General features: G+C 68.8%; 51 protein-coding genes and 1 tRNA gene (2 of these 52 only partly in view). 29 read left to right on the top strand and 23 right to left on the bottom strand.

Annotated features, from left to right (window positions below; genetic code table 11):
• The 5 genes from B9P64_RS05620 to B9P64_RS05600 form a co-directional block, all read left to right on the top strand.
• Positions 1-230 carry the end of a TolC family protein gene (locus tag B9P64_RS05620; RefSeq protein ID WP_085315249.1) on the top strand. The gene continues 1,078 nt to the left of window position 1, outside the view, so the window shows 230 of its 1,308 coding nt (coding positions 1,079-1,308); the start codon falls outside the window, past its left edge; its stop codon occupies positions 228-230.
• A 53-nt stretch (positions 231-283) separates the two neighbouring features.
• Positions 284-1,543, top strand: a complete 1,260-nt coding sequence (locus B9P64_RS05615; protein WP_085315248.1) for an efflux RND transporter periplasmic adaptor subunit — start codon at positions 284-286, stop codon at positions 1,541-1,543.
• Complete coding sequence (locus tag B9P64_RS05610) at positions 1,543-4,680, top strand: efflux RND transporter permease subunit (RefSeq protein ID WP_085315247.1); 3,138 nt, start codon at positions 1,543-1,545, stop codon at positions 4,678-4,680. Before B9P64_RS05615 ends, B9P64_RS05610 begins: the two co-directional genes overlap by 1 nt.
• Before the next feature lie 74 nt (positions 4,681-4,754).
• Entirely contained in the window at positions 4,755-5,561 is an 807-nt protein-coding gene (locus tag B9P64_RS05605; protein ID WP_085315246.1) for a response regulator, read from the top strand.
• On the top strand, positions 5,558-6,961 hold the full coding sequence (locus B9P64_RS05600) for a sensor histidine kinase (RefSeq protein ID WP_139826160.1): 1,404 nt from the start codon (positions 5,558-5,560) through the stop codon (positions 6,959-6,961). The genes B9P64_RS05605 and B9P64_RS05600 overlap by 4 nt, the downstream gene beginning before the upstream one ends.
• A 60-nt stretch (positions 6,962-7,021) precedes the next feature.
• Here the strand turns inward: B9P64_RS05600 and B9P64_RS05595 are convergent, their stop codons facing one another.
• Positions 7,022-7,456 (bottom strand): bacteriohemerythrin, encoded by a 435-nt coding sequence (locus B9P64_RS05595; protein ID WP_085315244.1) that lies wholly within the window; start codon positions 7,454-7,456, stop codon positions 7,022-7,024.
• A gap of 307 nt (positions 7,457-7,763) precedes the next feature.
• Here B9P64_RS05595 and B9P64_RS05590 point away from each other — a divergent pair, with 307 nt between their 5' ends.
• Both B9P64_RS05590 and B9P64_RS05585 read left to right on the top strand, forming a co-directional pair.
• The gene (locus B9P64_RS05590; RefSeq protein ID WP_085315243.1) at positions 7,764-8,522 is read left to right on the top strand and encodes a hypothetical protein; all 759 of its coding nucleotides are present in this window, start codon (positions 7,764-7,766) and stop codon (positions 8,520-8,522) included.
• A 66-nt stretch (positions 8,523-8,588) separates the two neighbouring features.
• Positions 8,589-9,077, top strand: a complete 489-nt coding sequence (locus B9P64_RS05585; RefSeq protein WP_217808648.1) for a DUF2726 domain-containing protein — start codon at positions 8,589-8,591, stop codon at positions 9,075-9,077.
• 7 nt (positions 9,078-9,084) lie between these two features.
• Here B9P64_RS05585 and trmB read toward each other — a convergent pair whose 3' ends face one another.
• The 10 genes from trmB to B9P64_RS05535 form a co-directional block, all read right to left on the bottom strand.
• Positions 9,085-9,822: a tRNA (guanosine(46)-N7)-methyltransferase TrmB gene (gene trmB, locus B9P64_RS05580; RefSeq protein ID WP_085315241.1), complete on the bottom strand. Its 738-nt coding sequence runs from the start codon at positions 9,820-9,822 to the stop codon at positions 9,085-9,087.
• A gap of 7 nt (positions 9,823-9,829) precedes the next feature.
• Positions 9,830-10,630: a thiazole synthase gene (locus tag B9P64_RS05575; RefSeq protein ID WP_085315240.1), complete on the bottom strand. Its 801-nt coding sequence runs from the start codon at positions 10,628-10,630 to the stop codon at positions 9,830-9,832.
• A gap of 110 nt (positions 10,631-10,740) precedes the next feature.
• On the bottom strand, positions 10,741-12,912 hold the full coding sequence (locus B9P64_RS05570; RefSeq protein WP_085315239.1) for an alkaline phosphatase family protein: 2,172 nt from the start codon (positions 12,910-12,912) through the stop codon (positions 10,741-10,743).
• Positions 12,912-13,118, bottom strand: coding sequence for a sulfur carrier protein ThiS (gene thiS, locus B9P64_RS05565; RefSeq protein WP_085315238.1), 207 nt, complete (start codon positions 13,116-13,118; stop codon positions 12,912-12,914). Before thiS ends, B9P64_RS05570 begins: the two co-directional genes overlap by 1 nt.
• Positions 13,119-13,187: 69 nt before the next feature.
• Positions 13,188-13,261: transfer RNA gene (locus B9P64_RS05560), tRNA-Gly, on the bottom strand.
• Positions 13,262-13,344: 83 nt separating this feature from the next.
• On the bottom strand, positions 13,345-13,665 hold the full coding sequence (locus tag B9P64_RS05555) for a P-II family nitrogen regulator (protein ID WP_085315237.1): 321 nt from the start codon (positions 13,663-13,665) through the stop codon (positions 13,345-13,347).
• A 10-nt stretch (positions 13,666-13,675) separates the two neighbouring features.
• The gene (locus tag B9P64_RS05550; protein ID WP_085315236.1) at positions 13,676-16,810 is read right to left on the bottom strand and encodes an efflux RND transporter permease subunit; all 3,135 of its coding nucleotides are present in this window, start codon (positions 16,808-16,810) and stop codon (positions 13,676-13,678) included.
• Positions 16,807-17,964, bottom strand: coding sequence for an efflux RND transporter periplasmic adaptor subunit (locus B9P64_RS05545; protein ID WP_217808649.1), 1,158 nt, complete (start codon positions 17,962-17,964; stop codon positions 16,807-16,809). Before B9P64_RS05545 ends, B9P64_RS05550 begins: the two co-directional genes overlap by 4 nt.
• Positions 17,965-17,966: 2 nt before the next feature.
• Positions 17,967-19,385, bottom strand: coding sequence for a TolC family protein (locus tag B9P64_RS05540; protein WP_085315234.1), 1,419 nt, complete (start codon positions 19,383-19,385; stop codon positions 17,967-17,969).
• A gap of 154 nt (positions 19,386-19,539) precedes the next feature.
• Positions 19,540-19,950: a hypothetical protein gene (locus B9P64_RS05535; protein ID WP_085315233.1), complete on the bottom strand. Its 411-nt coding sequence runs from the start codon at positions 19,948-19,950 to the stop codon at positions 19,540-19,542.
• A 265-nt stretch (positions 19,951-20,215) separates the two neighbouring features.
• Here B9P64_RS05535 and B9P64_RS05530 point away from each other — a divergent pair, with 265 nt between their 5' ends.
• Positions 20,216-21,616 carry a diguanylate cyclase domain-containing protein gene (locus B9P64_RS05530; protein WP_085315232.1) on the top strand — a complete coding sequence of 467 codons (1,401 nt, stop codon included), beginning with the start codon at positions 20,216-20,218 and terminating at the stop codon, positions 21,614-21,616.
• Between the two features lie 7 nt (positions 21,617-21,623).
• Here B9P64_RS05530 and B9P64_RS05525 read toward each other — a convergent pair whose 3' ends face one another.
• Positions 21,624-22,109, bottom strand: coding sequence for a glutathione peroxidase (locus B9P64_RS05525; protein ID WP_085315231.1), 486 nt, complete (start codon positions 22,107-22,109; stop codon positions 21,624-21,626).
• Positions 22,110-22,111: 2 nt separating this feature from the next.
• Positions 22,112-23,686, bottom strand: a complete 1,575-nt coding sequence (locus tag B9P64_RS05520; protein WP_085315230.1) for an acetyl-CoA hydrolase/transferase family protein — start codon at positions 23,684-23,686, stop codon at positions 22,112-22,114.
• Positions 23,687-24,267: 581 nt separating this feature from the next.
• On the opposite strand from B9P64_RS05520, the gene B9P64_RS05515 reads away from it, so the two are divergent.
• The 9 genes from B9P64_RS05515 (at position 24,268) to B9P64_RS05475 (ending at position 34,605) form a co-directional block, all read left to right on the top strand.
• Entirely contained in the window at positions 24,268-24,939 is a 672-nt protein-coding gene (locus B9P64_RS05515) for a sugar transferase (RefSeq protein ID WP_217808647.1), read from the top strand.
• Positions 24,936-26,150, top strand: a complete 1,215-nt coding sequence (locus B9P64_RS05510) for a glycosyltransferase (protein WP_085315228.1) — start codon at positions 24,936-24,938, stop codon at positions 26,148-26,150. Before B9P64_RS05515 ends, B9P64_RS05510 begins: the two co-directional genes overlap by 4 nt.
• A gap of 117 nt (positions 26,151-26,267) precedes the next feature.
• Positions 26,268-27,155, top strand: coding sequence for an exosortase B (xrtB, locus tag B9P64_RS27225; protein ID WP_085315227.1), 888 nt, complete (start codon positions 26,268-26,270; stop codon positions 27,153-27,155).
• Positions 27,152-27,874: an exosortase C-terminal domain/associated protein EpsI gene (locus tag B9P64_RS27220; RefSeq protein ID WP_085315226.1), complete on the top strand. Its 723-nt coding sequence runs from the start codon at positions 27,152-27,154 to the stop codon at positions 27,872-27,874. The genes xrtB and B9P64_RS27220 overlap by 4 nt, the downstream gene beginning before the upstream one ends.
• Positions 27,875-27,918: 44 nt before the next feature.
• Positions 27,919-28,962, top strand: a complete 1,044-nt coding sequence (locus tag B9P64_RS05495) for a glycosyltransferase family 2 protein (RefSeq protein WP_085315225.1) — start codon at positions 27,919-27,921, stop codon at positions 28,960-28,962.
• 478 nt (positions 28,963-29,440) lie between these two features.
• Positions 29,441-30,829: an O-antigen ligase family protein gene (locus tag B9P64_RS05490; protein WP_176256733.1), complete on the top strand. Its 1,389-nt coding sequence runs from the start codon at positions 29,441-29,443 to the stop codon at positions 30,827-30,829.
• Between the two features lie 30 nt (positions 30,830-30,859).
• The gene (locus B9P64_RS05485; RefSeq protein ID WP_085315223.1) at positions 30,860-31,822 is read left to right on the top strand and encodes a glycosyltransferase family 2 protein; all 963 of its coding nucleotides are present in this window, start codon (positions 30,860-30,862) and stop codon (positions 31,820-31,822) included.
• 34 nt (positions 31,823-31,856) lie between these two features.
• Positions 31,857-33,122 carry a lipopolysaccharide biosynthesis protein gene (locus B9P64_RS05480; protein ID WP_085315222.1) on the top strand — a complete coding sequence of 422 codons (1,266 nt, stop codon included), beginning with the start codon at positions 31,857-31,859 and terminating at the stop codon, positions 33,120-33,122.
• 145 nt (positions 33,123-33,267) lie between these two features.
• On the top strand, positions 33,268-34,605 hold the full coding sequence (locus B9P64_RS05475; RefSeq protein WP_085315221.1) for a UDP-glucose dehydrogenase family protein: 1,338 nt from the start codon (positions 33,268-33,270) through the stop codon (positions 34,603-34,605).
• A 109-nt stretch (positions 34,606-34,714) separates the two neighbouring features.
• On the opposite strand, the gene B9P64_RS05470 is transcribed toward B9P64_RS05475, so the two are convergent.
• From B9P64_RS05470 to gatC, 6 genes are all read right to left on the bottom strand, one after another.
• A complete protein-coding gene (locus tag B9P64_RS05470) occupies positions 34,715-35,611 on the bottom strand; it encodes a polysaccharide biosynthesis tyrosine autokinase (protein ID WP_085315220.1) in 897 nt (298 codons plus the stop codon).
• A gap of 5 nt (positions 35,612-35,616) precedes the next feature.
• Complete coding sequence (gene epsF / locus B9P64_RS05465; RefSeq protein ID WP_085315219.1) at positions 35,617-37,053, bottom strand: chain length determinant protein EpsF; 1,437 nt, start codon at positions 37,051-37,053, stop codon at positions 35,617-35,619.
• 18 nt (positions 37,054-37,071) lie between these two features.
• Positions 37,072-38,040 carry an EpsD family peptidyl-prolyl cis-trans isomerase gene (locus B9P64_RS05460; protein ID WP_217808646.1) on the bottom strand — a complete coding sequence of 323 codons (969 nt, stop codon included), beginning with the start codon at positions 38,038-38,040 and terminating at the stop codon, positions 37,072-37,074.
• A 440-nt stretch (positions 38,041-38,480) separates the two neighbouring features.
• The gene (gene gatB / locus B9P64_RS05455) at positions 38,481-39,962 is read right to left on the bottom strand and encodes an Asp-tRNA(Asn)/Glu-tRNA(Gln) amidotransferase subunit GatB (protein WP_085315217.1); all 1,482 of its coding nucleotides are present in this window, start codon (positions 39,960-39,962) and stop codon (positions 38,481-38,483) included.
• A gap of 14 nt (positions 39,963-39,976) precedes the next feature.
• On the bottom strand, positions 39,977-41,437 hold the full coding sequence (gatA, locus tag B9P64_RS05450) for an Asp-tRNA(Asn)/Glu-tRNA(Gln) amidotransferase subunit GatA (protein WP_085315269.1): 1,461 nt from the start codon (positions 41,435-41,437) through the stop codon (positions 39,977-39,979).
• Between the two features lie 8 nt (positions 41,438-41,445).
• The gene (gene gatC / locus B9P64_RS05445) at positions 41,446-41,733 is read right to left on the bottom strand and encodes an Asp-tRNA(Asn)/Glu-tRNA(Gln) amidotransferase subunit GatC (protein ID WP_085315216.1); all 288 of its coding nucleotides are present in this window, start codon (positions 41,731-41,733) and stop codon (positions 41,446-41,448) included.
• 349 nt (positions 41,734-42,082) lie between these two features.
• On the opposite strand from gatC, the gene B9P64_RS05440 reads away from it, so the two are divergent.
• The 5 genes from B9P64_RS05440 to rodA all read left to right on the top strand — a co-directional run bounded on the left by B9P64_RS05440 (position 42,083) and on the right by rodA (position 48,003).
• Positions 42,083-43,126, top strand: coding sequence for a rod shape-determining protein (locus tag B9P64_RS05440; RefSeq protein ID WP_085315215.1), 1,044 nt, complete (start codon positions 42,083-42,085; stop codon positions 43,124-43,126).
• Positions 43,127-43,160: 34 nt separating this feature from the next.
• The gene (gene mreC, locus B9P64_RS05435) at positions 43,161-44,051 is read left to right on the top strand and encodes a rod shape-determining protein MreC (protein ID WP_085315214.1); all 891 of its coding nucleotides are present in this window, start codon (positions 43,161-43,163) and stop codon (positions 44,049-44,051) included.
• A complete protein-coding gene (gene mreD / locus B9P64_RS05430) occupies positions 44,048-44,578 on the top strand; it encodes a rod shape-determining protein MreD (protein WP_085315213.1) in 531 nt (176 codons plus the stop codon). Before mreC ends, mreD begins: the two co-directional genes overlap by 4 nt.
• 87 nt (positions 44,579-44,665) lie before the next feature.
• Positions 44,666-46,900 carry a penicillin-binding protein 2 gene (gene mrdA, locus B9P64_RS05425; protein WP_085315212.1) on the top strand — a complete coding sequence of 745 codons (2,235 nt, stop codon included), beginning with the start codon at positions 44,666-44,668 and terminating at the stop codon, positions 46,898-46,900.
• Positions 46,897-48,003, top strand: a complete 1,107-nt coding sequence (rodA, locus tag B9P64_RS05420; protein ID WP_085315211.1) for a rod shape-determining protein RodA — start codon at positions 46,897-46,899, stop codon at positions 48,001-48,003. The genes mrdA and rodA overlap by 4 nt, the downstream gene beginning before the upstream one ends.
• Before the next feature lie 6 nt (positions 48,004-48,009).
• On the opposite strand, the gene B9P64_RS05415 is transcribed toward rodA, so the two are convergent.
• Complete coding sequence (locus B9P64_RS05415) at positions 48,010-48,678, bottom strand: hypothetical protein (RefSeq protein WP_085315210.1); 669 nt, start codon at positions 48,676-48,678, stop codon at positions 48,010-48,012.
• A complete protein-coding gene (pyrE, locus tag B9P64_RS05410) occupies positions 48,675-49,352 on the bottom strand; it encodes an orotate phosphoribosyltransferase (RefSeq protein WP_085315209.1) in 678 nt (225 codons plus the stop codon). Before pyrE ends, B9P64_RS05415 begins: the two co-directional genes overlap by 4 nt.
• 217 nt (positions 49,353-49,569) lie before the next feature.
• Between pyrE and B9P64_RS05405 the strand changes: the two genes are divergently transcribed.
• From B9P64_RS05405 to B9P64_RS05380, 6 genes are all read left to right on the top strand, one after another.
• Entirely contained in the window at positions 49,570-50,391 is an 822-nt protein-coding gene (locus B9P64_RS05405) for an exodeoxyribonuclease III (protein WP_085315208.1), read from the top strand.
• Positions 50,388-51,653, top strand: coding sequence for an AmpG family muropeptide MFS transporter (locus tag B9P64_RS05400; protein ID WP_085315207.1), 1,266 nt, complete (start codon positions 50,388-50,390; stop codon positions 51,651-51,653). Before B9P64_RS05405 ends, B9P64_RS05400 begins: the two co-directional genes overlap by 4 nt.
• Positions 51,654-51,743: 90 nt before the next feature.
• Positions 51,744-52,634, top strand: coding sequence for a ferritin (locus B9P64_RS05395; protein WP_085315206.1), 891 nt, complete (start codon positions 51,744-51,746; stop codon positions 52,632-52,634).
• Between the two features lie 235 nt (positions 52,635-52,869).
• The gene (locus B9P64_RS05390) at positions 52,870-53,088 is read left to right on the top strand and encodes a hypothetical protein (protein ID WP_085315205.1); all 219 of its coding nucleotides are present in this window, start codon (positions 52,870-52,872) and stop codon (positions 53,086-53,088) included.
• A gap of 29 nt (positions 53,089-53,117) precedes the next feature.
• Entirely contained in the window at positions 53,118-53,606 is a 489-nt protein-coding gene (locus B9P64_RS05385; protein ID WP_085315204.1) for an adenylyltransferase/cytidyltransferase family protein, read from the top strand.
• The gene (locus B9P64_RS05380) at positions 53,603-54,667 is read left to right on the top strand and encodes an asparaginase (protein WP_085315203.1); all 1,065 of its coding nucleotides are present in this window, start codon (positions 53,603-53,605) and stop codon (positions 54,665-54,667) included. Before B9P64_RS05385 ends, B9P64_RS05380 begins: the two co-directional genes overlap by 4 nt.
• A gap of 93 nt (positions 54,668-54,760) precedes the next feature.
• On the opposite strand, the gene B9P64_RS05375 is transcribed toward B9P64_RS05380, so the two are convergent.
• Positions 54,761-55,606 (bottom strand): undecaprenyl-diphosphate phosphatase, encoded by an 846-nt coding sequence (locus B9P64_RS05375; protein ID WP_085315202.1) that lies wholly within the window; start codon positions 55,604-55,606, stop codon positions 54,761-54,763.
• 238 nt (positions 55,607-55,844) lie between these two features.
• On the opposite strand from B9P64_RS05375, the gene B9P64_RS05370 reads away from it, so the two are divergent.
• Positions 55,845-56,138 (top strand): Rho termination factor N-terminal domain-containing protein, encoded by a 294-nt coding sequence (locus tag B9P64_RS05370; RefSeq protein ID WP_085315201.1) that lies wholly within the window; start codon positions 55,845-55,847, stop codon positions 56,136-56,138.
• Here the strand turns inward: B9P64_RS05370 and B9P64_RS05365 are convergent.
• Positions 56,083-56,185: the 3' portion of an AI-2E family transporter gene (locus tag B9P64_RS05365; RefSeq protein ID WP_085315200.1), read on the bottom strand. Its footprint extends 1,166 nt past the window's final position; only the last 103 of its 1,269 coding nucleotides appear in the window; its start codon lies off the right edge, out of view; it ends in the stop codon at positions 56,083-56,085. The genes B9P64_RS05370 and B9P64_RS05365 overlap by 56 nt on opposite strands.

Raw genomic sequence — 56,185 nt, 5'->3', positions numbered from 1 at the left:
ACCTCGACGCCGCCGCGCGCCGGCTGGCCCGCACCCGCGACGAACTCATGCCGGCCGCGCGCGGCGCGCTCGACGCGGCCGAATTCGCCTTTGCCCACGGCGCCAGCGGCGTGACCGACGTGCTCGACGCGCGCCGCGCCTGGCGCGCCGCCGAGGCCGACGCCATCGCCACCCGCGCCGATTACGCCCGCGCGCTTGCCGCCTGGCGCGCCCTGCTCGACCAGCCCTGAGCCGCGCGCCGCCCCGCCCCGCGCCGCCCGCCGTTGTGACCGGAACCCTTGCCATGCCCAGCTGCAAAACCCTGTCGATTGCCCCCCGCGCCCGTGGCGCCCTGATCGGCCTGCTCATCGCCGCCGCCCTGGCCGGCTGCCAGCGCCATGAGGCCGCGCCGGCCAGCCCGCCGGCCGCGCCCGGCCCGGCCGCGCTCGAACCCGCCAGCGACCGCCCCGCCGCCGACAGCGGCGCCGATCCCGAAGTGCCGGCCGCCCATGCGCCGACCGTGCCGCAGAACCGCAGCGTCAGCATCCTGCTGCCGGCCGATGCGCCGCAGCGCGCCTTCCTGCGCATCGCCGCCGCCGAAGCCTCGCCGGCGCCGCTGTGCGCCGCGCTCAATGCCCGCGTCGCGCTCGACGAGACCCGCACCGCGCGCATCAGCCCGGCGATCGCCGGCCGCGTGGTGCAGATCGGCGCCGACCTCGGCAGCGCGGTGCGCGCCGGCCAGCCGCTCGCCGCCATCGATGCGCCCGAACTCGGCAGCGCCCGCGCCGACGTGGCCAAGGCGCGCGCCGACGAAACCCGCAGCCGGCTCGACCGCGAGCGCGCCGAGCGGCTGTTCGAGGCCGGCGTGATCGCGAAACGCGACCTCGAAGCCGCCGTCGCCGACCATCAGCAGGCCGCCGCCGAGGCGCGCCGCGCCGATCTGCGCGCCGCCAATCTGGGCAGCAGCGCCGGCAGCGTCGGCAGCGACGGCGAGCGCTATGTGCTGCGCAGCCCGGTCGCCGGCATCGTCACCGAGCGCCATCTCAACCCGGGCCAGGAAGTGCGGCCCGACCTGCCCGATCCGCTGTTCGTCGTGAGCGACCTGGGCCGGCTGTGGATCGTGGCCGACCTGCCCGAGCGCGACATCGCGCGCGCCCATGTCGGCGGCCGCGCGCTCGCCGAGGTCGACGCCTGGCCCGGCCAGCGCTTCGAGGCGCGGGTCGAGCGCATCGCGCCGGTGCTCGATCCGGCCACGCGCCGCATCCGCATCGTCGCCAGCGTCGACAACCGCGACGGCCGGCTGCGGCCCGAAATGTTCGCCCGCCTCGCGCTGGTGGCCGACGGCAATGCCACCGCCATCCGCCTGCCCGCGACCGCCGTCGTCACCGACGGGCTGTACTCGCATGTGTTCGTCGAGGACGGCAACCGGCTGGTGCGGCGCCGCGTCGATGTGAGCCTGCGCGACGGCGACGCGGTGTGGATCGGCGCCGGCCTCAATCCGGGCGAGCGCGTCGTCACCGAAGGCACGCTGCTGGTCCAGAGCGAACTCGCCGGAGACAAGTGATGCTCGAACGCGTCGTGGGGTTTGCGCTGCGCGAGCGGCTGTTCGTGCTGGTGTTTGCCATCGCGCTGGCGGCCTTTGGCTGGCGCGCGTTCTCCAATCTGCCGATCGAGGCCTTCCCCGACGTGCAGGATGTGCAGGTGCAGGTCATCAGCCAGTGGCCCGGCCAGGCGCCCGAGGAAGTCGAGCGCGCCATCACCCAGCCGGTCGAGCGCGCCATGAGCGGCGTGCCGCACATGAGCCAGCTGCGCTCGGTGTCGATCACCGGGCTGTCGGTCGTGACCATGACCTTCAGCGAGAAGACCGACGACTACTTCGCGCGCCAGCAGGTGCTGGAGCGACTCGGCAATGCCGATCTGCCCGACGGCGTGCAGCCCAGCCTCGCGCCGCTCACTACGGCGGTCGGCGAGGTCTATCGCTACATCCTTGAAGGCCCGCCGACGCTGCCCGTGACCCAGTTGCGCGCGGTGCAGGACTGGCTCATCGCGCCGACGCTGCGCATGGTGCCGGGCGTGGCGGACGTGAACACCTTTGGCGGCGCGGTGCGCGAGATTCAGGTGGATGTGGCGCCGGCGTCGCTGGCGCGCTACGGCCTGGGCCTGGGCGATGTGGCCGACGCGGTCACCAAGGGCAGCGGCAATGCCGGCGGCGGCTGGCTGCGCTACGGCGACGAAGCGCAGGTGGTGCGCTCGGTCGGCAACTACCGCACGCTCGACGACCTGATGGCGACCGTGGTGGCTGCGCCCAAGGGTCAGCCGGTGCGCGTGAGCGATCTGGCCACCGTCACCGACGGCAAGCGGCCGCGCTCGGGCATCGTGGCCTTCAACGACCGCGACGACGTGATCGAAGGCATTGTCGTGATGACCAAGGGCCAGAGCGCCGCCGAGGTGGTGGCCAAGGTGGTCGAGCGCGTCGATGCACTCAATGGCGAGCTGGCGGCGCGCGGCTATCCGGGCGTCAAGATGATTCCGGTCTACAAGCGCACCGACCTCATCGCCCACACGGTCAGTACCGTGGCCGAGAACCTGATCGTCGGCGCGGCGCTGATCGTGGCGATTCTCATCGTCTTTCTGCGCAACTGGCGCGCGGCGCTGGTGGTGGCGGTGGTGATTCCGCTGTCGCTGCTGTTCGCCTTTCTGCTGATCGACATGAAGGGCGTGTCGGCCAACCTCATCTCGCTCGGCGCGGTCGACTTCGGGATCATCGTCGACGGCGCGGTGGTGCTGGTCGAGGCGCTGATGGTGCGTTATGCGCTCGGTCAGGCGGCGCACGGCGACGCCGCCGCGCATGACGGCCCGGGCCCGGCCTTTGGCGGACCGTGGCGGCTCGCGGTCCTGCGCCGCACCGTGCTCGACATGGGCCGGCCGATCCTGTTCGCCAAGGCCATCATCATCTGTGCCTTCCTGCCGATCTTCACCTTCCAGCGCGTGGAGGGAAAAATCTTCGCGCCGGTGGCGCTGACGCTCAGCTTCGCGCTGCTCGGCGCGCTGATCCTGACCATGACGCTGGTGCCGACGCTGCTCAGCTACATCGTGCAGAAGCACGACATGGCCGAGAAGCACGTCGGCTGGCTGGTCAGGCTGCAAGCCGGCTATCGGCGCGCGCTGTCGGCCGCGCTCGACCACAAGTGGGTGGTGATGCTGGCGAGCGTGGGCGTGCTGGTGGCAACGCTTGCATCGGTGCCCTTTCTGGGCAGCGAATTCCTGCCCAAGCTCGATGAAGGCAACCTCTGGCTCACGGTCAGCCTGCCGCCGCAGACCGCGCTCGACAAGACCAAGGAAATCGAGCGCGAGGTGCGCCGCATCGTGCGCAGCTATCCCGAGGTGGGCGACGTGATTACCCAGGTCGGCCGCACCGACGACGGCACCGATCCCAAGGGGCCGAACAACCTCGAAATCCTCGCCGCGCTCAAGCCGCACGATGAATGGCGCTTCGGCGACAAGAAGTCGCTGATCGCCGACATGAGCACGGCCCTGCATCGCATCCCGGGCCTGCAAACCAATTTCTCGCAGGTCATCGAGGACAACGTGGCCGAGGCGCTGTCGGGCGTGAAGGGCGAAATCTCGATCAAGGTCACCGGGCCCGATCTGGCGATCCTCGAAGACCAGGGCGAGCGCATCGCCGACATCGTGGCCGGCATCCGGGGCGCGGCCGATGTGAGCGCGATCCGCATCGGCGGCCAGGCCGAGATCGACGTGCTGCCCGACCGGGCGCGCCTGGCGCGCTACGGCCTCGGCGTGGCCGATGTGAATGCGCTGGTCAACGGCGCGCTCGCCGGCAACCGCGCCAGCGCCTTCTACGACGGCGAGAAGCGCTTCGACATCACGCTGCGCGTGGCCGCGAGCGCGCGCCGCGATGCCGATGCGCTGCGCCGCCTGCCGATCGCGCTGCCGGCCGGCGGCGACTACGGCACCGGCGCCACCGTGGCGCTCGGCGATGTGGCCGACGTGGTGGTGCGCACCGGTGCCGCGCGCATCGGCCGCGAGCGCGGCGAACGCAGCATCGCGGTCAAGGCCAATCTGCTCGGCCGCGACCAGGGCAGCTTCGTCGCCGAGGCGCAGGCCAAAGTCGCCTCCGCAATCCATCTTCCGCCGGGCTATCGGCTCACCTGGGGCGGCCAGTTCGAGAACCAGCAGCGCGCGATGAAGCGGCTGTCGGTCATCGTGCCGATCAGCTTCCTGGCCATCTTCGCGCTGCTTTTCTGGGCCTTCCGCTCGGTGCGCAACGCGGTGCTGGTGCTGGCGATGACGCCGTTCACGCTGGTCGGCGCGGTCGCCGGGCTGTGGCTGGCCGGCCTCAATCTGTCGGTGTCGGCGGCGGTGGGGCTGATCGCGGTGGTCGGCATCAGCGTGCAGAACGGCGTCATCATGATCGAGCAGATGACGGCGCTGATGCGCGAGGGGCGCGGCTTTGGCGAGGCCATCGTGGCCGGCGCGGTCGAGCGGCTGCGGCCGGTGCTCATGACTGCGCTGATGGCCGGCCTCGGCCTGCTGCCGGCGGCGTTGTCGCACGGCATCGGTTCCGAGACGCAACGGCCGTTCGCCACCGTGATCGTCGGCGGCATCGTGTCGGCCACCGTGTTCACGCTGTTCCTGCTGCCCGTGCTGTACCGGCGCTTCGGCGTCGAGTCGGGCGATTGAACCTGCGTTGCGCGGCGACCCGCCCGGGCGCCGCGCGGCGGTCCTGCAACCGCACCGGGCCCGAGGATTGAGCCATGCGCATCCTGATCGTCGAGGACAACGAACTGCTGGCCGACAGCCTGCGTCAGGCGCTCACCCAGCCGGGCTGGGCGGTCGACCGCTTTGCGACCGGCGAGCAGGCCGAGCTGGCGCTGCGCGTCGCGCCCTACGACCTCGCCATCATCGACATCGGCCTGCCGGGCATGGACGGCTTCGATCTGCTGCGCCGGCTGCGCCGTGGTCCGGTGCGCAGCGGCGGCGCCGACACGCCGCACGACAACCGCGCCACGCCGGTGCTGATGCTCACCGCGCGCGATGCGGTCGCCGACCGCATCCACGGCCTCGACCTGGGCGCCGACGATTACCTGGTCAAGCCGTTCGCGCTCGGCGAGCTGGAGGCGCGGGTGCGCGCGCTGCTGCGCCGGCATCAGGCCGGGCTGTCGCAGGAGCTGAGCTGCGCCCGGCTGCGCATGGACAGCCGCTCGCGCCGGGCCTGGATCGGCGAGGCCGAACTGGTGCTCACGCTGCGCGAGTGGGCGATCCTCGAATACCTGCTCGCGCATCAGGAGCAGGTGGTCGGCAAGGAGCGCATCGCCCAGGCGGTCAGCACCTGGGATGAGGACATCGCCGCCAACACCATCGAGGTTCACGTCTCGCGGCTGCGCAAGAAGGTGGCGCCGGCCGGTATCGAGATCCGCGGCATTCGCGGCTTCGGCTATCTGCTGGAGCCGGCGCGCGAGACCGGCGCGGCTTGCCCGGCGCAGGCCGGCGGCGCCGACGCGGCGGCAGCGCCCGCACCCACGGCGCACGGCGCCGACACGCCCGCCGCCGGCACCGCATGACGCCCGCCACCAGCCTGCGCCGCCGGCTCGTCGAATGGCTGCTGCCGCCGCTGCTGCTGCTGATCGGCATCAGCGCCGCCGTGGCCTATGGCATTGCGGTGCAGGTCGCGACCCGCGCCTATGACCGCGCGCTGCTCGATCCGGCGCTGGCGGTCGCCAACCATCTCAATTTCGACGGCGAGGTGCCGGTGCTCGACCTGTCGGCGGCGGCGCGCGATGCGCTGCTGGTCGACACCATCGACCGCGTCTTCATCAGCGTGGTCGATCACGATTCGCGCTGGCTGGTCGGCAGCCACGAACTGCCGCTGCCGCCGGCCGTCGGCAACGAGCCGCTGTTCTACGACGCCCGGCTGCCGTCCGGCCCGCGCGTGCGCGTGGTGGCGCTGCCGGTGCTGCGCGACGGCGTGCGCGTGGCCCTGGTGCTGGCGGCCGAAACCCAGGTCAAGCGCGACCGGCTGGTCAACGAGACGCTGGCCGGCGTGGTGCTGCCCTCGCTCGGCGTGGCGGTGCTGGCGGTGGTGGTGATCTGGCTCGGCGTCGGTCGCGGCCTGGCGCCGCTGCTGCGCCTGAGCGAGGAAATGCATCGGCGCAGCCCGCGCGACCTGAGCCCGCTGCCGGCGCGCGACCAGCCGGCCGAGCTGCAACCGCTGGTCGATGCCACCAACGAGCTGCTCGGCCGCATGGGCGATGCGCTCGCGGTGCAGCAGCGCTTTGTCGAGAACGCCGCGCATCAGCTGCGCACGCCGCTCGCGGGCCTGCTCGCGCAGACCGAGCTGCTGGCGCGCGAACCTGCCATCGCCGCCGATCCGGCCTTTGCCGCGCTGCGCGAGCGGGTCGAGCGGCTGCGCGCGGCGGCCGGCGATACCTCGCATCTGGCGCATCAGCTGCTCACGCTGGCGCGCGCCGATCCGCGCGAGCATCCGGCCGACCGCTTCGCGCGCTTCGATCTGCGCGACCTGGGCGACGAGCTGGCCCAGCGCTGGGTGCCGGCGGCGCTGGCGCGGCGCATCGATCTGGGGCTGGAGCTGGAATCGGCGCCGCTGCTCGGCGAGCGCTGGCTGCTGCTGGAGCTGGCGTCCAATCTCATCGACAACGCGATCCGCTACACGCCCGAGGGCGGCGTGGTCAGCGTGCGCACCCGCAGCGTCGACGGCCGCGCCCAGCTCGAGGTCGAGGACAACGGCATCGGCATTCCGGCGCAGGCGGCCGGACGGGTGCTGGAGCGCTTCTACCGCATCGACGGCACGCCGGGCGAGGGCAGCGGACTGGGCCTCGCCATCGTGCGCGAGATTGCCGACGGCCACGGCGCCGAGGTGGAGATCGGCGCGCCCGAACACGGTCGCGGCACGCGGATCCGGGTGAGCTTTCCGGCGCCGGGAGCGGCGGCCGACGGGCGCTGACGCGGCTCGGCTGGTTCGGCCGGCGTTCGGCCGCTGGCCGAGGCGGTCCGGCCGGCGGCGTCAGGCAGCCTTGGCTTCGCCCTTGAGGAAGGCCGCCAGCTCGGCATCCTCGCTCGACGCATGGATGGCGAACCAGCTCATCAGCTCGGCGGCAAAGCGCTGCACCGATTCGACATCGCCGCAGTCCCAGCGGTCGCGCACCCGGGCGATGGCTTCGAGCAGATGCTCATGCGCGCGGCGGTGGCGGCCGAGGTGGGCATAGCCTTCCTGCGCCATGAAGCCTTCTTCGGTCGCGGCATGCCGCAGCATGTGTTCATGCAGCGCCAGAAGATGCTCGCCAAAGTCGGCTTCAGCCGGATCGTTGAGGACGCCGACGATTTCCTCGAACTCCTTGTGGAGGTCGTCGATCGGCTTGAAACCGACCAGGATGCGATCGTGCAGCGTGGCGCCGGATGCGGCGGCGACGGGCTTGGGGGCGATGCTCGCTTCGGTCATGACGTCCTCCTGTGCGTAGGTGTAAGCAGACCTTAGTCGCGCCCCGGCAGGCCGCGATTGATGCAGCGCAAGCGCGGCGGGCCGCCCGAAAGTGGCCCGCCGGTACGCCGAAATCGGGCCGTCCGCCGCATCCGCGCATGCGCTTCGGGCACCGGATGGCCGGCGCTGCTGCCGGGGCGGGGGCGGCAGGGCCGGCTCGATTCTGTAGGCTTGGCCGATCCTGCTGCGCGCGCCAGCGGGTGCCGTCCGCGCGGAGTCGTCGTCGCCGGCAGTCGGGGCGCGCCGTCACCCTCTCTCTCCGGTCGCCATGATTCCTGCCGTTTCCCGTCCGCGCCTGGGTGCGCCTCTTCTGTCGCTCGCGCTCATCGCGCTGCCGGCTGTCACGCATGCGGCTGCGGAGGCCGCGCCGGCCGCGCTCGACCGGGTGGAAATCGTCGCCCGGCCGATGGCGGTGCTGCCCTATCGCCGGGCGCATGAGGTGATGGCGCGGGTGCGCGCCGCCAGCGCCGACCGGGTCGAGCTCGATCTGCGGCTGCTCGGCCGCGACGGCCAGCCGGTGCCCGGCATGGTGGTGCGCCTGCTCGGCCGCGACGACGAGGATTTCGGCGTGCTGACCCTGGCGCCCGACGGTCGGCTCGACTTTCCGTGGAACGACGCGGCGCTGGCCGCCGATGCCGACTTCGTGACCGACCGGCCGAAGAATTCGCTGTCGGTGCGCATGACGATCAGCGCCCGGCTGCCCACGACCGGCCTGCGCTACCGCGACCTGCGCGACGCCATCCTCGCGGCGCGGGAAGTGCGCGGCGCGGTGCTGCCGTGGTGGCTGCGGCTGGTGACGCCGACCATCAACTTCATCGACCTCTGCTACCCGGCGCCGGGCGCCACGGTGGCGCTGCGCGACAGCGCCGACGAGCCACTACGCCGCGCCGACCGCAGCAATGTCGACGACCTCGGCCGGCCGCTCCACTGCGCGCGCTTCACCGACAACGAGCCCGGGCTCGACCCGTCGGACCGCATCGAGCCGGCGCCGGGCTGGCAGCCGCGCTACGCGATCTCGCTGTTCTGAACCGGTCGGTTCACGAAGCGGTCACAATCGCGCCCCCGCACTGGGCGGGATTGACGGAAGTTGCAGATGGGGTGGTGGTCGAACGTGCCGATGCTGGCCGGCGCAGTGGTGCTGGCGTTTGCAGCCACGGTGCTGGCGGTGCTGTGGTTGCGGCGCGCGCGGCGCTGGCCGTATCACGCGCGGGTGCTGATGTCGCCGCCCGAGCGGCGGCTGTATGCGCTGCTGCTGCGCGCGCTGCCCGAGCATCAGATTCATGCCCAGGTGCAGCTGTCGCGGGTGCTGGGCGTGGACGCGGGCCATGACGAGCGCGAATGGTTCAACCGCATCAGCCGCATGAGCCTCGACTTCGTGGTCTGTCATCCGGATGCGAGCGTGGCGGCGGTGATCGAGCTGGACGATGCCTCGCACGACCTGCCCGAGCGCCAGGCCGCCGATGCCAAGAAGGATCATGCGCTGGCGTCGGCCGGCGTGCCGGTGCTGCGCTGGACCGTGCGCGACATGCCCGGCGTGCGCGAGATCCGGGCGGCGGTACCGCGCGCCCGGGCCTTGCGCTAGCCGCCGCTCAGCGCTTGCTGAACACCAGATCCCAGACGCCGTGGCCGAGCTTGAGGCCGCGGTTCTCGAACTTGGTCAGCGGCCGGTAGTCGGGCTTGGGCGCATAGCCGTCGGCGGTGTTCTGCAAGGCCGGCTCGGCCGACAGCACCTCGAGCATCTGCTCGGCGTATTCCTGCCAGTCGGTCGCGCAATGCAGCCGGCCGCCGGGCGCGAGCTTGCTGGCCGCGAGCGCGACGAAGGGCGGCTGGATCAGCCGGCGCTTGTTGTGCTTCTTCTTGTGCCAGGGGTCGGGGAAGAAGACATGGATCGCGCCGAGGCTGGCGTCGGGGACCATGTCGCGCAGCACCTCGATGGCGTCGTGACGCGCGATGCGCACATTGCCGATGCCCTGTTCGCCGACCAGCTTGAGCAGCGCGCCGACGCCGGGCAGATGCACCTCGCAGCCGAGCGTGTTGGTATCTGCAAGCGTTTGCGCAATCTGCGCGGTGCTGGTGCCCATGCCGAAGCCGATCTCGAAGATGACCGGATTGGCATTGCCGAACAGCGCTGCGAAGTCGAACCGGCGGTCGGGCGCGTAGTCGACCAGATAGCGCGGACCGAACTCGTCGAGCGCGCGCTGCTGGCCCGGGCCGACGCGGCCGGCGCGCAGCACGAAGCTGCGCACGCCGCGCTTGAGGATGCCGTCGCTGTGGCCGAGGTCGGTGGTGTCTTCCGGCGCGGTCTGCGGAACTTGCTGTGACTGCATCCGGCCCTCAGCGCGTGGGGGCGATCAGGCCGCCGGTCGGCGACGACGGCGTGGCGCTGTAGAGCTTGCGCGGCATGCGGCCGGCGAGGAAGGCTTCGCGCCCGGCCTCGACGCCCTTGCGCATCGCGCTGGCCATCAGCACCGGATCCTTCGCGGCGGCGATGGCGGTGTTCATGAGCACGCCGTCGCAGCCGAGTTCCATCGCAATGGCGGCGTCGCTGGCCGTGCCCACGCCGGCATCGACGATGACCGGCACCTTGGCCTTCTCGAGGATGAGCGACAGGTTCCACGGATTGAGGATGCCCATGCCCGAGCCGATCAGCGAGGCGAGCGGCATGATCGCCACGCAGCCGATGTCTTCGAGCGTCTTGGCGGCGATGGGATCGTCGCTGCAATAAACCATCACTTCGAATCCATCTTTGACCAGCACCTTGGCCGCCTCGATGGTCTCGGCCATGTTCGGGAACAGGGTCTGCGAATCGCCGAGCACTTCGAGCTTGACCAGCGTGTGGTCGTGGCTGTCGGTGCTGAGCAGCTCGCGCGCGAGGCGCAGCGTGCGGATCGCGTCGTCGGCGCTGTAGCAGCCGGCGGTGTTGGGCAGCAGCGTGAATTGATCCGGCGGCAGATGGTCGAGCAGGCTCGGCGCATTGGCGTCCTGGCCGATGTTGGTGCGGCGGATCGCCACCGTGACGACTTCGGCGCCGCTGGCGTCGATGGCGGCGCGGGTCTGGTCGAAGTCGCGGTACTTGCCGGTGCCGACCAGCAGGCGCGACGAGAAGCGGTGCTTGCCGATGTTGAGCGTGGTCATGAACGGTTCCTCGGAGGGCAGGTTGCGCGGCGGGCGGAGCGGCGGTGTTGCCGTTCAGGCCAGCGTCGGCGCGAGGCGGAAAGGGGGCGGCGCGGGCGGCGCGCAAAGCTTCATTTGCGCAGCACCTTTGCCTGATCGAAGTAGCGCAGCACGCGGCCGTCGGACTGCTTCAGATCCTTGTAGCTCAGGCCGGTTTCATGGCGGCCGGTCTTGGCGCGGTCGAGGTCGGCGCCGTCGGCGCTGGTGGGCAGCGCGAAGCGCAGGCCGGTGGCCGGCGGCGGCGCGAGGGTGCCGGCGGTGACGCCGGGCGCGCCCACGCCCGAAGGCGGCCTGGCGAGCGCCTCGAACAGCACGCGGCCGTCGGCGCGCGGCATGCGCAGGCCGAGCAGCCAGGCCACGGTCGGCGCCACGTCCACATTGCCCGACGGCTGCTGCACCACCGTGCCGGCGCGAAAGCTCGGGCCGGCGGCGACGAGCGTGTTGTGCACATCGACCGGGCTGAAGCTGCCGTGCATGCCGCGCGAGTTGAAGAAGCTGGCGTTGATGCTGCCGGGCAGGCTGCCGACGCGGGCGCTGGCGTCGTAGTCGAAGCTGGCGACCAGGTCGGGTGTGCGCAGCGCGGGCTGGGTGCCGCGCGGCGCGGTGGCGGTGCTGCCATCTGCGTTGGCGGCATCGCCCTCGGCTTCGAGCCGCACCGCGCTCATCGGCAGCGTGCCGGGCAGCTTGCCGTGGCGCGCGGCGACGAACAGCGCGCCGTATTCCTCGCGCGTCTGCAGAAAGCTCGCGAGCTTGCGCACCAGGGCGCTGTCGCCGCTCGGCACGTAGAAGTATTCGGCGCCGCCGTTGGCCGCGATGACCACCGCATTGGGCGGCAGGCTGGCCGGCACGCGGTAGCTGCGCGTTTGATAAGGCGTGCGCGGCTGGCCGCAGAGCGCGCCGGTCGCATCGAACAGCAGCGGATACACATTGGAGCCGTTGCGGCGCTGGCCGGCCATCGCCGAGGTCATGCAGCCGGCGCCGTCGAAGGCGGCGATGCCCAGGCGCGCCCGCGCGATGAGGTCGGCGGTGCGCGCCTCGCCCGACACCGGCCAGCCGTCGGCAGCGATGCCGTCAAGCTTGCCGCCGACGATGGCGCGCGGCGGAAACAGCGCCGGCGAGCCGGCCACGCTGCTGTGCCCGTGGTCGGACACGACGATGACATTGGTGGTCGTGGCGAGGCCCAGTTCGCCGAGCTTGGCCAGCAGTTCGCCGAGCCGCTCGTCCTGGGCGCGCAGCGCGAGTCGGGCGTTGGCGCTGCCGGGGCCGTAGCTGTGCTCGGTGCTGTCGGGCTCGCGCAGCCAGATCAGGCTCAGGTCGGGCGCGCGCACGCCGAGCACGCGGTCGAGATAGAGCTTGAGCAGCGCCTTGTTGGCCTCGGTGGCGCGCGGACCGGAGCTGTCGGTCGGATCGGCCGAGGCGATGCCGCCGCGCTGCGTGACGGTGACGACCGGCGCCTGCGCCGTGGGATTGCCGTTGTCGGGCGAAAGCGCCGGCTGGCCGCCGTGGGCGATGGGCGTGTTGCGCGGCAGCGCGAGGCCGGCGCGGCGCAGCTGCTCGGCCAGTTCGAGCGGGAATACCGCGTTCTCGTCGATGACGATGCCGCCGCGCTTGCGGTCCTGCAAGAACGCCGGGCCCGACTTGCCGACCACGGCGGTGCGCAGGCCGGCCTGCTGGGCGATCTCGAACAGCGTCGGCACGCGCAGCAGCCGGCCGTTGGCGGCCCGGTCGAGCGCGTCGAGCACGGCCCAGTCCTCGGTGAACACCGGCTGGCGGAAGTCGATCGGCCGGCCGGCGGCATCGGTGCCGCTCGCGCCCGGCGCCCACAGCGTGTTGCCCCAGAAGCCGTTGCCGGCCGGGTAGCTGCCGGTGGCCAGGCTGGCGGCGTTGATCATCGTCAGCGTGGGGAAGGTGGCGTGATGGTCGGCGAACCACACGCCGCGATCGCGCAGCGCCACCAGGTTGGGCGCGTCGTCGGCATTGATGGCGTCGGGCCGCAAGCCGTCCCAGACGAAGACGATGGTGCGCGTCGCCTGGGCCGGCGGGCGCGGACCGGTGTCGCGCGGCGCCGGAGGCGGTGCCGGCGGTGCGAACGACGGGTCGGGCGTGGCCGGCGTGTCGCTGTCGTCGGGCGCCGGGCCGGGCGCGGCGCAGGCGCCGAGCAGCAGCGCAAGCGCTGCGCCGGCCAGCGGCCGCAGCGCGGCCGGCAGACGGAATCCGGCGCGGATGGGGTGCGGCGGGCGCATCAGCCGCCGCCGACGGCGACCACGATCTCGATGCGGTCGCCGGATTCAAGCGCGGTATCGGCGTGGCGCGAGCGCGGCACGATCTCGCCGTTGCGTTCGACCGCGACGCGCTTGCCCGCGAGGCCACGCTCGGCCAGCAGTTGCGCGACGGTGCAGGGGGCAAGACGCTGGGATTCGCCGTTGATGAGGATGTCGAGCGCGGTCATGAGCTACGGGTGGCGAGGCACGACCGGCCTTCAGCACCGGGCAGGGCCGCGTGCCGGCGCGCAAATGAGTGGAGCGGGTGAAGGGAATCGAACCCTCGTATGAAGCTTGGGAAGCTGCCGTTCTGCCATTGAACTACACCCGCTCGGCAGGTTTCGCTGACGCGAAAGGCCGAGATGATACCGCCAGACGCGGCGCACCCGCTGGCGCGCCGGTCGGCGGCGGGCGTCAGACCGTCTTGTGCACGAAGGCCGCGCGTTCCACGTCGCTGATCCACACCACGCTGTCGCCGGGCGAGCCGGTCGATACCACCGCGACGATGGTGTCGAACAGCCCTTCGGCCACCTCGTCGGGCGCGACGATCTCGATGCGCACGCGCGGCAGCGAGTCCTTCAGCTCCTCCCGGATGCTGTGCCGGGCCTGCGCCGAGGGCGCGGCATGGCCCTCGGCCTTGATGACGGTCATGCCCGGATAGCCGGGCGCGCGGCGCAGCGCATCGCGCACGCCGGCCAGTCGTTGCGGTCCGAAAACGGCCTTGATTTCCTTCATGTCGGCTTCCTCAGTCGGCCTCGGGTGTGTCGTCGAACCACTTGTAGATGGTGGGCAGCATGACCAGCGTGAGCAGGGTGGAGGTGATGAGCCCGCCGATCACCACGATGGCGAGCGGCCGCTGCACTTCCGAGCCCGGCCCGGTCGCGAACAGGAAGGGGATGAGCCCCAGCATCGCCACCGTCGCGGTCATCATCACCGGGCGGAAGCGCATGCGCGCGCCGTCCTTCACCGCGTCGATCAGGCTGCGGCCCTGCTCGCGCAGGCCGCGGATGTAGCTGACGAGCACCACGCCGTTGAGCACCGCAATGCCCCACAGCGCGATGAAGCCCACCGACGCCGGCACCGACAGGTACTCGCCGGTGACGAACAGCCCGATCACCCCGCCCATCGAGGCGAACGGCAGCACCAGGATGATGAGCGAGGCCATCTTCACCGAGCGGAACAGCAGGAACAGCAGGAAGAAGATCGCCGCCACCGTGATGGGAATGATGATGCTCAGGTGGCCGAGCGCGCGTTCCATGTTCTGGAACTGGCCGCCCCATTCCAGGTAATAGCCCTCGGGCAGCTTGACCTTGGCCTGCACCGCCTGCTGAAGCTCGGCCACGAAGCCGCCGAGGTCGCGGTCGGCCACGTTGATGCCGACCACCACGCGGCGCTTGGCCAGCTCGCGGCTGATCTGCGCCGGGCCGTCCGTGACTTCGATCTTCGCGATGCTGGCGAGCGGCACATAGGCGCCGTTCGGCGCGCTCACGATGAGCTTGCGGATCGCCTCGACGTCGTTGCGCTGGTCTTCCGGCAGCCGCACCACGGCCGAGAAGCGCCGTTCGCCCTCGTAGATGTCGGTCGCCGCCTTGCCGCCGATGGCCATCTCGATCACGTCGTGCACATCGCTGGCGTTGAGCCCTTGCCGCGCGATGGCCTGGCGGTCGATCTCGATCTGCAAGTACTGCTGGCCGGTGATGCGCTCCACGCGCAAGTCCTGCGCGCCGCGGATGCCCTGCGCCACCTTGGCGATCTCGTCGGCCTTGGTCTTGAGGGTTTGCAGATCGTCGCCAAAGATCTTGACGGCGATGTCGGCGCGCACGCCGGTCACCATTTCGTCGACGCGGTCGGAGATCGGCTGGGCCATCACGATCTGCACGCCGGGCAGCACGGCGAGCTTCTTGCGCATTTCCTCGGTGATGGTGTCCTGCGTCCAGCCCTCGGGCCATTCGTCGCGCGGCTTGAGCGAGACGATGGGCGTCGACTCGTTCTGCGCCTGCGGATCGGCCGGCGATTCGCCCCGGCCCACGCCCGACACCGCGCTCTTCACGCCGGGCACCTGCATCACCAGCCGCATCGCCTCCATTTCCATCTTGATGGACTCTTCGAGGCTGATGTTGGGCACGCGGTTGATGCCGGGCACGACCGAGCCTTCCTTCATCTCGGGGATGAAGGCGCTGCCCAGAAAGGGCAGCAGCGACGCCGTGCCGACCAGCGTTGCAAGCGCGATCACCACGGTCTTCTTGGCATTCGCCATCGACCAGTTCAGCAGCGCGACATAGGGCTTCTTGATCTTGCGGATCAGCCAGGTGTCGTGCTCGTCGCCGGTCTCCACATAGCCGGGTTCATGGTGCAGCTGCTTCACCTTGAGCAGATAGCTCGACAGCACCGGCGACAGCGTGAGCGACAGCACCAGCGAGAAGAACAGCGCCAGCGCGATGGTGAAAGCCAGCGGCGCGAACATCTTGCCTTCCATGCCCTCCAGCGTCATGAGCGGCAGGAACACCAGAATGATGACGCCCACGCCGAAGATGACCGGCGTCGCCACTTCCTTCACCGCATTGAAGATCACGCGGATGCGCGACTCGCCCTCGTTGGGCCGGGCCAGATGCGCGAAGGCGTTTTCCACCACCACCACCGAGCCGTCGACCATCAGGCCGATGGCGATCGCCAGCCCGCCGAGCGACATGAGGTTGGCCGAGATGCCGAAATGGTTCATGGCCATGAAGGTGAGCAGCGGCGTGAGGATCAGCGTGGCCACCACGATCAGCGACGAGCGGATGTCGCCGAGGAACAGCAGCAGCACCACCACCACCAGCACCACGCCTTCCATCAGCACCTTCACCACCGTCATCACGGCCGAATCCACCAGCTCGGAGCGGTCGTAGTAGGGCTCGATGCGCAGCCCGCCGGGCAGCATGCCGCCGTCGTTGATCTCGGCCACGCGGGCCTTGATGCGCGCCACCACCTCCTTGGCATTGCCGGCCCGCATCATCATCACCACGCCGCCGACCGATTCGGTCACGCCGTTCTTCACCACCGAGCCGACGCGCACGGCGGTGCCGATCTGCACCTCGGCCACGTCGCGGATGTAGACCGGCGTGCCCTGCGATTCCTTCAGCACGATGCCGCGAATGTCGTCGAGGCTTTGCACCAGGCCGACGCCGCGGATCAGGTACTGCTCGGCGTAATGCGGCAGCACGCCACCGCCCGAGTTGGCGTTGTTGCTGGCCAGCGCCTGGAACACCTGCTGGATGGTCAGGCCGTAGTAGCGCAGCTTGTCGGGCGCGACGAGCACCTGGTACTGCTTCTCGTAGCCGCCTTGCGAGTTGATCTCGGCGACGCCCGAGATGGAACGCAGCAGCGGCCGCACGACCCAGTCCTGCACGGTGCGGCGCTCGGTGAGTTCTTCCACCGTCAGCTCGCGGTCGCCGTCATCGGGCCGGTCGAGCGTGTACTGGTAGACCTCGCCGAGGCCGGTGGACACGGGCCCGAGCACCGGCGCGATGCCGGCCGGCAGCCGTCCCGACACCTCGATCAGCCGCTCCATCACCAGCTGGCGCGCGAAGTACACGTCGGTGGCTTCGGTGAACACCAGCGTGATGAGCGACAGCCCCGGCTTGTTGAGCGAACGCAGCTCGACCAGGCCGGGCAGGCCGGTCATCGCGATCTCGATCGGCACGGTGGCAAAGCGCTCCACCTCCTCGGGCGAGCGGCCGGGCGCCTCGGTGGCGATCTGCACCTGCACATTGGTCACGTCGGGGAAGGCGTCGAGCGAAAGCTTGCGCGCCGCATTCAGCCCGAAGGCCAGCAGGATGACCGAGACCACCAGCACGATGAGGCGCTGCGCCAGCGCCCCGCGAATCAGCGACTCGATCATTGCCCCTCCATCTCGGCGCGCTTGCGCTCGTTGTTGAGATGGAAGGCGCCGTCGGTGACGATGGTCTCGCCGCCGCTCAGGCCCGACTGCACGATGCGCACGCCGCCGATTTCCTCGCCGAGCTTGACGGGCGTGAGCCGGTAGCGGTCGCCCTCGGTGCGCACGAACACGCGGTCGTCGTTGTCCTCGCGCACCACGGCCGAGGCCGGCACGACGAGGCGGTCGATCGGCAGCGGCTCGATCACCAGATTGGCCAGCATCGCCGGGCGCAGATGGCGCTTGGGATTGTCGACCTCGGTGCGGACCATGACGGTGCGCGTCTCGGGATTCACGATGTCGGCGACCCAGGTGATCTTGCCGACGATGGGCTCGACGCCGTTCGACGGCACCTCGATGCGCACGGTCTGGCCGGCTTGCACGCGGCCGATCTGCACCTCGGGCACCTGCGCGATGACCCACACGCGCGACAGGTCGGCGACGGTGAACAGCGCCTCTGCCGGCTGCACGACCTGACCCTTGTTCACCTTGCGCTCGACCACCACGCCGGTCACGGTGCTGACGATGGACGACACCGAGGTGATGGCGCCGGTGCTGGCGGTATGCGCAATCGCGCCGGCCGACACGCCCATCACGCGCAGCGCATCGGCGGCGGCGCGTTCTTCCACCGCCGCCACGCCGAGTTCGTTCTCGCGCCGTTGCAGCTCGGCCGAGCCGATCACGTCGGCGGCCAGCAGCAGCTTGGCGCGCTCCACGGCCTTGCCGGCGAGTTCACGCTGGGCGCGGGCCTTGAGCAGCGCGAGCTGGGCCGTGCCGAGTTCGGCGCTGTTGAGCTGCGCGAGTACCGCGCCGGCCTGCACCTGCTGGCCGGGCAGCGCCATCAGCTCGGTGACGCGGCCGGTGACGTTGGCGCCGATGCGCGCCACGCGTTGTTCGTCGAAGTCGATGCGGCCGACCACGCGCAGCGGCTCGCTTACCGGCGCGGTGGCGACCGGCGCGGTCTTGAGCTGGCCGGCCAGCGTCGGCGGCGCGGTCACCAGATTGGGATCGGCCGGCGCCTGGGTGGCGGCGCTGTCGGCCGGGCTTTCCTCGGTCTTGCCGCAGCCGGCGAGGGCGAGGGCAAGCAGGGTGGCGGTAAAGAGGTGGCGCGGATTCATGTTCATTCGCTGCGGGCCTGAAGGCGTTCGAGTTCGACGAGGGCGGCGCGCACGTCGTAGCGCGCGGCGCTGAGTTCATTGCGCGCCAGCCGGTAGGCGCGCTGGGCATCGAGGTATTCGAGGATTCCGCGCTCGCCGTAGCGGTAGGCGGCCTCGGCCACGCGCAGCGCCGCTTCGGCCTGACGCACGATGCCGGCCTCGTAGGCGCTGACCTGTCCGGTGGCGATGCGCCATTGCTGCCAGGCCACTTGCAGCGCCTGGTCCAGTTCCAGCTCGCGAGCGGCGAGGGCGGCGCGGGCGCGCGCCACCTCCGACTGCGCCGCGGCGATCGGGCCGTCGCGGCGGTCGAACAGCGGAATGCTCACGGACAGGCCGAGCTGGTTGGTGGCGATGTCGGGCGCGCGTGCCACGTTGCCGCGCAGCGAAAGGCCGGGCAGGCGCAGGCTGCGTTCGTAGTCCACGCGCGCCTCGGCGCTGCGCAGCGCGGCGCGCGCCGCGACCAGCTCGGGATGGCTGTCGAGCAGCTGGGCGCGGATGCGCTCGGGCGACGGCGGTTCGCTGCCCTCGGCGAGCGGCGTGTCGATGTCGCCTTCGAGGTCGAAGTTCTGCGGCAGCGCCGGCCCGACCGCGCGGCGCAGCTCGGCCTTGGCCTGCTGCACGCGCAGGGTGGCGGCCTGGGTGGCGCGCAGCGCGTTGAGCCATTCGGCCTCGGCGCGGATCTGTTCGTACTTGGGCGACTCGCCGGTCTTCACGCGCACTTCCACGCGCGAGCGGATCTGGTCGGCCAGCGCGAAGTCCTCGCGCGCATTGCGCAGCTCGGCGTCGCGCCGCAGCACGTCGTAGTAGCGCAGCTTGACCAGTGCGACGAAGTCGAGCGTGACCGCGCCCACGCCGGCGCGCGAGCTGTCGAGCGCAGCCTCGGCGGCACCGATGCGGGCGCCGCGCTGCGACGGATATTCGAGCGGCTGGCTCAGCGAATAGCTGCTGCTGCGGCCGTCGACCGCGCCGGGCTGGCGCGCCACCTGGCGGCCGGTCAGCGCCTCGATCTGCGGATTGGGGAAGGCGCGCGCGCCGGTCAGCCCGGCTTCGGCGGCGTCGATGCGGGTGCGTTCGGCGATCAGCGCCGGATTGGCGCCGCGCGCCAGCTCCACCAACTGGCGCAGCGAATAGCGCGCGGTGGCGGGCGCGGGCTCGGCGGCGCTGCGACCCTGGGCCAGCAGCGGATCGCCCAGGCCCGCGAGCGCGGCGGCGGAGCCCGGGGCGATGGTATGCAGTGGCGGCGGGGCGGCCGGCACGGCGGCGTCGGGCGACCGGGGCGGGACGGAATCGGCGGCGGACTGGGCCGCTGCGCTGCTGGCCAACAGCCCGCCGATCAGGCAGGCGAGCGCAGTGCGCAACAGGCGCGTTGGGGCGCGAGGCATCTTGGTTCTCGTTGGAGGGTGGTGCAGTGGATCGGATCCGGGGCGGCACGCGCGCATTCCGGAATGGCATCCGGCGCGGTGCTGCTGTGCCGCGCCTGACCTGCGGCCGGCGCGGCGGAATGGCGCGCCGCGGCGGCGCGCCTGGGCTGCGGCCTCAGCCGATGGGTGGGCGCAGCAGCGGTGCGGTGGCGGGCTCCGGCACCGCGAGCGTGGGCGGAGCGGGCGGGGCGTGACGGCCGGTCGGCAGCACGGACAGCGACGGCAGCGTCAGATCCATGTCGGGCAGCTCGCCGGGCGCCTGCGGCACCACCGGCACGCCGCCCGGGCTGGGCGACAGCCGCGTGCCGGCGTCGTCAGGGTTGGCGAACTCGCCCAGCGCCAGCGCCGTCTCGACCTCTTCCTCGAAATCCTCGGCCAGCGCCGGGTGATCGACGGTGAAGACCGTCAGTGCCAGCACCAGCGCCCAGATTGCCGCCATCAGCCCGCGACGCGACTTGCCGGCCAGTCGCGCCGGTACGGCGAGGCAGGCAAGCAAGGCAGTGCTGAAGGGGAAGCGGAGCGGCATGCAGGATGGCTGAGCAAGATCGCTGCCAATGCTGGCAAGCGTGGGCCGAACCATAGGTTGGACAGGCCTCGGCAGGTGAAACCGATGGTTTCATCGAGCTTTCTAAATTGACTATGCAAGTGATCGCAAATGAAGGCGCAAGCCTGACAAACCCCGAAATGCGTGCGTATTTGCACGGTATTTGCACCATCGGGAGGCGGCTCGGAGGGCGTATCGGCGGCCTCGCGCACAATCGGCGCCCCGCCACCGCCCGCTGTTTCGCGCCATGAATTCGCCAAGCACACCGCTGGAACGCCTGTTGCGCCATGCCGCGATGCCGGCGCTGGCCGGACTCATGGCGGCGCTGCTGGCATCGGCGCTGGTGGCCGGCGTGGCTCGCATGGCGCGCGACCGGCTGGCGATCGAGCGCCATGCCGAGACCGATGCGGCGCTGTTTCGCGTGCGCGACCAGCTCGACCGTCAGCTGCGCAATGTGCTGGCCATTCCCGAGACGCTGGGCGCGGTGGTGGCGGTGCGCGGCGGCATCGACGAGGCCGAGTTCGCGCTGGTGGCGCAGCGGCTGGTGGCGAGCAGCGCCTACATCCGCAATGTGGCGCTGGCGCCCGGCGACGTGATTGCTCAGGTCTATCCGCTGGCCGGCAACGAGGCGGCGATCGGGCTGCGCTACCGCGACCGGCCCGAGCAGCGCGACGCCGTGCTGCGCGCGGTGCAGACCCGCCGCACCGTGGTGGCGGGACCGCTGCATCTGGTCCAGGGCGGGCTCGGGCTGGTCAGCCGCACGCCGGTGTTTCGCGGCACGGCCGACGGCGCGGCGAGCCCGGCCTACTGGGGCATCGTGTCGCTCGCGATCAATGCCGACCTGCTGTTTTCCGAGGTGATCACGCGCGCCGGCACCGGCGATTTCGAGGTGGCGCTGCGCGGCATCGACGGCGCGGGCGCGACCGGCCCGGTGTTCGCCGGCCCGGCCGAGGTGTTCGGCGACGGCCCGGCGCTGATCGACTATCCGCTGCCCGGCGGCGGCAGCTGGCAGCTGGCCGCGCGCCCCACCGGCGGCTGGGCGCATCGCACCGAGCTGCCGGGCGCGCTGCTGGCGCTGGCGCATGGCATGGCGCTGCTGGTCGGCCTGCTCACCTGGCGGTTGGCGGTCGGGCATCGGCGAGTGGTGGCACTGGCCACGCTCGACCGCGTGACCGGGCTGCCCAATCGCCGGCTGTTCGAGGATCGGCTGGCGCAGGCGGTGGCGCTGGCGCGGCGGCGTGGCCGGCATGGCGCGCTGCTGCTGATCGATCTCGACGGTTTCAAGGCGGTCAACGACCGGCTCGGCCATCGCGGTGGCGACGAATTGCTGCGGCAGGTGGGCCAGCGGCTGGCTCAGGTGGCGCGGTCGGGCGACACCGTGGCGCGCTTCGGCGGCGACGAGTTCGCGCTGGTCCTGCCCGAAGTGGACGGCGGCGCGGCGGCGGCCGAGGTGGCGCGCGCCGCCATCGAGGCGCTGGCCGAGCCCTTGCCGGCCGGCGACAGCGCCAGCGCCCAGGTCGGCGCCAGCATTGGCGTGGCGGTGTTTCCGGCTGGCGGCGAGACGCTGGTGGCGCTGTTCGACCGCGCCGACCGCGCGCTCTACCGCGCCAAGTCGGCCGGCGGGCTGTGCGCCGAGCTGGCCGACTGACGCCGGTTCAGGCCGCCAGCAGCGCTTCGATTTCCTGCGTCAGCGATTCTGGCGAACTGGTCGGCGCATGCCGCGACACCACCTTGCCGTCGCGCCCGACCAGGAACTTGGTGAAGTTCCACTTGATCGCCTCGCTGCCGAGCAGCCCGGGCGCCGCCGACTTGAGATGGCGGAACAGCGGATGCGCGCGCTCGCCGTTCACCTCGATCTTGTCGAACATCGGGAAGCCGACACTGAACTTGGTCTCGCAGAAGTCGGCGATCGCGGTCGCGTCGCCGGGTTCCTGCTGGCCGAACTGGTTGCACGGAAACCCCATCACCACCAGACCGCGCCCGGCATAGGCCGCATGCAGCGCCTGGAGGCCGGCGTACTGCGGCGTGAAGCCGCAGCGGCTCGCGGTGTTGACGATGAGCAGCACCTTGCCGGCGAATTCGCCGGTGGTGGTCGTGCTGCCGTCGATGCGGCGCAGTTCGATGTCGGAGGGCAAGGTCATGGTCAAACCCGGGCGAGCGAGGAAGCGCCGCCGATGCGCTCGCGAAGCTCGTCGGCGGTGTCGCGCGGCATGTGGCCGCTGCGCAGATAGCGAAGATGCCAGCTGAGCGCTTCTTCTAGCAGATGCGGCGTGTGGCGTCCGGCGGCCTGACCGTAGGCGCGGCGATAATAGTCCTTGAGCGCCGGCTTGAAGTCGGGATGGGCGCAGTTCTCGATGACCACCTTGGCGCGCTGCTTGGGCGACAGGCCGCGCAGGTCGGCCAGCCCTTGCTCCGTCACGATCACCTGCACGTCGTGCTCGGTATGGTCGGTGTGCGACACCATCGGCACGATGCAGGAGATGTCGCCGCCCTTGGCCGTCGACGGCGTCATGAAGATCGAGATGTAGGCGTTGCGCGCAAAGTCGCCCGAGCCGCCGATGCCGTTCATGATCTGCGTGCCCATCACATGGGTGCTGTTCACGTTGCCGTAGATGTCGGCCTCGATCATCCCGTTCATCGCCAGCACGCCGAGGCGGCGGATCAGCTCGGGATGGTTCGAGATTTCCTGCGGCCGCAGCACGATGCGGCGGCGGTAGTCCTCGATGTTGGCGTACATGTCGTCGAGCGCCGCCGGGCTCAGCGACAGCGCCGTCGCCGATGCGCTGGCCAGCTTGCCCGAGCGCAGCATGTCGAGCATGCCGTCCTGCAGCACTTCGGTGTACGCGGTCAGGTCGTTGAACGGGCCGTCGTTGAGCCCGCCCATCACCGCATTGGCGATGTTGCCCACGCCCGATTGCAGCGGCAGCAGCTCGCGCGGCAGTCGGCCCTTGCTCACTTCATGCTCGAAAAATTCGAGGATGTGGCCGGCAATCTGGCGTGACGCCAGATCGGGCGCCGAGAAGGCCGAGTTGCGATCCTTCTGATGCGTCTCGACGATCGCCACGATCTTCGACGGATCGACCTTCAGATACGCCTCGCCGATCCGGTCATCCGGCCGCACCAGCGGAATCGGCTTGCGATGCGGCGGCAGCTGGGTGCCGTAATAGATGTCGTGCATGCCCTCCAGCGCCGGGTGCTGCCAGGAATTCACTTCCAGGATCACCTTGTCGGCGCAGTCGAGCCAGGTCTTGTTGTTGCCGATCGACGAGGCCGGGATGAGGTAACCCTCCTCGGTAACGCCCGTGACTTCAACGACCGCCCAGTCGAGCTTGCCCAGAAAGCCGAACCAGACCGACTGCGCCACATGCGACAGATGGATGTCGATGTATTCCATCTCGCCGGCATTGATGCGCTTGCGGCAGATCGGGTCCGACTGGTAGGGCAGGCGCATTTCCACGCCGTCCACCATGGCCAGCGCGCCATCGAGTTCCGGCGCGGTCGAGGCGCCGGTCCACACGCCGATCTTGAACTTCTGGCCGTTCAGGTTCGAATCCATGATCCGCTTGGCCAGCGCGGCCGGCACCTGCTTGGGATAGCCCGCCCCGGTGAAACCGCTCATGCCGACATTCACGCCGGACGGAATGAGAGCGGCGGCTTCTTCGGCCGACATGATCTTGCTTTGCAAGGCGGAATTGAGAACTCGGGAAGCGGTGGACATGGCGAATTGGGTTCCGGCGGGATTCGGATTCAAGGGGAAACAAGCCCCGTCAAATGATCCTGGGAACTGACGCATCGCTGACGGCATGCAAAAACGTTGTGGCTGGGACCCTCGCCCAAGCACCGTCGGAGCCCTTCCGCAAGCTGCCGCGAGTACCGGATTTGCCGTGTGAGTACCCACCGGTTTTCATGATGTGGATTATGAATCGGTCATCTTCTTAGGGGTGAGTCATTACGGGCGTGCGGAAACCCGGTTGGTACCAACTGACTTGCTGCGGCGCCGCAAGTCATCGCCGGCAGGGCATGACATGACTCACATTTTCGATGTGCGAGCGCCTTGGGGGGCGTATCAATCCGGATATCGCTCATGGAAAAATCCACTTGACCGCATGTCCTGATTAGCGATGGCGGCTCACTCGGTAATGTGAGATTTCGCCGAATCATTTCAGTTCCCGGATTGACAGTGCCGGTTGCCATGAAATGCGGCAATTCAAGTTGCGAGTCGTGCCGTTGTCCGTCGACTGCCCGTGGCTGGTTTGCATCCTGGCCGATGCCGCAGGTTCACCGTCCGAAGGAGCCCCCATGACCGCTGTACTCGCGTCGTCCGTTTCACGATTTCGACTTTCCGCCCCGCCGAAATCTGGCCCCGATGCTTTCGCACAGGCCATGCTCCATCGAATTGCCGCTGCATTGATCTTCATTTGCATCAGCCCGATATTTCTGCTGCTCACCGTGCTGATGGCTTTCGAAAAGGGCCCGATCTTTTTCGGCCATTTCCGGGTTGGGCGCGATGGCCGGATGTTTCGCTGCCTCAAATTCCGCACCATGGTTCCCGATGCGGAACGGGTGCTCCAGGAGTTGCTGGCACGCGACCCCGCGGCGCGCGAGGAATGGGCGCGCGACCAGAAGCTCATGAACGATCCGCGCATCACGCGCATCGGCCAGTTCCTGCGCAAGACCAGCCTCGACGAGCTGCCGCAACTGGTGAACGTGATCGTTGGCGACATGGCCCTGGTCGGTCCGCGCCCGGTCACGGCGCAGGAACTGCATCGCTATGGCCGCGCCCGCTTCCACTATCTGTCGGTCACGCCGGGCATCACCGGGCTGTGGCAGGTGAGCGGCCGCAACAACACCACCTATGAAGAGCGGGTCGAGCTCGACAAGCATTACGTCGAGAACTGTGGCGTCTGGTTCGATCTGAAGATCCTGCTGCGCACGGCCGTCGTCCTCGTCACCGGCGATGGTGCTCGATGACTGCTGGCAATTCGCTCGCCGCCCGCGGCGCCACGGCCCAGTCCGCCGCCGCCCTCAAGCCTGTGAGCGCCGCGAGCGGCAGCGGGATACCGGTCGTGCTGCATGTCGCCGGGCGGGTGGATGAACGCGCCTTCGCCTATCTGGGATCGGCTTGCCGCGCGCTCGATGCGCTCGGTGTCACCCAGGTGGTGCTGATGTTCCGCGACGACGAGCGCAGCCAGCTGCGCGCCGCGCTGCCGGCCGGCGTGCAACTGGTGCAGGTGCCCGGGCAATCGACGCTGCGCGGCTGGCTCGCCTTGCGCGGCGCCCTGCAATCGCTGCTGGCCGAGTGGCGCTTCACCGCGATCCATCTGCACGGTTTCATGCCCTGTCTCGTGAGCGCCTTCCTGCTCGGTCGCGATGTGCATCGCGGCCAAGTCTTTTACTCGCCGCACGGCTCGCGCGCGGTCACGACCTGGCGCGGTCTCGGTCTGTTGCTCACGCGTGCCGTGATGCGGCTGTCGGGCGTGGCGGCGCCGGTGCCGGTCGCAACCGTTCCGCACGAGGCGCACTGGCTGCGCCGATCCACCGGACTCGACACCAATCTGCTGGAAGCGGCGGTGGACGATGCCTATTTCACCGTGCAGCGAATCGACGAATCGCTCGGCAATTCCGGCAATTCTCCGCTGGTCATCGCGAGTTCCGGCACGCCGATCGATCCCGAGGCAGTCGATCGATTCACCCGACTGGCCATTTTTCTCGCCAGCGAAAATCCGCCGATTCAATTCCGCTGGTTCGGCAATCTCGACGGCGATTCGCGTGCGCGACTCAAGGCCGCCGGTGTGGAAATCATTGCCGAATCCGATGCCATGGCATTGGCAAATCGGCTGGCCAGCGTCGCCGTCTATGTCCAGGTCGATACCGAGGACGGCTTTCCGATTCATCTTGCGGCAGCCATGGCCGCCGGTTGCGCCTGCGTCAGCCATTTCTCGTTTTCGAATGCCGATCTGATTCGCCATGGCTCGACCGGGCTGATCTCGCACAGTCGCGACGAATTGCTCCGTTATGTCGGCTATCTGGTCGAGAACCCGGAGCAGCGCATCTCGCTCGGACGGCTGGCGCGCGACGAGGCGCGCCGCCGCTTCCGCATGACGGAATTCCGCGATGCCGTCAGCCGCCTCTACGGCCTGCCGCTCGCCGAAGAACTGGAGCGCGCGCATGTGCCGGCCTGAGCCGACCTGCGGCCATCTGCCCAGGCTGCGGCAAGGCCGGGCGCGACCGCCGGTCCGGCCGATGGCTGGTCGGGCGCGCTGATGTCGTCCCGTTCAAGCACCGGAGATTCGCGTCCCATGTCGATCCCGATCGCGCTGACGACGCAGGCCCTGCCCCGGCTGCGCAGTTCGCTGTCCTGGCTGCTGCTCGGCGTCGGACTGCTGGCGATGTATCTGCCGACCGTGGCCGGTCTGGCGCGAACCATGTGGTCCCAGGACAGCAATCGTCATGGGCCGATGGTGCTGGGCATCGCGCTCTGGCTGCTGCTGCGCGGCTTCGGCCCGGCGCTGGCGGCGGCAACCCAGCGCGGCGACCGTCCGCGTCTGCTCGGCGGCGGCTTGCTGCTGCTGGTCGGGCTCGGCTTCTACATCGTCGGCCGGGCGCAGGCGCTGCTGATGCTGGAAGTGGGCTCGCTGCTGCCGGTGCTGGCCGGGATCGGTCTGGCCTGCATCGGACCGCGCTTCGTGCGGCGGCTCTGGTTTCCGCTGGTCTTTCTGCTGTTCGTCATTCCGCTGCCGACTGCGCTCGTCGATGCCATTACCCAGCCGCTGAAGACCGGGGTGTCCACGCTGGCCGAGCAGCTGCTCTGGTGGGCCGGCTATCCGGTGGCGCGCCAGGGCGTGATCCTGTCCATCGGGCCGTTCCAGCTGCTGGTCGCCGATGCCTGTGCCGGCCTCAATTCGCTGTTCACGCTGGAGGCGGTGGGCGTGTTCTATCTGAACGTGGTGCGGCATCCGTCGGTACTGCGCAATGTCGGCCTCGCCGTGCTGATCGTGCCGGTCTCGTTCATCTCCAACACCCTGCGCGTGGTCACGCTTGCGCTCGTCACCTATCACTTTGGCGATGCGGCGGGGCAGGGCTTCGTGCACTACTTCGCCGGCATCCTGCTGTTCGTCATCGCGCTGCTGGTGCTGGGCCTGTTCGACCGGCTGCTGCGATTGGCCGGAACGGCGGTCGGCCGATGAGCGCGCTCGCGCCGGGCCTGCCGCGCGTGCCGCTCGCCTTCGCCTTCGGGCTGGCGGTGGCCATGGGCTGCGCGCCCCTGCTGTCGGATGCGCTGCGGCCCACCCAGCTGATGACTGCCCTCGACATCTCGCTCGAATCCGGCGTGCCGACCCGGCTGCGCGACTGGGTGGTGGTGCCGTCGCCGGCATTCCAGGCCAGTCTCGATCTCGTCGGCGACGGCGACGGTCAGGACAACACCAAGCCCTACGACCAGGTCGTGATGCGCGACTACCGCAACGAGGCCGGTGCGGTGGTCATGCTCGCGATCGCCTATGCGCGGGTGCAGCGGCAGGAGGTGAAGATTCACCGCCCCGACCTCTGCTACCGCTCGCAGGGCTTCGAGGTGCAAGCCATTGCGCCGGCCAGCTTCGCGCTGGTGTCCGAGAGCGGCGTGCCGGTCGTCGGCCGGCGTCTGCTTGCGCGCCGCGCCGACCGCCTTGAGGCGGTCGTGTACTGGCTGCGTACCGGCACGCAGTACAGCGATCGCGCCTGGGATGCCAGGTTGCAGATCTTCACCGACGGCCTCGAAGGCCGCGTTCCCGACGGTGTCCTCGTGCGCGCTTCGCAAATCGTCGCCAGTCCGGGCGATGCCGAGGCGGCCTGGGCGCAACTCGAAACCTTTCTCGCCGACCTCGTCGCCGGCAGCTCGGCCGACATCCGGCCCTTGCTGCTCCGCTGATCCAGCCAGTCCGGTAAACCGCCATGACACCAGCCGACTCTGCGATGACGCGATCGATCCTCGTCGTGATTCCCACGCTCAACGAAGCGCGAACCATCGAGGGCGTGATCGACTCCCTGCTTGCCGATCCGCCCGCGGGCGCGCGCCTCGACCTCGTCGTCGCCGACGGCGGCAGCAACGACGGCACGCAGGAAATCGTCGCCCGCCTTGCTGCCAGCCGCCCCGCGCTGCGCCTGCTGCACAACCCGCGACGGCTGCAAAGCGCCGCCGTCAACCTCGCCGCGCGCCTGCACGGCAGCGCCGCCGAAGTGCTGGTGCGTTGCGACGCGCATGCAATCTACCCGGCCGGCTTCCTGCGCCAGCTGATCGATTCGCTCGACCGCAGCGGCGCCGATGCGGTCGTCGTGCCAATGGATTCCACTGGCGACAACTGCGTCCAGCGCGCGGTGGCCTGGGTGTCCGATACCGTCGTCGGCTCGGGTGGCTCGGCGCATCGCGGCGGCCGCCGCAGCGGCTTCGTCGACCACGGCCATCACGCCGCCTTCCGCATGCATTCCTTCGTGCGCGCGGGCGGCTATGACGAGACCTACACCCACAACGAGGATGCAGAGCTCGACTGCCGCCAGCGCGCGCTCGGTTCGCGGATCTGGCTCGATGCCGACATCCGGCTCGCCTACCACCCGCGTGCCACGCTGCGTGCGCTCTGGCGCCAGTACTTCAACTACGGCCGCGGCCGGTCGCGCACCGTGCGGCGGCATCCGGGCTCCTGGCGGCCGCGCCAGCTTGCGGTGCCGGCCAATCTGGCGCTGTGCATTGCCGGCGTGGCGCTGGCGCCATTGCAGCCGGCCACGCTGGTGCTGCCGGTGGCCTATCTCGGCGCGCTGCTCTGGGCCTCGATCTGGATCGCCGTGGCGCGCCGTTCGTTGTGCGGCCTGCTGGCCGGGCCGGCCGCCTTCGTCATGCACAACGCCTGGGCGCTGGGCTTCTTCAACGGAATGATCACCGTGCGCGAAAAACCCTGGTCGGTCGAGGCCGCCGAGCCGCTGGCGCCCGCTTCGGCCGGTGCTGCGTCAGGGAGCAGCGCATGACGATCCTGCAGGGGCGGGATCGTCATGCTCCGCGTCCGCCGAGACGCAGTGCATCGAGTGGCGGCGGAGCGGCGGTCCGTTTGCCTTCCGGCTTTCCTGCGGACATGGCGACATTCGACAGCATTGCGCCAATGGCCGAGGAATGTGATTGAAATGGCAGTGGCTGGATTGTGTTGCACGATTTCAATTCACTGAAATCGTCTCGCGCTGCGACATTGACGATCTGCGGTCTGCGCGAAGGAATGGCTTGACGAATTGGCAAGGCAAGTGTTTTGCGATGTCATCGCGATCCGTATGCAATCTTGACATCGATTGCTGTCAATCGGCCTGAGCTACGGCGCGGGCTGAAGCCGTAACCATATTGAATGGCTGAATTCGACGGGGCTTGGACGGGTTAGGGACTTCGGCAAGCTGGGAGTCATGTTGGGCGATGAAATAGCCCAGCGCGCGAGATCTCAAATCGACGGTGGATATGCATATGCTTGGAACGATTCCGTTCAGTAATCGGCGATATGTCGGGAACGACATCGGCCAAATTGCGCATCCGACTCAATCTCCCGCGTCGATATCCGGGATTGCACCTGCGCTTTCCGCCGCCAGCGCCGAGTGGCCATTGAGAATTCTGCTGTGCATGTTGCTGATCTTGTACAGCGGCGCCTGGATTTATCCAGCGCAAGAAGGTTTCGGCGGCGCCGAGAATATTCAACTTACCAAGCCAGGCGGTGCTCCGTTCAATTATCTGACCTGGGTTTGTCTGTTGATGGCAATTGGTCGGGAGCTTTCGCAGTTTTCATCCGAGCGAGTTACCGCTTCGCTCAAGCCAATGGGTGCGCTGGCGACCGTGGGTTTCATCGCAGCCCTGGTCGGTTTCGATCCAATGTCGTCTTTCCGACTGTATTTTCTCTGGGTAGTAATGTTGATTGCGGCAGCCACGCTCGGTGCTGGCTTGTCCGAGAGCGCCGCCGTCCGCAGTCTGCTTATCGGATGCATGCTGATTGTCGGTGCCTCTGTACTCATGGCTTTGGTATTTCCCAATATCGGTATGCAGGCGGATCGTGACGCACGAGTTTGGCGAGGCGTATTCGCAGGGAAGAACGGATTTGGTTGGTTTGGTTCTATCGCACTCGTCATCGCAGTGGGTTTGTACGGAGCGGAATGTCGGCGATTGGCCATCTGCCTGATTCTGGGCAGTGCCATTTGCGTGCTGGCATCTGGATCCAAGGGCGCGCTGGTGGTGGCGCTGTCGGGCGTGGGCTATCGGCTGCTGCTGCCGCGTCTCGCGCGCCGTGTTTCCGCGCCGCTCGCATTCGTGATTCTGGTGCTGACATTCATTTTTTCGGCGATTGCAAGCCAGGTATTGATGCCGATCGTGCTGGAGGCGCTCGGGCGTGATCCAAGCTTGACCGGGCGCACCGATATCTGGGCGATGTATCTCGAAAGCATGTTGCGCAGTCCGTGGATTGGCAGCGGGCCAGGCGCATTCACCGGACTTTCGCCATTTACGGTAATTCTGGCGGCGCGTCTGGCAAGTCTGGGTGGCATTCTGACGCCGCACAACATGTATCTTGGGGCACTGGGTGATTCGGGCGTGATAGGCCTGTTCATCTATGTGTCCACGCTTGGTTATCTCGTATTCGTGGCGCCGCTGATTTATCAGTCGCGTACCGGATTCACCAGTGCTGGCATTGGCTTTCTCATGATGATCGTCGGTATCGTTGAAACCCATGAGATCTTCAATGCCGGTATCGGCGGCTATTGCCTGGTGTTGACGTATTCGATGGCGGTCAATCAGGCCGGTCGCGCGCACTCAGGACGTATTGCCGAATGCGGCGGCATTGATGCTGCAACCGATAGCAACCGAATTTGATGACGCCGAATACCGGGTCTGGAGAAAAGCATGGAAGCTGGAAAGAATTTGACCCCTCTCTCGGGCTTGGGCATTGGCTTTTGCACCTACAAGCGCAAGGAGGGCATGATCCGATTGCTCGATCACATCGCGATCGCGGCCAAGGCATTGCCGGCGCCGCCGATCGTGATCGTCGTCGACAATGATGGAAGCGATCCGAGCGTGGGTGAGGCGGTCGCCGAGTTCTCGCGCAATACGGGAATCGAATCGCGTTATCGCATCGAAAAACAGCCGGGCATTTCGGCGGCACGCAATGCAGTGTTTGCCGAAACCGATGCGCTCGGTGTGCGTTATCTGGCGATGATCGACGACGATGAATGGCCGTCGCCCGATTGGCTCGCGCAATTGCTTCGGACCAGCGAGGAACAGAAGGCGGTGGTCGTTGGCGGCCCGGTGCGGCCGGTCTTTCCCGATTCGGCGCAGCAGCTGCGCAAATGGGCGCGCTACTGGTCGGTCGACAAGCAAAAGTTGAACGGCAAGCCTTTCGTTTTCTGCACCTGCAATTTCCTGCTCGACATGGACAAGCTGCGTGACGAGCCGCGCCCCTTCTTCGACGAGGCCTTCGGCTTGTCGGGCGGCGGTGACACCGTGTTCTTCCGCAAGCTGTTCTTCCGTGGTCATCCGATGGCTTGGTCGGACGAGGCTTTCATCTATGAAGAAGTCCCGGTCTCGCGCGCGTCGCTCAAGTGGCTGCGGCAGCGCCGCTTTCGCGTTGGCAATCACGCCGCGCGCTGGGAAACGCTCGATTACGGCAAGGGGCGCGCCTTCCTCAAGTCGCTCGGGCTGACGGTGCGACTGCTGTTCTATCCGCTCTACAACCGCGAGCCCGATTCGCGCGCGCTGGGCTGGCTGCTGGAGTTCGACAAGGTGCGTGGCCGCTTCGCCTCGCATTTCGGCGACGTGTTCGTGGAATACGCGCGGCCGCAGCAGCCGGGCGAGAAGGTCTGCCGATGAACTGCCCGCAGCGCGTCCGTACCGGGGCGAGCGCATGACTGCGGTCGTCCGCCCGTCGCTGCTGAGCGAGCTCGAGCGGCGCTTCCGTCTCGTCACCTTCGTCACCACGATGGTGCCGACCATGGGCGCGCTCGGGCTCCAGTTCGTCACCTTCGCGCTGACCGCGCGCGGCCTGGGCATCGAGCAGTTCGGTCGCTACACGGCGGTGCTGGCCATCGTCGGCATCGCGGTTGAGCTGGTCGGGCTGGGCGGTGGCGATCTGGTGGTGCGCGCGGTGGCGCGCGACCGCGCGAGCTTCGGCCGCTACTTCGCGAAGATGCTGTTCCTCATCGCGCTCACGCTGCCGCTCGTGATCGGTGGCGGCCTGCTGCTGGCGCTCGGGCCGATGCAGCTCGACATGTCGCCGCTGTCGCTGGCGCTCGCGTTGCTGGCCGAGGTGCTCGTCGCGCGCATCTCCACCTCGCTTGAGCTGGTGATGGTGGCGCATGGCGATACCGCGCGTGCCGGCTGGCTGCGGGTGTCGGTGGTCTGCGTGCGGCTGGCGCTGGCGTTCGGCTTCTTCTTCGTGGCCGACCTGCACGATCTCGACGAATGGATTCTGGCGGTGCTGGCGCAATCGCTGGCGGCGACCGCCATCTGCATCGCGGTCGGCATCCGCTGCTATGGCGGGCCGCGCTGGGAAAGACTCGGCGAGGAAGCGGGCTCGGGCGCGGCGTTCTGCGTCAACCAGACCGCGCGCGCTTCCCAGTCCAACATGGACCGGGTGGTGCTCGCACGCTTCGCCGACGAGGCAGCTCTCGGCGCCTATGGCGCGGCGTCGCGCATCCTCCAGCTCGGGCTGTTCCCGATCCAGGTCGTGACGCGGATCCTCTACCCCAAGTTCTTCCAGAAGGGCGCGCAGGGCATCGGCGCCAGTCTGGCCTTTGCGGTCAAGACGGCGCCGGCGCTGGCACTGGTCGGCGCGGTCTCGGGCGCCGGCGTGGCGCTGGCCGCCATGCTGGCGCCGACGGTGCTCGGCAAGGTGTTTGCTGGCGCTACCGATACGGCCGGCCGGCTCGCGATCGCGATGCCCTTCATCGCGCTCCAGTACCCGGCCGCCGATGCGCTCACGGGCGCTGGCATGCAAAGCCTGCGCGCCGTCATCTATGGCGTGTCGGCCGTGGGTTTCGGCTTTCTGATGGTGTTCGGCGCCCGGCTTGGCGGCATCGACGGTCTGGTCTGGGCGTTCATCGCCGGACATGGCGCGGTTGCCGTGGCGCTCTGGCTGACCGCGTTCGTGCAGTGGCGCCGGCGCCGCTGAACCGGATGCGAGGCGGGGACCGGGCGCGCGAACGGCCGGTCCACCGGAGGAGACAGTTCGCACGGACGGCAGCCCATGACGGCTGCCGCGATTGAATGCCCACTCGCGTGGCGCTCATGTTTTTCTGGCTTATTGAGAGGCTCCAATGAAAGTCACAGTGATTGGTACGGGGTATGTCGGTCTGGTGACCGGCGCCTGCCTGGCCGAAATGGGCAACCACGTTCTTTGTCTGGACGTGGATGCGCGCAAGATCGAAATCCTCAACACGGGCGGCATCCCCATCCATGAACCGGGGCTGAAGGAAGTCGTGCAGCGCAATGTCGCTGCCGGCCGCCTCGAATTCACGACCGACATCGCGCATTCGGTCGCGCACGGCACGCTGCAATTCATCGCCGTGGGCACGCCGCCCGACGAGGACGGCTCGGCCGACCTGCAATACGTGCTGGCCGCCGCGCGCAACATCGGCCGGCTGATGACCGACTACAAGGTCATCATCGACAAGAGCACGGTGCCGGTCGGTACCGCCGACAAGGTCAAGGCCGCCATCGCCGACGAGCTGGCCGCGCGTGGCGTGGAGCTCGAGTTCTCGGTCGCGTCGAATCCCGAGTTCCTGAAGGAGGGCGCCGCCGTCAACGACTTCATGCGGCCCGACCGCGTGGTGGTCGGCGTGGACGACGAGCGCGCCGTGCTGCTGCTGCGCGCGCTGTATCAGCCGTTCACGCGCAACCGCGAACGCCTGCTCGTCATGGATGTGCGCAGCGCCGAATTCACCAAGTACGCGGCCAACGCGATGCTGGCCACGCGCATCTCGTTCATGAACGAGCTGTCGCGGCTGGCCGAGCGCCTCGGCGCCGACATCGAACTGGTGCGCGTGGGCATCGGCTCCGATCCGCGCATCGGCACCAGCTTCCTGTACGCCGGTGCCGGCTACGGCGGCAGCTGCTTCCCCAAGGACGTGAAGGCGCTGGTGCGCACCTCGGCCGAGAACGGCCTGCCGGCCACGCTGCTCAATGCCGTCGAGCAGGTAAACGACGAGCAGAAGCTGGTGCTGGTCGAGAAGCTGGTGAAGCGCTACGGCGAGAACCTGTCGGGCAAGACCTTTGCGCTGTGGGGCCTGGCCTTCAAGCCCAACACCGACGACATGCGCGAGGCGTCGAGCCGCGTCATCATCGCCGAGCTGCTCAAGCGCGGCGCCTCGGTCAAGGCCTATGACCCGGTCTCGATCGACGAAGCCAGGCGCGTCCTGGTCGACGTGGAAGGCAACACGCTGCCCGGCCTTACCTTCACCGACAGCGCCAATGCCGCACTCGAAGATGCGAACGGTCTGGTCATCGTCACCGAGTGGAAGGAATTCCGCTCGCCCGACTTCGACGGCCTGGCCGCCGCGCTGAAGGACAAGATCGTCTTCGACGGTCGCAACCTGTACGAGCCGGCGCTGGTGCGCGCCTCTGGCCTCGAATATCACTCGATCGGCCGCAACTGATGTGCCGAGGCCGGCGTGAGCCGGTCTCGGCGACGGGCCGCCCGCGCGGCTCGCAATAAAAAGGGGCGACCGGCCAACACCGGTCGCCCCTTTTTGCGTGGGGGTGGCGTCAGTACTCGTTCATCACCACGCCGAGCATGCGGGCCGGCGACTTGCCGAGCAGCGCCAGAAAGGACTGGAGCGGCGCGACCCGGGTGCGGCCTTTGCGGGCAATGGCGAGCGCCGAGCCGCACTTGGCCGCGATCACGCGCGCATCGGCGCCATACACCGCCGCCGGCGTGTCGACGATCACATGGTCGAAGCGCGCGAGCAGCTTGCTCAGCAGCAGACCGAAGGCCGGCCGCTGCACCAGTTCGAGCGGATTGGGCGGCTCGGTGCCGACCGGCAGCACGAACAGGCTGGGCAGCTCCTCGGCTTGATGTACCGCGTCGGTATCGAGCCGGCCGGTCAGCAGCGCATTGCTCAGGCCGGTCTTGTGCTCGCCGAGGTCGAACACCTCATGCAGGCGCGGCTTGCGCAGGTCGGCATCGATGAGCAGGGTGCGCGCGCCGAGCTGGCTGAAGGCCACCGCGAGATTGGCCGCGAAGAAGGTCTTGCCGTCGCCCGAATCTCGGCTCACCACCGCGATGGCGCGGCGTGCGTCCTCGGGCGTGGCATTCATCATCAGCCGGCTGCGCAGGTCGCGGAAGGATTCGGCCACGTCGCCGAACGGGTCGGTGGCGGTGACGAGTTCGGTGCCGGCCGACCAGCGCGCCTTGGGCAGATAGGGATAGTGGAACTGCTGCGACAAGGCCCACAGCACTTCGTCGCCGGTGGCGAAGTCGAGCGCGACGGCCGATTCGCCGAAGCGGGTGCCGTGATCGCGCTGGTGCCGCAGGATCTGCTCGACCTGATCGTCGGACAGCGGTCGCACACGGCGCAGGATCTGGCCGATGGGCGCGCCGCGCGCCTCCTCGACGAGATCGGCCAGGGGTGGGGTTTCGGCAACGGTGGCGAAGAAATCCATGGCGTTCAGGCTCGAAGTCGGGCGGGAGAGGTCTGCGCTCCGGCCAGGCGGCGCAGCGGCAGGCGGGCGAGCAGACGTTCCATCCGGGTCGGCGGCGGCAGCGGCGGCGGAATCACGCCGAGCACCTGCTGGCGCAGCAGCAGGGCGATGTCTTCGGTGGTGTGGATGCGCCGGTCGAGCAGTTCGCGTGCAAGCGAACCGGCGACGCTGAACAGCAGGCCGACGAAGATCGCCAGCCCGAGATTGGTCTTGAGCTTGGGGCCGGACGGCGCCGGCGGCGTGCTGGCGTACTTGACGATGGATACGTTGGTCATCGTGTTCTGGCTGGCGAGGCTGCTTTCCCCCACCCGCGCCAGTACCGCGTCATAGGCGCGCTGGGCACTTTCAACATCGCGCTTGAGCACCAGTGCTTCGTCGCGCTTGCTCTTGAGCTGGAGCACATGGGCACGCTGGGCTTCGACCAGGCGAGTCATGGTCTGCGCCCTTTCGCTGCTGGCGTTGTCGTCGGCCTCGATCGAGCCCGAGACGCGCTTGATCTCGTTGGCTCGCTGCTCGTTCAGCTGGGCGATGCGGGCACGCAACTCGCGCACGCCCGGATAGTCGGCGCCATAGCGCTCGCCCATTTCGTGCAATTGCGCTTCGCTCTGGCTGATGGTGGTCGAGAGCGTGGAGACCACCGGGCTGGCGAGCGCTTCGCGCAGGCGTTCGGCATTGCTGCGGCTCTGGGTCTGGCGGCTGCTGGCGTCGGCGCCGGCAGCCTGCAGCGAAACCAGCTGGGCGGTGAGTGCCGCGAGCCGGGTGTTCTCGGTGTCGAGCTGCTCGTCGGTTGTGATGACACCCGCTTCGCGCTGATAGGCCGAGAGCTGGTTCTGCGCCGCTTCGAGCTTGTCGCGCAGCTGCTTGGCGCGCTCGTCGAAGAAGCTGTTGCTGTTGCGCGCGCGTTCGACGCGCAGTTCGGCCGTGGTGTCGATGTAGGCCTGCATGAAGGCATTGACCAGGGCCGATGCCAGTTCCGGGCTGCTCGACGTGTAGTTGTAGTTGACCACGCCCGAATCGCGCGATGGCTTGATGTCGAGCTTGAGCTGGAGCAGATCGGAGAGCCAGCTCATGTAGTCGCCGACACCGTTGGTCTCGTCCTGCCATTTGGCATGGGTGTCTGCGTCGTTTTCGAGGCCGAGCAGGGTGATGGCCTTGCGCGCGACGCGCTCGCTGTTCATCAGATCGATTTCGGTGGTCATGTAGCCCGGCATCAGCGCGCTGGGCAGGACCACGCCGGCGACCGGATCGGGCGCCTTGATGTCGACCAGCACCGCACCCGAGGCGGTGTAGCGCTTCGGGGCGATGAGGGTGCTGACGATGCCCAGCGCGATGGCGATCACGAGGATGAACAGGCTCATCTTGCGATGCACCCGGAGGATGACGAGCAATTGGCTGAGCGACATGGAGGCGATCGGGAGGGGTTACTTGAGGGCGTCCAGGCCCTTGCGGAGCGCGGCCGGATCGACGGCGGGGGCGCCGGCGGCAGCGCTGCCCGCGCCGGGATTGCCGCCGGCGGCCGGCGCCGCCAGCGGCTGCGCGAACTTGCCGACATAGGTCACCGGCGTGGCGGCACGCAGCGCCTTGGTCGCATCGGCCACCGCGCGCCGGGCCTGATCGGCCTGGAGATAGCGCTCGATGGCCGGCCGCGCCTGGACGAGCCCGACCGCCGCCGGCGTGCTGCCGAGCAGGAACAGCACGGTCGCGCCGCCGGGCCGGGCGACGATGATCGAGTCGCCGCTGGCCAGTTCGGAGAAGCGCTTGAGCTGGTCCAGCGGCAGGTTCTCGGCCGGGATGGTGACGTTCTGCACCACCGGCCGCACGCCGGCGGCGGTGAGTGCGTCGCGGAAGGCCTGCGGCGAGCGCCGGCTGCGCAGCAGGCTGTCGGCGCGGCTGCTGGCATCGGCGCCGTCGAAACCGACCTGCTCGATGGCATAGAGCTGGCGGTTCGAGAACAGCAGCGGGTTGTCGTTGTAGAAGCGCTCGATCTCCTCGGGCTTGGGCTTGCCGGCGGCGATCGCGTCGCGCTCGACCTTGCTGCCATAGGCGCGTGCCAGTACCTCGCGCCGCGCCGCATCGAGCGCCTGCACCGTGCGCGGATCGCGGTCGAGTCCGTCCTTCACTGCCGCCTGGGCTGCCAGCTCCTGGTCGATCAGGCGTTCGAGCAGTTCGCGGCCGGCGCGTTCAGCCTGGTCGGCCGGAACGCCGTTGCGCTGCTGGAGCAGGTAGTTGAGCTGGTGCACGGTCAGCTCGGCCGAGCCCACCTTGACGGCGGTCTGGGTGTCGGACGGCTTGTGATCGCCGCCGCAGGCCGCGAGTGCGAGACCGGTGACGAGTGCAAGCCCTGCAAGGCGGAACGGGAATGAGGGCATCGAGGTGCGCAGAGGTGGCATGGCGGGAGGTGTGGACAGGTGCGCCGGGGCGCGAGCGCCGGCCGGCAGTGCTGTCGCGGAGTTTGGGTTTGCTCCGTGACTCGCCGACCCTGGACCGGCCGGACGGAGCGGGCGCGACGACGGAGGCGGTGAGGAGTCGGCTCGGAGCAAGTTGGGGCGCAGCGTTAAGGACGGAATCGGGGCGGCGGCGCTGACGGCGATCATCGACGGCCGGTGTCGCGCGATGCGGCAATGCACCTTCGGCCCCGTCCTGCGAGCTCGGGATTATCGAGTCCGACCCAGTACCGGCGTTTGTGCGCCCAGACCCAAATCGCCGCGAATGAGAAATATGACGCGGTGCAGCGATGGCGCTGGCGCGTTGCATGCCGCCTGAAATGCAGCGGGGGCGGATGCCTTGCGACATCCGCCCCCGTGTGTTGCCAGCCCGCGATCGCGCCGCGTCAGTCGGCCAGCTTGCGCTTGAGGATCTCGTTGACCTGCGCCGGATTGGCCTTGCCCCTGGTGGCCTTCATCGCCTGACCGACCAGCGCGTTGAACGCCTTTTCCTTGCCGGCGCGGAACTCCTCGACCGACTTGGCATTGGCCGCGAGCACCTCGTCGATGAGCTTCTCGATGGCGCCGCTGTCGCTGATCTGCTTGAGGCCGCGCGCCTCGATGATCGCGTCGGCATCGCTGCCTTCGCCTTGCCAGATGGCGGCGAACACTTCCTTCGCCGTCTTCTGGTTGATGGTGCCGTCGAGCACGCGCGCGACCAGCTTGCCGAGCTGCGCGGCACCGACCGGGGCGGCGGCCACGTCGATGCTGTGTTCGTTGACCGCGGCCGACAGCTCGCCCATCACCCAGTTGGACGCGGCCTTGTACGCGGCCGGCGCCTCGGCCTTGCCGGCGGCGTCGGTCAGCGCGGCGCGCGCGGCCTGCTCGTAATAGGCGGCGAGCGCATGGCTCGCGGTCAGCGTCTGCGCGTCGTATTCGGGCAGGCCGAAATCGCGCACGAAGCGCTCGCGCATCGCGGCCGGCAGCTCGGGCAGGCCGGCCTTCACGCGCTCGATCCAGTCGGGCGCGATGTCGAGCGGCAGCAGGTCGGGATCGGGGAAGTAGCGATAGTCCATCGCGTCTTCCTTGCTGCGCATCGAGCGGGTTTCGTCGCGGTCGGGGTCGTAGAGGCGGGTTTCCTGCACCACCGTGCCGCCGTCCTCGATCAGCTCGATCTGGCGGCGCACCTCGTAGTCGATGGCGGCCTGCAGGAAGCGGAAGCTGTTGAGGTTCTTGATCTCGCAACGGGTGCCGAATTCCTTCTGCCCGACCGGCCGGACGGACACGTTGGCGTCGCAGCGGAACGAGCCTTCCTGCATGTTGCCGTCGCAGATGCCGAGCCAGACCACCAGCGCATGCAGCGCCTTGGCATAGGCCACCGCTTCGGCCGAGGAGCGCAGTTCCGGCTCGGTGACGATCTCCAGCAGCGGCGTGCCGGCGCGGTTCAGGTCGATGCCCGACATGCCCTGATAGTCCTCATGCAGCGACTTGCCGGCGTCTTCTTCCAGATGCGCGCGCGTGAGGTTGATGGTCTTGGTGTAGGGCTCGCCGTTCTTGGGCGTGACCACGAAGCTCACCTTGCCGCCCTGAACCACCGGAATCTCGTACTGGCTGATCTGGTAGCCCTTGGGCAGGTCGGGATAGAAGTAGTTCTTGCGCGCAAAGATGCTGCGCGGCGCGATGGTCGCGCCCACCGCCAGCCCGAAGCGGATCGCGCGCTCGACGGCGCCGCGATTGAGCACCGGCAGCACGCCCGGCAGCGCCAGGTCGATGACGCTGGCCTGGGTGTTGGGCTCGGCGCCAAACGCCGTGCCGGCGGGCGAGAAGATCTTGCTCTCGGTGGAGAGCTGGGTATGGGTCTCGAACCCGATGACGACTTCCCATTGCATGGCGTGATCCTTTCTCAATAGCCGGCCGGCACGCGCAGATGCCAGTCGGTCGCGAGCTGGAACTGGTGCGCTGCGCCGAGCATGCGGGCCTCGTCGAGATGGTTGGCGATGAGTTGCAGCCCCACCGGCCGGCCACCGTCACCGAAGCCCGCCGGCAGGCTCATGCTCGGCACGCCGGCCAGACTGCCCGGCACCGTGTACAGATCGCTCTTGTACATGGCGACCGGGTCGGCCGATTTCGAGCCGATGTCGAAGGCCACGGTCGGCGCCACCGGACCGGCGATCAGATCGCATTGGGTGAAGGCGCGCTGGAATTCCTCGGCGATCAGGCGGCGCACCTGCTGGGCCTTGATGTAGTAGGCGTCGTAATAGCCGTGGCTCAGCACATAGGTGCCGATCATGATCCGGCGCTTGGGCTCGGCGCCCAGGCCTTCGGAACGGCTGGTCTTGATCATGTCGATCAGGTCGGCGTAGTTCTGCGCGCGATGGCCGTAGCGCACGCCGTCGAAGCGGTTGAGATTGCTCGACGCCTCGGCCGACGACACCACGTAGTAAACGGGGATGCCGAGCGCCGACACCGGCAGCGAGATCTCGACCAGCTCGGCGCCGAGTGCCTCGTACTGCTTGAGCGCTTCGCGCACGCGCGCTTCCACGTCGGGCGACAGGCCCTCGCCGAAGAATTCCTTGGGCACGCCGATGCGCAGGCCCTTGACCGGATTGGCCAGCGCGCGCGTGTAGTCCTCGCGCGGCCGGTCGAGGCTGGTCGAGTCCTTGGCGTCGTGGCCGAGCATGGCGTTGAACACCAGCGCCGCATCCTCGGCCGACTGCGTCATCAGCCCGGCCGTGTCCAGGCTCGACGCGAAGGCGATCATTCCCCAGCGCGACGGCCGGCCGTAGGTGGGCTTGACGCCGGTCACGCCGGCGAACGACGCCGGTTCGCGGATCGAGCCGCCGGTATCGGTGGCGCTGGCCACGGGCGCGAGCCGCGCCGCCACGCAGGCCGACGAGCCGCCCGAGCTGCCGCCCGGCACGGCGCGCTTGTCCCAGGGATTGAGCACCGCGCCGTAGGCCGAGTTCTCGTTGCTGGAGCCCATCGCGAACTCGTCGCAATTGACCTTGCCGAGCGTGACCATGCCGGCGCCCGCGAGCTGCTCGACCACCGTGGCGTCGAACGGGCTCATGTAGCCCTCCAGCATCTTGCTGGCTGCGGTCGACGCGAAATCGCGCGTCACGAAGATGTCCTTGTGCGCGATCGGGATGCCGGCGAGCGGCCCGGCATTGCCGGCGGCGATCAGCGCATCGGCGGCGGCGGCCTGCCTGAGCGTGACTTCGGGCCGCACGTCGAGGAAGACGTTGAGATCGCGGTTGGCGTCGATGCGCGCCAGATAGGCGCTGGCCAGCTCGACCGCCGACAGCTCGCGTTTTGCGAGCAGCGCGGACAGTTCGGCGAGGGTCTTGTGCGTGATGTCGGACATGGCGGCGCTCATTCGATGACCTTGGGCACGAGGAAGAGGCCGTCCTGGCGGGCCGGCGCGTTCTTCATCGTCTCGTCGCGCGGGATGAGCGGCTGGGCCGCGTCGTCGCGCAGGCGCTGGGCGCCGCCGAGCGGATGCGCCATCGGCTCGATGCCGGTCGTGTCGATCGCGCGCATCTGCTCGATGAGGCCGAAGATGCCGTTGAGTTCGCCGAGCGTGCGTTCGGCCTCGGCCGGGGTGATCTGGATGCGCGCGAGATGCGCGATGCGTTCGACATCGGAAAGCGTGAGCGACATGGGCTTGGCTGCGGTTGTCTGTTGGAGGGTATGCCGGCCGATCCGGCGCCGATGCAGCCGCGGGCCGATGCCCGCAGTACCGCGCCGAACGCGGCACGAACCGTGCGGAAGCAGGCCCGCAAACGCCGCAGCGCACTGCCGAAAACAGTGCCGCGTACTCGGGGAAGACCGAGGGATAGGGTAGCATTGCGCGCTTCACGCGGACGGCGGGCGCCCGGTGCAGCACCTATTGCGCGCGGCTCGCCAGTCCTCCGATCGCACGCGGACGTCGACGGTGAACGACCCCTTCCGCCGCGTGTGCCGGCGACCTCTGGATGGCACGGCGCCCTCCCTCCACGGCAGGATCTACATGCTCGGTTTTCTCTCCAAGTACTTCTCCAACGACCTCGCCATCGACCTCGGCACGGCCAACACCCTCATCTATGTACGCGGCAAGGGCATCGTCCTCGACGAGCCTTCCGTGGTGGCCATCCGCCAGGAAGGCGGCCCGAACGGCAAGAAGACCATCTGCGCGGTCGGCAAGGAAGCCAAGCAGATGCTCGGCAAGGTGCCGGGCAACATCGAGGCGATCCGCCCGATGAAGGACGGCGTCATTGCCGACTTCACGGTGACCGAGCAGATGCTCAAGCAGTTCATCAAGATGGTTCATCCGGGCAGCATCTTTGCGCCCAATCCGCGAATCATCATCTGCGTGCCCTGCGGCTCGACCCAGGTCGAGCGCCGCGCGATCCGCGAATCGGCGCTCGGCGCCGGCGCGAGCCAGGTCTATCTGATCGAGGAGCCGATGGCGGCCGCGATCGGTGCCGGCCTGCCGGTGAGCGAGGCCAGCGGCTCGATGGTCGTCGACATCGGCGGCGGCACGACCGAGGTGGGCGTGATCTCGCTCGGCGGCATGGTCTACAAGGGCAGCGTGCGCGTCGGCGGCGACAAGTTCGACGAGGCCATCATCAATTACATCCGCCGCAACTACGGGATGCTGATTGGCGAGCCGACCGCCGAGGCCATCAAGAAGGAAATCGGCTCCGCCTTCCCGGGCTCCGAAGTCAAGGAGATGGAAGTCAAGGGCCGCAACCTGTCCGAAGGCATTCCGCGCAGCTTCACGATCAGCTCCAACGAGATCCTCGAAGCGCTGACCGATCCGCTCAACAGCATCGTCTCGGCGGTCAAGAGCGCGCTTGAAGCCACGCCGCCCGAACTCGGCGCCGACATCGCCGAGCGCGGCATGATGCTTACCGGCGGCGGCGCGCTGCTGCGCGACCTCGACCGCCTGCTGATGGAAGAAACCGGCCTGCCGGTCTCGGCCGCCGAAGACCCGCTCACCTGCGTGGCGCGTGGCAGCGGCATGGCGCTCGAGCGCATGGACAAGCTCGGCTCCATCTTCACCTCCGAATAACGCTGCACAGGCCGGCCTCGGCCGATTCGACGGCATGGAACTGCAACCGCCGCCGTTCTTTCGCCAGGGCCCCTCGGCGCTGGCGCGGCTCATTTTCTTCGCCGGGCTGTCGCTCGTGCTGCTGGTGGTCGACGCGCGCATGCACACGCTCGAAGCGCTGCGCCTGACCGTGGGCACGGCGCTCTATCCGCTGCAACGCGGCGCGCTGTGGCCGAGCGAGATCGCGCGCGCCGTCGCCGGGCATTTCTCCGACGTGGCGACGCTGCGGCGCGAGAACGACGAGCTGCGCCGCCAGCGGCTGGCCGATGCCACCGAGCGCCAGCAAGCCGAGCAGCTCGCGGCCGAGAACACCCGGCTGCGCGCGCTGGTCGATGCGCGCGCCCGCGCCGGCATCGCCACGCTGATGGTCGAGGCGCTCTACGACACGCATGACCCGTTCACGCCGCGCGTCGTCATCGACCGCGGCAGTCAGGCCGGCGTGCGCGTGGCCGAGCCGGTCATCGACGAACTCGGGCTGGTCGGCCAGGTGGTGCGCACCTTCCCGTTCACCGCCGAGATCGCGCTGGCCACCGACCGCGAACAGGCCACGCCGGTGCAGGTGCGCCGCACCGGTCTGCGCACGCTGGCCTCGGGCGGCGATGAGCCGGGCACGATCGAGCTGCGCTTTCTGGCGGCCAACGCCGATGTGCAGGAAGGCGACCAGCTCGTCACCTCGGGGCTCGACGGCGTCTATCCGCCCGGGCTGCCCGTGGCCAGGGTGCGCACCGTGGTGCGCACGTCCGATTCCACCTTTGCGCGCATCGTCGCCGACCCGGTGGCGCACATCCGGGGCGCCAGCATGCTGCTGGTGCTGCGCGTCGAGGCTCAGCTGCCCGAGGGCAGCGATCCGAATGCCGCCGCCGTCGTTCCCGGAGCCAGGCCATGAGCAGCGTGGGTGACGTTCCCCGGCGCGACATCATCCTGCGGCCGGCGTCGCGGCCGTTCATCTATGCCTCGCTGCTCGGGCTGCTGCTGCTCGATCTGCTGCCCTGGGGCGGCCGGCTGTTCGTGCCCGACTGGCTCGCGCTCGGGCTGGTGTTCTGGCACATCCACCAGCCGCGCAAGGTCGGGCTGGGGCTGGCGTTCGCGCTCGGGCTGGCGATGGATGTGCATGACGGCGCGCTGCTTGGCCAGCATGCGCTGGCCTACACGCTGCTGTCGTATGGCGCCATTTCCATGCATCGGCGGGTGCAGTGGTTCAACCAGTTCGGCCAGATGATCCATGTGCTGCCGCTGCTGCTGATCGGCCAGCTGGTGAGTCTGGTGGTGCGGCTGGCGGCCGGTGCCGACTTTCCGGGCTTTGCGTATTTCGCGTCGAGTCTGGTGGCGACGCTGCTGTGGCCGCTGGCCAAGCTGCTGCTGCTGGCGCCGCAGCGCCGCACCGTCGACCGCGACGACAACCGGCCGCTGTAAGCCCATGCATCTGCCGAGCTTCCTTCCCGCGTCCTGTGGCGCCTGCCCGCGCATCGGTCGGCGGGCAGCCGCTGGCGGGGCTGTCCGATGAGCGCCGGCCTGCGCGACAACCAGCAGGAGCTGGTCAGCTTCCGGCGCCGGCTCGGCGTGGTGGCGGCGGTCATCCTGATCTGCTTTGGCCTGCTGATCGCGCGCTTCGCGTGGTTGCAGATCGTCAATTACGAGAGCTATCACGCCAAGGCCGAGGACAACCGCATCTCGGTCGTGCCGACGCCGCCCAATCGCGGCGTGATCGTCGACCGCAACGGCGTGGTGCTGGCGCGCAACTACTCGGCCTACACGCTCGAAATCACGCCGTCGCGGCTGGCGGCCGGCCAGCTCGATCCGACCATCGACGCGCTGGCCCGCATCATCGACATCCAGCCGCACCACCGGCGCCGCTTCAAGCAGCTGCTCGAAGAAACCCGCACCGTCGGCTCGCTGCCGATCCGCAACCGGCTCACCGACGAGGAAGTGGCGCGCTTCGCGGCCTGGCGCTTCATGTTTCCGGCGGTCGAGATCAAGGCGCGGCTGTTCCGCGAATACCCGCTCGGCGCGGTCGGCGGCCATGTGCTCGGCTACATCGGCCGCATCTCGGCCAAGGACGCCGAGCGCATCGAGGACTGGGACAACGCCGACGACTACAAGGGCACGGAGTACATCGGCAAGGTCGGCATCGAGCAGAGCTATGAGCGCGAGCTGCACGGCAGCACCGGTTTCGCCGAGGTGGAAGTGTCGGCCGGCGGCAAGCCGGTGCGCACGCTGAGCCAGACGCCGGCCACGCCCGGCAACAATCTGGTGCTGTCGGTCGACATCCGGCTCCAGCAGATGGTCGAGCAGCTTTATGGCGCGCGGCGCGGCGCGCTGGTCGCCATCGAGCCGAGCAGCGGCGATGTGCTCGCCTTCGTCAGCCGGCCCGGCTACGACCCCAATCTGTTCGTCGACGGCATCGATCCGGTCAACTGGAAGACGCTCAACGAGGACCCGGACAAGCCGCTGCTCAACCGGCCGTTGCGCGGCGTGTATCCGCCGGGCTCCACCTTCAAGCCCTTCATGGCGCTGGCGGCGCTCGAAAGCGGCAAGCGCACGCCGGGCTGGAGCTTTCACGACACCGGCGTCTTCAACTTCGGCGGGCGCCAGTTCCGCGACAGCAAGCCGGGCGGCAATGGCGTGGTCGATCTGCACAAGGCCATCGTCTATTCGTCGGACACCTACTTCTACATGCTGGCCAACGACATGGGCATCGACGCCATCGCCAGCTTCATGAAGCCGTTCGGCTTCGGCCAGCTGACCGGCATCGACATCGAGGGCGAGAAGAAGGGCGTGCTGCCGTCGAGCGAATGGAAGCGCAGCGCCTTCAAGCGGCGCGAGGCCCAGCAGTGGTATGCCGGCGAGACGATTTCGGTCGGCATCGGGCAGGGCTACAACAGCTACACCATCCTGCAACTCGCGCATGCGGTGTCCACGCTGGCCAACAACGGCGTGGTAATGAAGCCGCATGTGGTGCGCGAGGTGGTCGATGCGCGCACCGGCCAGCACCGGCCGACCGTGCCCGAGATGAGCTACACCATCCCGCTCAAGCCCGAGAACATCGAGGCGGTGAAGAGCGGCATGGTGGATGTGAACCGCTTCGGCACCGGCTCCACCGCGTTTGCCGGCGCGCCTTACGTGGCGGCCGGCAAGACCGGCACGGCCCAGGTCATCGGCATCAAGCAGGGCGCCAAGTACAACGAGGCGCTGACGCCCGAGCGCTTTCGCGACCATTCGCTGTTCATCGCGTTTGCGCCGGCCGACAACCCCAAGATCGCGGTCGCGCTGATCGTGGAAAACGGCGGTTTCGGCGCCAAGGCGGCCGGGCCGATCGCGCGCCGGGTGTTCGACTACTGGCTGCTCGGCAAATGGCCCGAGGAGCTGGACGATCCGCGCAAGGCCGCCGCGCTCATCGGCAGCGACGACGATCCGGCGCAAGGCCCGAGCGACGAGGAGCGCGGCCTGCCGCTGCCGGCGGCGCCCGACCTGCAACGCGATCAGGTGCGCGACGACCTCGCCGCGCCGCCGCCGGTGGCGCCGCGCCGGCCCGCGCCCGCAGCCGATCCCGGCGCCGCCGTGCCCGCGCCGGCACCCGACACCGCCGCGCCTGCCGGCACCAGCGCACCCGCCGCCGGCGCCGCCGCGCCGGCCGGCCATCCGGCGCCGGCCAATCCGCCCGGCACGCCGTCGCACCGCGATGCGCCCGACGCCGCGCCCGCCCCAGTCGTCCAGCGCAAGGAAGAAACGCCATGACCCGCCGCGAACTCTGGCTGCGCCTGCGGCCCTGGCTGCTGGTGTTCGACCCGACGCTGATGCTCATCCTCGGCGCGCTGGTCGGGCTGTCGCTGTTCACCATGGCGTCGAGCGCCAACAACTTCCCGGGCCGCTTCGACGGCCATGTGAAGAACCTGCTGTTCGCGCTGCTGGTGATGTGGGTGATGGCCAATGTGCCGCCCCGGCTGCTGATGCGGGTGGCGGTGCCGGTCTACATCGGCGCGGTCACGCTGCTGATCGCGGTGGCGCTGTTCGGCACCGTCAAGAAGGGCGCGCGGCGCTGGATCGATCTGGGCTTCATGCAGCTCCAGCCGTCCGAGCTGCTGAAGATCGGCCTGCCGCTGATGCTGGCCTGGTACTTCCACATGCGCGAGGCCACGCTCGGCTGGCGCGATTTCGCGCTGGCGGCGCTGCTGATGCTGCTGCCGGTCGGGCTCATCCTCAGGCAGCCCGATCTGGGCACGGCATCGCTGGTGGCGGTCGGCGGCTTTGCGGTGATCTTCTTCGCCGGCCTCAACTGGAAGGTGCTGGCGGCGCTCGGCATCACCGGGCTCGCCAGCCTGCCACTGGCCTGGACCTTCATGCACGACTATCAGCGCGAGCGGGTGCTGACGCTGATCGATCCGACCAAGGATCCGCTCGGCAAGGGTTTCCACATCATCCAGAGCACCATCGCCATCGGCTCGGGCGGGCTGTTCGGCAAGGGCTGGATGCAGGGCACGCAGACGCATCTGGAGTTCATCCCAGAGCGCACGACCGACTTCATCTTCAGCGTGTACTCCGAGGAGTTCGGCTTCGTCGGCAACTGCCTGCTGGTGACGCTCTACTTTTTGCTGCTGGCGCGCGGACTGATCATCGCCGGCAATGCGCCCACGCTGTTCGCGCGGCTGTTCTCGGGCGCCATCGTGTCCATCCTGTTCATGTACGCCTTCGTGAACATGGGGATGGTGAGCGGCATCCTGCCGGTGGTGGGCGTGCCGCTGCCGTTCATGAGCTATGGCGGCACCGCGCTCATGACGCTGGCGGTCGGCTGCGGCGTGCTGATGAGCGTGAACCGGCACCGCCAGCTGGTGCAGAGCTGAGCCGCTTCAGCGGCGCGGCGGCGGATTGGCGTCGTCGCCGGCCAGCTGCTTGAAGCGGGTGCGGTCGGCATCGAAGCGCGCATTGATGCGCGCGATCTCCTCATTGCGCCGTTGCATCAGCGCCAGCTCGAAGTCGCGCGAGCGGGCGTTCTCCTCGAGCTTGGCGTTGAGCGCCGCCGGCGGCTGGGTCTTCTTGTAGAACTCGAACTCGGCCTGGATCGCCAGCTTTTCCTTCTCCAGCGCCACCAGCCGGTTCTGCGAGATTTCCAGCATCGACTCGGATTCGGCCAGCGCCCGCTTGCGCGCCAGCTCCAGCGAATCGAGGTTGGAGAAGCTCGACAGCAGCACCCGGTCGCGCTGGCGCGCGGCTTCGCGCGCGCGTTCCTCCTCGGCCTCGCGGCGCTGCTGCTCGGCGCGCTGGGCGCGTTGCTCGGGCGTCAGCGGCGCCTCGATGGTGCGGCGCAGCGAGCCGTCGCGATTGAGCACGCGCTGCTCGCGATTGAGGCATTCCGGGATCGGCTGGTCCGACGAGATCAGCCGGCCGGCGGCATCGCGGCAGCTGTAGATGGTCGGCGGCGGCTTCGACGGCTCGGCGGCAGGGCAGCGGTCTGACGCGGCGACGGCCAGCGCTGTCGCGGCGGCGGCGAAGCCTTGCCGCGCGGCAGCCCGATTCATGTGCGGTCGACGCCGAAGCGTGCGCGGTAGGCGGCAACGTGTTCGCGCCAGGCGGCGAGGTCGCTGTCGTTGCTTGCGTCGAGCCAGCTCATGAGGTCGTCGAGATTGGCGATGGCGAGCACCGGCAGGCCGTATTCGGCCTCGAACTCCTGCACCGCCGAGCGCGCCGACAGTGCGCCTTCGACGCCCTTGCGCTCCATCCGATCGAGCGCGATGGCCACCGCCACCGGCGTGGCGCCGGCCGCGCGGATCACCTCGACCGATTCGCGCTTGGACGCGCCATCGGTCAGCACGTCGTCGATGATGACCACGCGCCCCTTGAGCGGCGCGCCGACCAGCAGACCGCCTTCGCCGTGATCCTTGGCTTCCTTGCGGTTGTAAGCGAACGGCACGTTGCGGCCGTGCCCGGCCAGCGCGATGGCGGTGGCGGCGGCCAGCGTGATGCCCTTGTAGGCCGGGCCGTAAAGCATGTCGAAGCCCAGTCCGTCGGCTTCGGCGGCGAGCAGGCTGCGCGCGTAATAGTCGCCGAGCGCACCCAGGCTGGCGCCGTCGCTGAACAGTCCCGCGTTGAAGAAGTAGGGCGAGGGACGCCCGGCCTTGGTGATAAATTCGCCGAAGCGCAGCACGCCTTGTTGCAGTGCAAAAGCAAGAAATTCCTGACGAAAGCTATTCAAGACTGCCTCAAAAGTCGTGGTTGGCTTGTGTGCCGATCGCGTCGCTGTCGTGCCAGCCAAGGCGCAAGAACAGGCCGGCGCAGCGCATCAAATTGCAGAAACGAGCAATGAATCACGGATTGTGAGCGGATTCGCCCGATCCTCCGATTTGCATTTTCCCAAAAAGACTACAGACCGCCGCCCGGAGGCAATTTGCGCCGGACGCGTCTTTCGCCACATGACAACGCCGCTGCGCATCATTACCGCCAATCTGAATGGCATTCGTTCCGCCGAAACGAAAGGATTTTTCGGCTGGCTGGTGCAGCAGGGCGCTGCCGCCGTCTGTGTGCAGGAGCTCAAGGCCCAGATCACCGATTTGAAGGAGGGGATGATCGTCCCATCCGGGTCATCCCTGATCGGTGAATTCGCTCACGCTCAGAAGAAGGGTTACTCGGGCGTGGGCCTCTACCTTGATCGCAATCGGTTTTCGGACATTGAAACCGAGCGCGGTTTTGGCGTGGCCGAATTCGACGACGAGGGCCGGATGATCGAGACGCGCTTCACCGCCGGCGGCATGAAGATCGCGCTCGTGTCGCTCTATTTGCCGTCGGGTTCGTCGGGCGATCACCGGCAGGCGTCCAAGTTCCGCTTCCTCGAGGCCTTCATTCCGCATCTGCAAAAGCTGCGCGACTGCGGCCGCGAAATCCTGCTCTGCGGCGACTGGAACATCGCGCACCGCGAGATCGACCTGAAGAACTGGCGCAGCAACCAGAAGAACTCCGGCTTCCTGCCCGAGGAGCGCGACTGGCTGAGCGGCGTGTTCGACAGGCTCGGCTATGTGGATGTGTACCGGCGTCTGCATCCTGATGCGACCGACGCCTGCTACACATGGTGGAGCAATCGCGGTCAGGCGCGCGCCAACAACGTGGGCTGGCGCATCGACTACCAGATCGCCACGCCGGCGCTGGCGGCCTGCGCGACGCGCGCGTCCATCTACAAGGACGCCTGGTTCAGCGACCACGCGCCGCTCACCATCGACTACGAACTGCCCGACGCATGAGCGCGCTGCTCGCGGTGTTCGGCAGCCGGCGCATGGCGGCGACGCTGCTGCTTGGCTTTGCGTCGGGGCTGCCGCTGGCGCTCACCTCGGGCACGCTCCAGGCGTGGATGACGGTCGAGGGGCTCGATCTCAAGACCATCGGCTTCATGACGCTGGTCGGTCAGGCTTACGTGTTCAAGTTCCTGTGGTCGCCGCTGCTCGACCGCTATCCGCCGCCGCTGGCGGGTGGGTTGTTCGGCCGGCGGCGCGGCTGGCTGATCGCATTCCAGCTCGCGCTGGCGGCGGCGCTCGGCGCGATGGCGCTGTTCGATCCGCGCGATGCGCTTGGCACGCTGGCCACGCTGGCGGTTGCGGTGGCCTTCCTGTCGGCGTCGCAGGACATCGTCTACGACGCCTGGCGCACCGATGCGCTGCTGCCGGTTGAGCGCGGCGCCGGCGCGGCCCTAATGGTGATGGGCTATCGCGGCGCGATGCTGGTGTCGGGCGGGCTCGCGCTCTGGATTGCCGATGTGTGGCTCGGCTTTCGCGGCACCTATGCGCTGATGGCCGGGCTGATGCTCGTCGGCGTGGCCGGCACGCTGCTCGCGCCCGAGCCGGCCGGCGCCGGACCGGCGGCGCCGCGCTCGCTCGCCGAGGCGGTGGTCGGGCCGATGAAGGCGTTCTTCGCCAAGCGCTGGGCGCTGGGCTTTCTGCTGCTGATCGTGCTCTACAAGCTCGGCGATGCGTTTGCGGTCGCGCTGAGCACCACCTTTCTTATCCGTGGCGCGGGTTTTTCGCCGGGCGAGGTCGGGCTGGTGAACAAGACCTTCGGGCTGTTCGCGACCATCGTCGGCGCGCTCGCGGGTGGTGCGCTGATGGCGCGGCTCGGGCTGTGGCGCAGCCTGTTCCTGTTCGGCGTCGCGCAGATGGTCAGCAATCTCGCCTACTGGGCGCTGGCGGTGCTGCCCAAGAGCCTGACCACCATGGCGACCGCCGTCGCGATCGAAAACCTTTGCGGCGGGCTGGGCACGGCGGCTTTCGTGGCGCTCCTTACGGCACTCTGCGACCGGCGTTTCTCGGCCACGCAATACGCGCTGCTGTCGGCACTGTCGGCGGTGGGGCGGGTGTACGTGGGGCCGGCGAGCGGCTGGCTGGTCGAGGAGATCGGCTGGGCCAGCTTCTTCCTCTGCACGGTGGCGATCGCGGTGCCTGGGCTGCTGCTGCTGATCGGCATGCGCGAGCCCGTCAGGCGGCTGGAGCCAGCCGACAAGCCCGATACCTGACCGGCCTTGTCATGAAATTGCGACACAATGCCGGGTTTACTGCTTTCGACCGGCATTCGGCCGGCGTCTCCTTTCTTCGAGGAAACCGACATGCTCTATCCCGAACTCTACAAGTCGCTCGAGTCCGTGCGCTGGAACATGGACCGGGACATTCCGTGGGATGAATTCGATGCCAGCCTGCTCACCGACGAGCAGGCCCGCACCATCAAGATGAACGCCATCACCGAATGGGCGGCGCTGCCGGCGACCGAAATGTTCCTGCGCGACAACCGCCACGATTCGGACTTCTCGGCCTTCATGAGCGTCTGGTTCTTCGAGGAGCAGAAGCATTCGCTGGTGCTGATAGAGTATCTGCGGCGCTTTCGGCCCGAGCTGGTGCCGACCGAGGAGGAGCTGCATGCGGTGCGCTTCGAGTTCGATCCGGCGCCGCCGCTCGAAACCCTGATGCTGCATTTCTGCGGCGAGATCCGCCTCAACCACTGGTATCGCTGCGCCTCGGCCTGGCATACCGAGCCGGTCATCAAGCGCATCTACCGCGTCATCAGCGAGGACGAGGCGCGCCATGGCGGCGCCTATCTGCGCTATCTCAAGAAGGCCATCGCGCACGGCCAGCAGCACATGGGCGACATCGCGCGTGCCGCCGTGGCCAAGATCGGCCTGCTCATGGCCAGCGCCCGCCGCACCGAGAAGCCGCTGCATCCGACCAATCTGCATGTCAACAAGGACCTGTTCCCGAACGACACGGTGCAGTCGCGGTTGCCCGAGCCGGAATGGCTCGAACACTGGCTCGACAGCCAGATCGGCTTCAACGCCGACTGGGAAAAGAAGGTGGTCGATCGCATCCTGCATGCGGCGAGCCTGCTGCTGCACCGCAAGTTCGAGACCGTGCAGGAGCTGAACCGCTATCGCAAGGAAGTGTCGGCCCAGGTCGCGGCGGCCGCCGCGGCGATGGCCGTGCCGCCGGCCGCGACCGCCTCCTGAGCGCTGCAAGCGCCTGCACAAGCCCGGACCTACCCTGTAGGACGGCGCTGACCGCTTTCCCTCCTCTGTTCGGGCGACGGCCGCGTCGGCCGCGCGGCACACTGCAACGGCAGTCGCGCCGCTGATGCCGGTGTGCCAGGGCTGGGATCCGCATGCCTTCTTGGCGTCATCCGGTCGCCTCAGACTGCGCCGCGTCAATTACAGGCATCGCCGATGCCGGAGGAGCAGTCCGCACATGCGTGCATTGGTCAACGTCACGATCGAACCCGCGCTGCGGGTTTTTGAAGTCTCGATCGACATCATCGGCCGCAACGCCAGTCAGGCTTCGCGGCGCATTCTCAAGGTGCTCGCCGACACGCCCCAGGGCGCGGTGCGCATCGCCCGCTGGCGCTATCCGCGCTCGACCGGGCTGCGTGTGCTGTCCGTCGGTTCGCTGGCGCCGCTGGCGTTCTGAGGCGCGCGACGGCGGGCCATAATCGGCCGATGCCAGCACGCTTCGAATCCAAGCTCTGCGACCGCGCGCAATTGCGCGACCGGGTCGCCTCTCTCCCCAGGCCGGTGGTGTTCACCAACGGCGTCTTCGATCTGCTCCATCGCGGGCATGTCACCTATCTCGACGAAGCGCGCGCCCTCGGCGCCAGCCTCGTCGTGGCCGTGAATGCCGACGCCAGCGTGCGCCGGCTCGGCAAGGGCGACGATCGACCCATCAACACCTGTGCCGACCGCATGGCGGTGCTCGCCGCGCTCGAAAGCGTGAGCCTGGTCGTCGAGTTCGACGAGGACACGGCGCGCGAAGCGGTGATCGAGGCCCGCCCCGACCTGTATGTGAAAGGCGGCGACTACGTGGTGGAAAACACGCCCGAAGGCCAGGCGGTGCTCGCCGCCGGCGGCGCGGTGCGCGCCATCGTCTTCGAGCATGACCGCTCGACCACGCGCACGCTGGCGCGCATCCGCGCCGCCGACGGCGAATGAGTGCGATTCCGGCGCATGTGCCGCTGGTCGTGCAGACGCGCGGCATCGGCAGCGCGCAAAGCATCGAGGCGGTGCATTACGGCAGCGTCGCGGTGGTGGATGCGGCGGGCCGGCTGCTGTGGTCGGCCGGCGATGCCCAGGCCAAGACCTTCACGCGCTCCACGCTCAAGCCGTTCCAGGCCCTGCCGCTGGTGGAGGACGGCGGCGTCGCGGCGCTCGGCTACGCGGATGAGGAAGTGGCGCTGCTCTGCGCCAGCCATTCCGGCCTTGACCGGCAGGTGGCGCTGGTCGAGACCATGCTGGGCCGCGCCGGCTGCACCGAGGCGCATCTGCGCTGCGGCTGCCATGCGCCGCTGCACTACCCGGCGAGCCAGATTCCGGCCGACGGCGCATGGACCCAGCTGCACAACAACTGTTCGGGCAAGCACGCCGGCTTCCTCGGCTGGTGCCGGCTGCATGGCGCGCCGCTCGACAGCTATTGCGACGAGGGCCATCCGCTGCAACGCGCGCTGCGCAGCCGGGTGGCACGGCTGGCCGGGCTCGACGACGCGCGCATCGCGGTCGGCATCGATGGCTGCTCGGCGCCCAATCTGGCGCTGCCGCTGGCGTCGATCGCGCGGCTGTATGCGCTGCTGGCGGTGCCGGCCGAGGCGCCCGCGCTGGCCGGCAGCCGGCTCGACGCGGCCGAGGCGCTGGCGCTGCTGGGCGACGCGATGGCCACCCATGCCGAACTGGTCTCGGGCCCGGGCCGCAGCGATTGCCTGCTGAGCGCGGCCTATGCGGCGCCCGGAATGCCGTCGCGCCTGATCGCCAAGGGCGGCGCGGGCGGGCTGCAATTGCTCGCCTTGCGCGAGCACGGGCTGGGGATTGCGGTGCGCATCTCCGACGGCAATGCCGGCGCGCTGATGTGCGCGACCGTGGCGGCGCTCGACGCCATCGGTGCGCTCGATGCGCCGGCGCGGGCGGCGCTGGGCGCGCAGCTGCGCACGCCCATCGTCAATCTGCGCGGCAGCGTCACCGGCGAGATGCGGGCGCTGGCGGCGCTGGCGCGGGTTGGCTGACGGCCGGGGCGTGGCGCCTGGCTGGGCTGCGTCCAGGTGCGGAACCGGTCCGCGGCAGGGCGGTGCGGCAGACCGCGCCACCCCGCGTCAAGCTCACTCGTGCCAGTCGACCAGCCCGTACCAGGCCGTCGCCAGGATCAGCACGCCGAACACGATCCGGTACCACGCAAACACCTTGAAGTCGTGCGTGGAGATGAAGCGCAGCAGCCAGCGCACGCAGATCATCGCGGCGATGAAGCTGAACAGTGTGCCCACGCCGAACAGCGGGATGTCGTCGGCGCCGAGCACGTCGCGCGCCTTGTACAGGCTGTAGGCGCCGGCGCCGATCAGCGTCGGGATGCCGAGGAAGAAGCTGAAGTCGGTCGCGGCGCGGCGCGACAGGCCGAAGAACATCGCGCCGATGATGGTCGCGCCCGAGCGGCTGGTGCCCGGAATGAGCGCGGCGCATTGCACCAGCCCGACCTTGAGCGCATCGACCCAGGTCATCTCGTCCACGTCGTTGATGCGCGGCTTGAAGCCCGAGCGCGCCTGGAGCCGCTCGGCGTACAGGATGATGAAGGCGCCCACGATGAAGGCGATGGCCACCGGCACCGGCGCGAACAGATGCGCCTTGATCGCCTTGCTGAACAGCAGCGCCAGCACCACCGCCGGCACGAAACCGATGACCACATTGATCGCGAAACGGTTGGCCTTGGGATCGCGGCCCAGGCGCAGCAGCACGTCGAGCAGGCGGTCCTTGTAGACCCAGACCACGGCCAGGATGGCGCCGGTCTGGATCGCGATCTCGAAGGCATCGGCCTTGGCCTTGCCGACCGCGTCGTTGAAGTCGAGCAGCGAGCCCGCGAGGATGAGATGGCCGGTGGAGGAGATGGGCAAGAACTCCGTCAGTCCTTCGACGATGCCCATGAGGATGGCTTTGACGAGCAGTACGAGATCCATGCGGTCGGGGAGGAGGAGAGAGGAATTGTCATGGCGCGGCGGGAGCCGCGACGGCGGGCGCGAGGCGGCCGGATTATGTCATCGGCCCCGTGCCGCAACGGTGTCGCCGCCAGCCTTTGCGAGACGTAAGCGAGGGATCGACCGGTAAGCGCGCAAAACCCGCGCCCGGTCGCGCGGTCGCATGGAAACCGGTGCCCGAGGGCGCCGCTTTCCAACCGCTTGCGAAAGGAGCGCAGCCATGCCATCCGCCTGGAATGCCAAGGACGAACGCATGTTCGAACACATCCGCGACAGCGCCGAAGCGCGCGGCAGCGACGACCGGCGCGCCGCCGAGATCGCCGCCCGCACCGTCAACAAGCATCGGCGCGAGGAGGGGCGCACGCCGAACCGGCGCACCCAGGGCAGCGGCAATCCCGATCTGCCGCTGGCCGAGCGCAGCAAGGACGAGCTGATGAATCTGGCGCGCGAACGCGGTCTCAAGGGCCGCAGCGCGATGACGAAGGCGCAGCTGGTTCAGGCGCTGCAAGCTTGACCGGCAGCGATCTGGCCTGGCGCCGGCGCAAGGCGCGCGCGCGGCGC

The organism is Derxia lacustris (genome assembly GCF_002105195.1).
Taxonomy (GTDB): domain Bacteria; phylum Pseudomonadota; class Gammaproteobacteria; order Burkholderiales; family Burkholderiaceae_E; genus Derxia; species Derxia lacustris.
This window is presented reverse-complemented; position numbering and strand designations above follow the sequence as displayed.

Excerpts from the sequence above, each read along its gene's own strand:
- B9P64_RS05615 (WP_085315248.1), top strand. The coding sequence starts at position 284 with ATGCCCAGCTGCAAAACCCTGTCGATTGCCCCCCGCGCCCGTGGCGCC.
- B9P64_RS05610 (WP_085315247.1), top strand. The coding sequence starts at position 1,543 with ATGCTCGAACGCGTCGTGGGGTTTGCGCTGCGCGAGCGGCTGTTCGTG.
- B9P64_RS05605 (WP_085315246.1), top strand. The coding sequence starts at position 4,755 with ATGCGCATCCTGATCGTCGAGGACAACGAACTGCTGGCCGACAGCCTG.
- B9P64_RS05600 (WP_139826160.1), top strand. The coding sequence starts at position 5,558 with ATGACGCCCGCCACCAGCCTGCGCCGCCGGCTCGTCGAATGGCTGCTG.
- B9P64_RS05595 (WP_085315244.1), bottom strand. The coding sequence starts at position 7,456 with ATGACCGAAGCGAGCATCGCCCCCAAGCCCGTCGCCGCCGCATCCGGC.
- B9P64_RS05590 (WP_085315243.1), top strand. The coding sequence starts at position 7,764 with ATGATTCCTGCCGTTTCCCGTCCGCGCCTGGGTGCGCCTCTTCTGTCG.
- B9P64_RS05585 (WP_217808648.1), top strand. The coding sequence starts at position 8,589 with ATGGGGTGGTGGTCGAACGTGCCGATGCTGGCCGGCGCAGTGGTGCTG.
- trmB (WP_085315241.1), bottom strand. The coding sequence starts at position 9,822 with ATGCAGTCACAGCAAGTTCCGCAGACCGCGCCGGAAGACACCACCGAC.
- B9P64_RS05575 (WP_085315240.1), bottom strand. The coding sequence starts at position 10,630 with ATGACCACGCTCAACATCGGCAAGCACCGCTTCTCGTCGCGCCTGCTG.
- B9P64_RS05570 (WP_085315239.1), bottom strand. The coding sequence starts at position 12,912 with ATGCGCCCGCCGCACCCCATCCGCGCCGGATTCCGTCTGCCGGCCGCG.
- thiS (WP_085315238.1), bottom strand. The coding sequence starts at position 13,118 with ATGACCGCGCTCGACATCCTCATCAACGGCGAATCCCAGCGTCTTGCC.
- B9P64_RS05555 (WP_085315237.1), bottom strand. The coding sequence starts at position 13,665 with ATGAAGGAAATCAAGGCCGTTTTCGGACCGCAACGACTGGCCGGCGTG.
- B9P64_RS05550 (WP_085315236.1), bottom strand. The coding sequence starts at position 16,810 with ATGATCGAGTCGCTGATTCGCGGGGCGCTGGCGCAGCGCCTCATCGTG.
- B9P64_RS05545 (WP_217808649.1), bottom strand. The coding sequence starts at position 17,964 with ATGAATCCGCGCCACCTCTTTACCGCCACCCTGCTTGCCCTCGCCCTC.
- B9P64_RS05540 (WP_085315234.1), bottom strand. The coding sequence starts at position 19,385 with ATGCCTCGCGCCCCAACGCGCCTGTTGCGCACTGCGCTCGCCTGCCTG.
- B9P64_RS05535 (WP_085315233.1), bottom strand. The coding sequence starts at position 19,950 with ATGCCGCTCCGCTTCCCCTTCAGCACTGCCTTGCTTGCCTGCCTCGCC.
- B9P64_RS05530 (WP_085315232.1), top strand. The coding sequence starts at position 20,216 with ATGAATTCGCCAAGCACACCGCTGGAACGCCTGTTGCGCCATGCCGCG.
- B9P64_RS05525 (WP_085315231.1), bottom strand. The coding sequence starts at position 22,109 with ATGACCTTGCCCTCCGACATCGAACTGCGCCGCATCGACGGCAGCACG.
- B9P64_RS05520 (WP_085315230.1), bottom strand. The coding sequence starts at position 23,686 with ATGTCCACCGCTTCCCGAGTTCTCAATTCCGCCTTGCAAAGCAAGATC.
- B9P64_RS05515 (WP_217808647.1), top strand. The coding sequence starts at position 24,268 with ATGACCGCTGTACTCGCGTCGTCCGTTTCACGATTTCGACTTTCCGCC.
- B9P64_RS05510 (WP_085315228.1), top strand. The coding sequence starts at position 24,936 with ATGACTGCTGGCAATTCGCTCGCCGCCCGCGGCGCCACGGCCCAGTCC.
- xrtB (WP_085315227.1), top strand. The coding sequence starts at position 26,268 with ATGTCGATCCCGATCGCGCTGACGACGCAGGCCCTGCCCCGGCTGCGC.
- B9P64_RS27220 (WP_085315226.1), top strand. The coding sequence starts at position 27,152 with ATGAGCGCGCTCGCGCCGGGCCTGCCGCGCGTGCCGCTCGCCTTCGCC.
- B9P64_RS05495 (WP_085315225.1), top strand. The coding sequence starts at position 27,919 with ATGACGCGATCGATCCTCGTCGTGATTCCCACGCTCAACGAAGCGCGA.
- B9P64_RS05490 (WP_176256733.1), top strand. The coding sequence starts at position 29,441 with ATGCTTGGAACGATTCCGTTCAGTAATCGGCGATATGTCGGGAACGAC.
- B9P64_RS05485 (WP_085315223.1), top strand. The coding sequence starts at position 30,860 with ATGGAAGCTGGAAAGAATTTGACCCCTCTCTCGGGCTTGGGCATTGGC.
- B9P64_RS05480 (WP_085315222.1), top strand. The coding sequence starts at position 31,857 with ATGACTGCGGTCGTCCGCCCGTCGCTGCTGAGCGAGCTCGAGCGGCGC.
- B9P64_RS05475 (WP_085315221.1), top strand. The coding sequence starts at position 33,268 with ATGAAAGTCACAGTGATTGGTACGGGGTATGTCGGTCTGGTGACCGGC.
- B9P64_RS05470 (WP_085315220.1), bottom strand. The coding sequence starts at position 35,611 with ATGGATTTCTTCGCCACCGTTGCCGAAACCCCACCCCTGGCCGATCTC.
- epsF (WP_085315219.1), bottom strand. The coding sequence starts at position 37,053 with ATGTCGCTCAGCCAATTGCTCGTCATCCTCCGGGTGCATCGCAAGATG.
- B9P64_RS05460 (WP_217808646.1), bottom strand. The coding sequence starts at position 38,040 with ATGCCACCTCTGCGCACCTCGATGCCCTCATTCCCGTTCCGCCTTGCA.
- gatB (WP_085315217.1), bottom strand. The coding sequence starts at position 39,962 with ATGCAATGGGAAGTCGTCATCGGGTTCGAGACCCATACCCAGCTCTCC.
- gatA (WP_085315269.1), bottom strand. The coding sequence starts at position 41,437 with ATGTCCGACATCACGCACAAGACCCTCGCCGAACTGTCCGCGCTGCTC.
- gatC (WP_085315216.1), bottom strand. The coding sequence starts at position 41,733 with ATGTCGCTCACGCTTTCCGATGTCGAACGCATCGCGCATCTCGCGCGC.
- B9P64_RS05440 (WP_085315215.1), top strand. The coding sequence starts at position 42,083 with ATGCTCGGTTTTCTCTCCAAGTACTTCTCCAACGACCTCGCCATCGAC.
- mreC (WP_085315214.1), top strand. The coding sequence starts at position 43,161 with ATGGAACTGCAACCGCCGCCGTTCTTTCGCCAGGGCCCCTCGGCGCTG.
- mreD (WP_085315213.1), top strand. The coding sequence starts at position 44,048 with ATGAGCAGCGTGGGTGACGTTCCCCGGCGCGACATCATCCTGCGGCCG.
- mrdA (WP_085315212.1), top strand. The coding sequence starts at position 44,666 with ATGAGCGCCGGCCTGCGCGACAACCAGCAGGAGCTGGTCAGCTTCCGG.
- rodA (WP_085315211.1), top strand. The coding sequence starts at position 46,897 with ATGACCCGCCGCGAACTCTGGCTGCGCCTGCGGCCCTGGCTGCTGGTG.
- B9P64_RS05415 (WP_085315210.1), bottom strand. The coding sequence starts at position 48,678 with ATGAATCGGGCTGCCGCGCGGCAAGGCTTCGCCGCCGCCGCGACAGCG.
- B9P64_RS05405 (WP_085315208.1), top strand. The coding sequence starts at position 49,570 with ATGACAACGCCGCTGCGCATCATTACCGCCAATCTGAATGGCATTCGT.
- B9P64_RS05400 (WP_085315207.1), top strand. The coding sequence starts at position 50,388 with ATGAGCGCGCTGCTCGCGGTGTTCGGCAGCCGGCGCATGGCGGCGACG.
- B9P64_RS05395 (WP_085315206.1), top strand. The coding sequence starts at position 51,744 with ATGCTCTATCCCGAACTCTACAAGTCGCTCGAGTCCGTGCGCTGGAAC.
- B9P64_RS05390 (WP_085315205.1), top strand. The coding sequence starts at position 52,870 with ATGCGTGCATTGGTCAACGTCACGATCGAACCCGCGCTGCGGGTTTTT.
- B9P64_RS05385 (WP_085315204.1), top strand. The coding sequence starts at position 53,118 with ATGCCAGCACGCTTCGAATCCAAGCTCTGCGACCGCGCGCAATTGCGC.
- B9P64_RS05380 (WP_085315203.1), top strand. The coding sequence starts at position 53,603 with ATGAGTGCGATTCCGGCGCATGTGCCGCTGGTCGTGCAGACGCGCGGC.
- B9P64_RS05375 (WP_085315202.1), bottom strand. The coding sequence starts at position 55,606 with ATGGATCTCGTACTGCTCGTCAAAGCCATCCTCATGGGCATCGTCGAA.
- B9P64_RS05370 (WP_085315201.1), top strand. The coding sequence starts at position 55,845 with ATGCCATCCGCCTGGAATGCCAAGGACGAACGCATGTTCGAACACATC.